The organism is Flavobacterium sp. (assembly GCF_046296355.1).
Taxonomy (GTDB): Bacteria; Bacteroidota; Bacteroidia; order Flavobacteriales; family Flavobacteriaceae; genus Flavobacterium.
In genome coordinates, this window is the sequence record NZ_JBKBLM010000003.1 from 1 (window position 1) to 57671 (window position 57671).

Here is a 57671-nt window from a genome sequence, read left to right on the forward strand (position 1 = left end):
TGTTGATTATACCAATTAAAGACGGAGAAAACATTGATAGAGCATTAAAGCGCTACAAGAGAAAATTCGATAAAACCGGAACTGTAAGACAACTTAGAGCGCGTCAAGCGTTTACTAAGCCCTCTGTAGTGAGAAGAGCACAAGTTCAAAAAGCTGCTTATATCCAAAACATGAGAGACAATCTGGAAGGATAGTTAAATTCCTTATAAGATATAGCCGCTGATGATTAAAGTTTTTTAACTTTGAGGTCAGCGGTTTTTTTATGGAAAATTTTAAAAATAAGTTTCAAGATTACTTACTGTTAGAGAAAAAATATTCTTTGCATACAGTAACTGCTTATATCAATGATGTCGGTTTCTTCGAATCATTTTTATCCAATAACTTTGACGACAATAATTTAGTTGCAGTTAACTATAATCAAGTTCGTGCTTGGATAGTTTCGTTGTCGGATGACGGGATTTCGAATTCTTCAATTAACCGAAAAATATCTTCTTTAAAATCGTTTTACAAATTTTTGCTAAAAACCAAGCAAATTGAAACGAGTCCGTTATTGAAACACAAAGCTTTAAAAGCATCCAAAAAACTTCAAATTCCGTTTTCGGAGAAAGAGCTCGATTTGGTTTTAAATCAAATAGTTTATACTAATGACTTTGATGGTATTCGCGATAAATTGATTGTTGATTTATTTTATACCACCGGTATTCGTAGAACAGAGTTGATTAATTTAAAATTGCAAAATATCGATTTGTCGAGCGGAACCATAAAAGTTTTAGGGAAAAGAAATAAGGAAAGGATTATACCAATCTTGCCGGTTGTTGAAAATCAAATTAAATTATATTTAGCAGAAAGGGCAGGTTTACAAAGCATTGTAGATGAAGCGTATTTTTTTCTACTGCTAAAAGGCGTTAAATTGAACGATTCGTTTGTTTATCGTTTAATAAATTATTACTTTAGTAATGTCTCCGAGAAGGTTAAAAAAAGTCCGCACATATTAAGACATACATTTGCGACTCACCTATTAAACAACGGAGCAGATATTAATTCGGTTAAAGAATTATTAGGACATTCAAGTTTGGCCTCTACCCAAGTCTACACTCACAGCAGTTTAGCGGAACTTAAAAAAGTATACAGTAGCGCTCATCCAAGGAATAAACAATAGTTCTACAATGTTTAATCATTAAAATTTTAATTATGAAGGTAAATGTTCATGCAGTAAATTTCACTGTCGACAGAAAGCTGGTTGATTTCATCCAAGAAAGATTAGGTAAACTTGAGAAATTCTATGACAAAGTTGTTTCGTCAGATGTTTTTTTGAAGGTTGACAATACAAGCGAAAAGGAAAATAAAATGGTAGAGGTTAAAATTCATGTCCCTGGAGATGATTTTATGGTAAAAAAGCAATGTAAAACTTTTGAAGAAGCGGTAGAGTTATCGTCCGAATCTCTGGAAAGATTATTAGTGAAAAGAAAGGAAAAAATCAGAACACATATATAAGATAAATTTTTTTCTAAAAATGTTTTGATTAAAAGATAAAATCCATACATTTGCAGTCCGTTAGAAATAGCGGACTTTTTTTATTGTGTATGCCAGCGTAGCTCAGTTGGCTAGAGCAGCTGATTTGTAATCAGCAGGTCGTGGGTTCGAGTCCCTCCGCCGGCTCAATTTTAGGGATAAAACGTAAGAAAAGTGGGGGAGATACTCAAGCGGCCAACGAGGGCGGACTGTAAATCCGCTGATTACATCTTCGCAGGTTCGAATCCTGCTCTCCCCACAATATTTAAACAAGGATTTATCCGAAAGTTTACTTTCGAGTAAATTCAGATTTAAAGCTTGGATAAGGCAACGCCTTATCAGGATTATCGCCCGAAGGACGTTAATTCAAAACTGGAAATTCAGCCTTGTGTTGATTATCCAACTAATTGGAATTTAGAAATGTGAATTTGGGTTTTCTGAATTCTAAGGTCTAACTTCTGGACTAGGCATTAGCCGACTTAGCTCAGGGGTAGAGTGCTTCCTTGGTAAGGAAGAGGTCACGGGTTCAATTCCCGTAGTTGGCTCAAAATTGTAAAATTTGAACACTAATATATAAACTAAGATTAAAAATTAAGTAAAATGGCAAAAGAAAATTTTAACCGTAACAAGCCCCACTTAAACATTGGAACAATTGGGCACGTTGACCACGGAAAAACAACTTTAACTGCAGCAATCACAAAAGTATTATCTGATGCAGGTTACTGTCAAGCGAAATCATTTGATCAAATTGATAACGCTCCGGAAGAAAAAGAAAGAGGTATTACAATTAATACTTCACACGTAGAGTATGAAACTGCTAACCGTCACTACGCACACGTTGACTGTCCAGGTCACGCGGATTACGTTAAGAACATGGTTACTGGTGCTGCTCAAATGGACGGTGCTATTTTAGTAGTTGCTGCAACAGACGGACCAATGCCACAAACACGTGAGCACATCCTTTTAGGACGTCAAGTTGGTATTCCTAGAATCGTTGTATTCATGAACAAAGTGGATATGGTTGATGATGCGGAATTATTAGAATTGGTTGAAATGGAAATCAGAGACTTATTATCTTTCTACGATTATGATGGAGATAATGGTCCTGTAGTTCAAGGTTCAGCTTTAGGTGGATTGAATAACGATCCGGCTTGGGTACCAAAAATCATTGAATTGATGGAAGCTGTTGATAATTGGATTCAAGAGCCAGAAAGAGATGTTAACAAACCTTTCTTGATGCCGGTTGAAGACGTATTTACAATTACAGGTCGTGGAACTGTTGCTACAGGTCGTATCGAAACAGGTATTTGTAATACTGGAGATCCGGTTGAAATCATTGGTATGGGTGCTGAGAAATTAACTTCTACAGTAACTGGTATCGAAATGTTCCGTCAAATCTTGGATAGAGGTGAGGCTGGAGATAATGCAGGTATCTTGTTAAGAGGTGTTGCAAAAGAAGATATCAAAAGAGGAATGGTTATTTGTAAGCCAGGATCTGTAAAACCACACGCTAAATTCAAAGCGGAGGTTTATATCTTGAAAAAAGAAGAAGGTGGTCGTCACACACCATTCCACAATAACTACCGTCCACAGTTCTACGTACGTACAACTGACGTAACAGGAGTTATCTCTTTACCAGCTGGTGTAGAGATGGTAATGCCGGGTGATAACTTAACTATTGAAGTTTCTTTGTTAAGTGCTATCGCTTTGAACATCGGTCTACGTTTCGCTATCCGTGAAGGTGGTAGAACAGTAGGTGCTGGTCAGGTTACTGAAATTTTAGACTAATTATCTAATTAAATATATTACCAGCAGAGAGCCATTTGGTTACTCTGCTGGTTTTTAATGAAACGGGCGTAGTTCAAGGGTAGAATAGCGGTCTCCAAAACCGTTGATGGGGGTTCGAATCCCTCCGCCCGTGCAAAAAAAAATAATTTACAATGACAAAAATTGTTAACTATATATCAGAAGCATTTGAAGAATTGAGAACAAATGTTACTTGGCCTGAATGGGCTGAAGTTCAAAAGTTCACTATCATAGTGGCTGTATTTTCAATTGTTTTCGCTCTAGCAACTTGGGGTGTTGATGAAGCTTGTGCAAAATTAATTGCAGGTTTCTTTAATTGGTTAAAACCTTAATTTTTCTGAAATGGCTGATATTAATGTAAAAAAATGGTATGTCGTTAGGGCTGTTAGCGGGCAAGAAAATAAGGTGAAAGCTTATATCGAAACCGAAATTAACAGACTAGGCATGGCAGATTATATCTCTCAAGTACTGGTTCCAACTGAAAAAGTGGTACAGGTAAGAGATGGAAAAAAGATAGCTAAGGATAAGGTGTACTTTCCTGGTTATGTCATGATTGAAGCTAACTTGGTGGGAGAAATTCCTCACATCATTAAGTCAATTACCGGTGTGATTGGTTTCTTAGGAGAAGTTAAAGGAGGAGATCCTGTGCCGTTAAGATTGTCAGAAGTAAACAGAATGCTAGGTAAAGTGGATGAGTTGGCTGTTAATACCGATACTCAAAACATTCCTTTTAATATAGGAGAAACCATCAAGGTTATTGATGGTCCTTTCAATGGTTTCAACGGAACTATTGACAAAATAAATGAAGAAAAGCGTAAGCTAGAAGTAATGGTGAAAATTTTCGGAAGAAAAACACCATTGGAACTGAGCTTTATGCAAGTTGAAAAAGTATAATTCGTTACACTATTATAAACCGCAAACGTCTGCTTCCACAGACCGCTGCAAATTTTTTTAAAAACAATGGCTAAAGAGATTAGTAAAGTAGTTAAACTACAAGTTAAGGGAGGCGCAGCGAATCCATCGCCGCCGGTTGGACCTGCTCTGGGAGCTGCTGGTGTTAACATCATGGAATTCTGTAAGCAGTTTAATGCTAGAACCCAAGATCAACCCGGCAAAGTGTTACCGGTACAAATTACCGTGTACAAAGACAAATCGTTTGATTTTGTTGTAAAAACTCCACCTGCTGCAATTCAGTTATTGGATGCTGCTAAATTAAAATCTGGTTCAGGCGAGCCTAACAGAAGAAAAGTTGCTAACGTAACTTGGGATCAAATTAAAGGAATCGCTGAAGACAAGATGGTTGATTTAAATGCTTTCACAATTGAATCTGCAATGAGCATGATTGCTGGAACAGCTAGATCTATGGGTATAACTGTAACTGGAGATTCTCCTCTAAAATAAGGTAAGAAATGGCAAAATTGACAAAAAAACAAAAAGAGGCTGCTGCAAAAATTGAGAAAAACAAACTGTATTCATTAAAAGACGCTTCGTCTTTATTGAAAGTTGTTGCTTCTGCAAAATTTGACGAGTCTGTAGATATTGCTGTTCGTTTAGGAGTTGATCCAAGAAAAGCAAATCAAATGGTAAGAGGTGTTGTAACCCTTCCTCATGGAACCGGTAAAGATACTAAAGTATTAGCTTTAGTTACTCCGGATAAAGAAGCAGAAGCGAAAGCGGCTGGTGCTGACTATGTAGGATTAGACGATTACCTTCAAAAAATTAAAGATGGTTGGACTGATGTTGATGTAATCATCACTATGCCGGCTATCATGGGTAAATTAGGTCCTTTAGGACGTGTATTAGGTCCAAGAGGTTTAATGCCAAACCCTAAAACAGGAACAGTAACCATGGAAATTGGAAAAGCTGTTGCTGAAGTAAAAGCGGGTAAAATCGACTTTAAAGTTGATAAAACTGGAATCGTTCACGCTGGTATCGGAAGAATTTCTTTCGAAGCAGATAAGATTGTAGATAACGCTCATGAGATTATTCAAACATTACTTAAATTGAAACCAACTGCAGCTAAAGGAACATACATTAAGAGTATTCACATCTCTTCTACTATGAGCCCTGCTATCGCTTTAGATCCTAAAGCAGTATAATTGGTAGTTAAACAAATTTTATTATGACAAGAGAAGAAAAATCAATCGCGATAGAAGATTTAACTGCAAAGTTGGCCGAAAGTAATATTGTATATATTGCTGACACCTCTGGGTTAGACGCAGAAACTACTTCAAACTTAAGAAGAGCTTGTTTTAAAGCAGGTATCAAATTAGAAGTGGTTAAGAACACTTTGCTTGGAAAAGCAATGGAAGCTTCAAGTAATGATTATGGTGATTTGTCATCTGTGTTAAAAGGAAACTCTTCCATTTTTATCGCAGACATCGCAAATTCACCGGCAAAAATCATTAAAGACTTTAGAAAAAAATCAGATAAGCCTGCATTCAAAGGTGCTTACATCAACGGTGAAATTTACATCGGTGATAACCTTTTGGATAGCTTAGCTTCATTGAAATCTAAAGAAGAAGTTATTGGAGAAATCATCGGATTACTTCAATCACCTGCAAAACGCGTTATTGCTGCATTATTAAACCATGCAGAACAAAAAGGCGAAACAGCAGAATAATTAGAGCAGACTAAAAAAATAATAATTAAAGAACATTTTAAACGATAGAAAAAATGGCAGATTTGAAACAATTCGCAGAACAATTAGTTAACCTTACAGTAAAAGAAGTTAACGATTTAGCTACAATATTAAAAGATGAGTATGGTATCGAACCAGCTGCTGCAGCTGTAGTAGTTGCTGCTGGTAGTGGTGATGCTGGTGCTGGTGCTGAAGAGCAAACTGAATTCACAGTAGTATTGAAAGAAGCTGGAGCTTCAAAATTAGCTGTTGTAAAAGCAGTTAAAGAATTAACAGGTCTTGGCTTAAAAGAAGCTAAAGATTTAGTTGACGGCGCTCCATCAAACATCAAAGAAGGAGTTACTAAAGCAGAAGCTGAAGGTTTGAAAAAATCTTTAGAAGAAGCTGGAGCTGTTGTTGAATTAAAATAATCCAACACCGGTTTTAGAACTAGGTTTAGGCCTTGGACAATGCGTCCAAGGGCCTAAACCATTTTTCGTATAATAAAATTATAGACAATTTTATTATCCTATTAAGTTTAAAATACGAAAAAGTTTTTGATCAATACGAAGAAAAAAATCGACTAATTTCCTGGTCTATTTTTAAAGATGTGTTGGTTGTAAAAAAGGAAAGTATAGATTAAACAGTGTTCTTACACACAAAAATTACTTTTTTTAAATCAAAATTTTGTCCATTGATGATAACAAATCAGACTGAAAGATTGAATTTTGCCTCTACTAAAAATATACCTCAATATCCGGATTTCCTAGATGTTCAGGTTAAATCTTTTAAAGATTTCTTCCAATTGGAAACCAAATCTGACGAGAGAGGCAACGAAGGGTTATACAACACCTTCATGGAAAACTTTCCAATTACTGATACAAGAAACCAATTTGTATTGGAGTTCCTAGATTATTTTGTTGACCCACCGCGTTACACCATTCAAGAGTGTATCGAAAGAGGTTTAACATATAGTGTGCCTTTAAAAGCCAGACTAAAACTTTATTGTACTGATCCGGAGCACGAAGATTTTGAAACGATTGTTCAAGATGTTTATCTTGGAACAATACCATACATGACACCAAGTGGAACTTTCGTTATCAATGGTGCCGAGCGTGTGGTAGTTTCTCAATTACACCGTTCACCTGGTGTTTTCTTTGGTCAGTCTTTCCATGCTAATGGTACCAAGTTGTATTCTGCTAGAGTAATTCCTTTCAAAGGTTCATGGATTGAATTTGCTACCGATATCAACAGCGTAATGTATGCTTATATCGATAGAAAGAAAAAATTACCGGTGACTACTCTTTTCCGTGCTATCGGATTCGAAAGAGATAAAGACATCCTTGAAATATTTGACCTTGCAGAAGAAATCAAAGTTTCAAAAACCGGTCTTAAGAAATACGTTGGAAGAAGATTAGCTGCGAGAGTATTGAATACTTGGCACGAAGATTTCGTTGACGAGGATACTGGTGAAGTAGTATCTATCGAACGTAACGAAATTATCCTTGATAGAGATACCATTATCGACAAAGATAATGTGGAAGAAATCATCGATTCTAACGTAAAATCAATTTTGTTACACAAAGAAGATGCTAATCAAGGTGATTATGCCATCATCCACAATACGTTACAAAAAGACCCAACAAACTCAGAAAAAGAAGCTGTTGAGCACATTTACCGTCAGTTGCGTAATGCAGAACCGCCTGATGAAGAAACCGCTCGTGGCATCATCGATAAATTATTCTTCTCTGACCAACGTTACAACTTAGGTGAAGTGGGTCGTTACAGAATGAACAAAAAATTGAACCTTGATATCCCAATGGAAAAGCAAGTCTTGACCAAAGAAGATATCATCACTATCGTGAAATATTTGATCGAATTAATCAACTCTAAAGCAGAGATTGATGATATTGATCACTTATCAAACCGTCGTGTACGTACAGTTGGTGAGCAATTGTCTCAACAATTTGGTGTAGGTTTAGCCCGTATGGCCAGAACCATCCGTGAGAGAATGAACGTTAGAGATAACGAGGTGTTTACACCAATCGATTTGATCAATGCTAAAACATTATCATCGGTTATCAACTCTTTCTTTGGTACGAACCAGTTGTCTCAATTCATGGACCAAACAAATCCATTGGCTGAGATTACACACAAAAGAAGATTATCTGCCCTTGGACCAGGTGGACTTTCGAGAGAAAGAGCCGGTTTCGAGGTACGTGACGTTCACTATACGCACTACGGAAGACTTTGTCCGATTGAAACGCCTGAGGGACCAAACATTGGATTGATTTCATCACTTGGTGTTTATGCTAAAGTAAACGGAATGGGATTCATCGAAACACCTTACCGTAAAGTAACTAACGGCACAGTTGATTTAACTTCTGAACCAATTTACTTAAGCGCAGAAGAAGAAGAAGGTAAAATGATTGCGCAGGCAAACATTGAAATGGATGCCAAAGGAAAAATTACTGCTGATAAAGTTATTGCCCGTGAAGAAGGTGATTTCCCGGTTGTTGATCCAAACGAAATTCACTATACCGACGTAGCGCCGAACCAAATCGCCTCGATTTCAGCCTCATTGATTCCTTTCTTGGAGCATGATGATGCGAACCGTGCGTTGATGGGCTCCAACATGATGCGTCAGGCTGTACCATTGTTACGTCCTGAAGCACCAATCGTAGGAACAGGTTTAGAGCGTCAAGTGGCGTCTGACTCAAGAGTATTAATCAATGCGGAAGGAAACGGTACTGTTGAGTACGTTGACGCCAACATGATTACTATCAAATACGACAGAACAGAAGAGGAAAGAATGGTAAGTTTTGACCCTGATGAGAAATCGTATAACTTGATCAAATTCAGAAAAACGAATCAAAGTACGTCTATCAACTTGAAACCAATCGTAAGAAAAGGTGACCGAGTGAAATTAGGACAAGTACTTTGTGAAGGATACGCGACACAAAACGGAGAATTAGCATTGGGAAGAAACCTTAAAGTAGCATTTATGCCATGGAAAGGATACAACTTCGAGGATGCGATTGTAATCTCTGAAAAAGTAGTTCGTGACGATATCTTCACGTCTATCCACGTTGATGATTATTCATTGGAAGTTAGAGATACAAAATTAGGTAACGAAGAGTTAACTAATGATATCCCGAACGTTTCTGAAGAAGCTACCAAAGACTTGGATGAAAACGGAATGATCAGAATCGGAGCCGAGGTTAAACCTGGCGACATTCTAATCGGAAAAATTACACCAAAAGGAGAATCAGATCCTACACCGGAAGAGAAATTGTTAAGAGCAATCTTTGGTGATAAAGCGGGTGATGTAAAAGATGCTTCGTTAAAAGCTTCTCCATCATTACACGGTGTGGTTTTAGATAAAAAATTATTCGCAAGAGCGGTAAAAGATAAAAAGAAACGTACCAAGGATAAAGACGATTTGACGTCTTTGGAAATGGAATTCGAAACCAAATTTGTGGAATTAAAAGACAAATTGGTTGAAAAATTATTCAACATTGTAAACGGAAAAACATCGCAAGGTGTAATGAACGATTTAGGAGAAGAAGTTTTGCCAAAAGGTAAAAAATACACTCAAAAAATGTTACATGCCGTAGAAGATTTCGCTCACTTGACTAAAGGACAATGGGTTGCTGATGATGAAACTAACCGATTGGTTAACGACTTAATTCACAACTACAAAATCAAATTAAACGATTTACAAGGTGCTTTGAGAAGAGAGAAATTTACCATCACTGTTGGAGATGAATTACCAGCCGGTATCTTGAAATTAGCGAAAGTATATATCGCTAAGAAACGTAAATTGAAAGTGGGTGATAAAATGGCGGGACGTCACGGAAACAAAGGTATTGTGGCTCGTATCGTTCGTCATGAAGACATGCCATTCTTAGAAGATGGAACTCCTGTAGATATCGTATTGAATCCACTAGGTGTACCTTCTCGTATGAACATCGGTCAGATTTATGAAACTGTTTTGGGTTGGGCCGGACAAAAATTAGGAAGAACGTATGCGACACCTATTTTTGACGGAGCAACATTAGACCAAATCAATGCATTGACAGACGAAGCAGGTATTCCACAATTCGGTCATACTTATTTGTATGATGGAGGAACCGGAGAACGGTTCCACCAAGCAGCAACGGTTGGAGTTATCTATATGTTGAAACTTGGACACATGGTTGATGACAAAATGCACGCTCGTTCTATCGGTCCATATTCTTTGATTACACAACAACCATTGGGTGGTAAAGCTCAATTTGGAGGTCAGCGTTTCGGAGAAATGGAGGTTTGGGCACTTGAAGCTTATGGAGCATCAAGCACGCTAAGAGAAATTTTGACTGTTAAATCGGATGACGTAATCGGTAGAGCTAAAACTTACGAAGCCATCGTTAAGGGAGAAACTATGCCGGAACCGGGATTACCAGAATCATTCAATGTATTAATGCATGAATTGAAAGGTCTTGGATTAGACATCAGATTAGAAGAATAAAAATAGTTGGCAGTGGCAGTGTTCAGATAAACTATCTGAACACTGGACACTGAATACTGAACACTTTAAATGTTACGACTATGATGAATAGAAATAAAGATACTAAAAATACTATCAAAAGATTTGACAGAATTTCGATAGGACTAGCTTCACCGGAATCTATCTTGGCTGAGTCAAGAGGAGAGGTTTTGAAGCCGGAAACTATCAACTATAGAACCCACAAACCAGAGCGTGACGGTCTTTTCTGTGAGCGAATTTTCGGTCCGGTAAAAGATTTTGAATGTGCCTGTGGTAAATACAAAAGAATCCGCTACAAAGGAATCGTTTGTGACCGTTGTGGTGTTGAAGTAACCGAGAAAAAAGTACGTAGAGACAGAGTGGGTCACATCAATTTGGTGGTGCCGATTGCTCACATCTGGTACTTCCGTTCGTTACCAAACAAAATTGGTTACATCCTTGGATTACCGTCTAAGAAATTAGATATGATTATTTACTACGAAAGATACGTAGTAATCCAAGCCGGTATTGCTCAAAATGCAGATGGTGAATCATTACACCGTTTAGACTTTTTGACAGAAGAAGAATATCTAAATATTTTAGATACACTTCCAATGGAAAACCAATATTTAGATGACAATGATCCAAATAAATTCATCGCCAAAATGGGTGCTGAATGTATCATGGATTTATTGGCACGCACCGACTTAAATGAGTTGTCTTACAGCTTACGTCACGCGGCCAATAACGAAACGTCTAAACAAAGAAAAACTGAAGCGTTAAAAAGATTACAAGTAGTGGAGTCTTTCCGTGAGTCAAACCTAAATAGAGAAAACCGTCCTGAGTGGATGATTTTGAAAGTAATTCCGGTTATTCCACCAGAATTGCGACCGTTGGTGCCGCTTGATGGAGGTCGTTTCGCTACTTCCGATTTGAACGATTTGTACAGGAGAGTTATCATCCGTAACAACCGTTTGAAAAGATTGATGGAGATCAAAGCTCCTGAAGTAATCTTGAGAAACGAAAAACGTATGTTGCAAGAATCAGTAGATTCCTTATTTGACAACACGCGTAAAGCTTCTGCTGTTAAAACAGAATCAAACAGACCCTTAAAATCTTTATCAGATTCGTTAAAAGGTAAACAAGGTCGTTTCCGTCAAAACTTATTAGGAAAACGTGTGGATTATTCTGCTCGTTCGGTAATTGTTGTTGGACCGGAAATGAAATTGTTCGAATGTGGTTTGCCAAAAGATATGGCTGCTGAACTATACAAACCATTCGTTATTCGTAAGTTAATCGAAAGAGGAATCGTTAAAACAGTAAAGTCGGCTAAGAAAATAATCGACAAAAAAGAGCCTGTAGTTTGGGATATCCTTGAAAATGTAATCAAAGGTCACCCGGTATTACTAAACCGTGCTCCTACGTTACACAGATTAGGTATCCAAGCTTTCCAACCTAAATTAATTGAAGGAAAAGCAATCCAGTTACACCCGTTAGTATGTACGGCGTTCAACGCGGATTTTGATGGTGACCAGATGGCTGTTCACTTACCGTTAGGACCTGAGGCTATTTTGGAAGCACAATTGTTAATGTTGGCTTCTCACAATATCTTGAATCCTGCTAATGGTGCTCCAATTACGGTACCTTCTCAAGACATGGTACTTGGTCTTTATTACATGACCAAAGAAAGATTGTCTACTCCGGAAATGACTATTTTAGGTCAAGATTTAACTTTCTATTCTGCCGAAGAATGTAATATCGCTTTGAATGAAGGAAGAGTGGAGTTGAATGCTCGTGTTAAAATTAGAGCGAAAGACTTTAATGAAAACGGAGAATTAGTATACAAAATTATCCAAACTACTGCCGGTAGAGTATTATTTAATGAAGTAGTACCACAAGCAGCTGGTTATATCAATGAAGTATTGACTAAAAAATCTTTGCGTGATATTATTGGAAAAATCCTTGCAGTAACTGATGTTCCTACAACGGCAGCGTTCCTTGATAACATGAAAGATATGGGGTACAAATTCGCTTTCAAAGGTGGATTGTCTTTCTCATTAGGTGATATTAGAATTCCGGAGCAAAAAAATAAATTGATTGCAGATGCAAGAGAGCAAGTTGATCTTATTTCTGTGAACTATAACATGGGTCTTATTACCAATAACGAACGTTACAACCAAGTTATTGATATCTGGACTTCTGCGAATGCACAATTGACCGAATTAGCGATGAAAAATATCCGTGAAGACCAACAAGGTTTCAACTCGGTATATATGATGCTTGATTCCGGAGCTCGTGGATCTAAAGAACAAATTCGTCAGTTAACCGGTATGCGTGGTTTGATGGCTAAGCCAAAAAAATCAACCGCTGGTGGTGGTGAAATTATTGAAAATCCAATTCTTTCTAACTTTAAAGAAGGTCTTTCGATTCTTGAGTACTTTATCTCTACTCACGGTGCGCGTAAAGGTCTTGCGGATACCGCTTTGAAAACAGCTGATGCCGGTTACTTGACTCGTCGTTTACATGACGTTTCTCAAGACGTAATCGTGAACTCTGTAGATTGTGGTACGTTAAGAGGAATTGAAGTTTCGGCTTTAAAGAAAAACGAAGAAATCGTTGAAACATTAGGAGAGAGAATCTTAGGACGTGTGGCGTTACAAGATGTAATCAATCCATTAAATAATGAAATTTTAATTCATTCTGGTGAGCAAATCACTGAAGCAATTGTTAAAGCTATCGAAGAATCTCCGCTTGAAAGAGTAGATGTGCGTTCGCCTTTGACTTGTGAAGCTAAAAAAGGAATTTGTGCTAAATGTTACGGACGTAACTTGGCTACCGGAAAAATGACTCAAAAAGGAGAAGCAGTTGGAGTTATCGCTGCCCAATCTATTGGAGAGCCGGGTACACAGTTGACCCTTCGTACGTTCCACGTTGGTGGGGTTGCGGGTGGAGTTTCTGAAGAATCTGCTATTATTGCAAGATTCGGTGGAAGATTAGAAATCGAAGATTTGAAAACGGTTGTTGGTGAAGATGCTGATGGCAACAAAGTAGATATCGTGGTTTCTCGTTCAACTGAGTTGAAATTAGTAGATGTTAAAACGGGTATTTTATTAAGTACACACAACATTCCTTACGGTTCTGTTATCAATGTAAAAGATGGTGACGTTGTTGAAAAAGGTGCTGCTATCTGTAAATGGGATCCATATAACGGAGTTATCGTTTCTGAATTTACCGGAAAAATTGCTTACGAAGATTTAGAACAAGGACAATCGTTCCAAGTGGAGATTGATGAGCAAACCGGTTTCCAAGAAAAAGTAATTTCGGAAGGAAGAAATAAAAAATTAATCCCAACCTTATTGGTTTATGGTAAAGACGGAGAATTAATTCGTTCTTACAACTTACCGGTTGGTGCTCACCTTATGGTAGAAGATGGAGAGAAAATTAAAGCAGGTAAAATCCTTGTGAAAATTCCTCGTCGTTCTTCTAAAGCAGGCGATATCACCGGAGGTTTACCAAGAATTACAGAGTTGTTAGAAGCTCGTAATCCTTCAAACCCAGCCGTAGTTTCTGAAATTGATGGTGTAGTTTCTTTTGGTAAAATCAAAAGAGGTAACCGTGAGATTGTAATCGAATCTAAATTTGGTGAAATCAAGAAATACCTAGTAAAATTATCAAGTCAAATCTTGGTTCAAGAGAATGACTTCGTAAAAGCGGGAGTGCCTTTATCTGACGGAGCGATTACTCCGGACGATATCTTAAGAATTCAAGGGCCATCAGCTGTTCAACAGTATTTGGTTAACGAAATTCAAGAGGTTTACCGTTTGCAAGGGGTAAAAATCAATGACAAACACTTTGAAGTGGTTATTCGTCAAATGATGCGTAAAGTAAGAGTTGAAGATCCGGGAGATACTTTATTCTTGGAAGAACAATTAATACACACCGCTGACTTTATCGAAGAAAACGATAAATTATACGGAATGAAAGTGGTAGAAGATGCAGGTGACTCTGAGGTTTTAAAACCGGGTCAAATCGTTTCTCCACGTGAGTTAAGAGATGAAAATTCATTATTGAAACGTAATGATAAAAACCAGGTTGTGGCTCGTGATGTAATTACAGCTACTGCAACTCCGGTACTTCAAGGTATCACGAGAGCATCGTTACAAACAAAATCATTCATCTCGGCAGCATCGTTCCAAGAGACAACTAAAGTATTAAACGAAGCAGCAGTAGCTGGTAAAGTAGATACGTTAGAAGGATTGAAAGAAAATGTTATCGTTGGACACAGAATTCCTGCGGGAACTGGTATGAGAGATTACGATCACACTATTGTAGGTTCGAAAGAAGATTACAATGAAATCATGGCCAACAAAGAAGAATACATCTATTAATATCAATATTGATAGTTAAATTAAACAAAAGCCACTACTTTAAATCTTAAATTAGTGGCTTTTTTTAATAGTAAGTGTATAAATTTAATATCTAATATTTAAAATCTAATATCAAATGAGTGATAATAATCAACAACAAGGGCAAATCAATATTGAGTTGGATGAGAAAACAGCCGAAGGAATTTATTCCAATTTGGCTATCATCAACCATTCAGCTTCTGAATTTGTAATTGACTTTGTAACCATCATGCCAGGAGTGCCAAAAGCAAAAGTTAAATCGAGAATTGTGTTAACACCGCAACATGCTAAAAGATTTCTTAAAGCATTAGGGGAGAACATCCACCGATTTGAATTAGCCAACGGCGAAATCAAAGATACAGAGCAACCTCCAATTCCTTTGAATTTTGGTCCAGCCGGTCAAGCATAAATCAAATATTTTTTTATATAAAACCCTCTCAAGCAATTGAGAGGGTTTTACTTTTGGTGATGTTTTTGAAAATGTATATTTGTCAATAAGCAATTATGTTCAATTTTTACTTACTATTGCAAATCACGAAAACGATTTAGTTCTAAATAATTAAATCATAACTTTTTACATATTGTTTTTTTTGTAGTTTTACAACCTTAGCATTAATATTAAAAATACAATTTGTTGTTCTAAAGTTAATGCTAACCGTTTAAAAAATAGTATTTTTGTTAGGTTTTATATTGTTAAAATTATCCGAAGTAGTATTTTATCGGATAAATTAATTTTTTAAAAAATAATTACAGTAATTTATCGATGTTTTCTTGTAGTTTGACAAAATTGTTTCGTTAAACATTTTTAAAGTAGTAAGTTTGCAAACCTATAAACCTCAGGTCTAAAAAAAATAAAATTTAGTATATGAAAAGATTTTTACCTAATTCAAATTCAAGTAAAAAAACGAGTGTTTTTTTAAAGCCAATAAACAAGTCTCTTTTCTTAGTTTGTTTTTTCTTAATAAGTTTAAATGCTATTGGACAAACTAGTATTTGGACCAATCCAATTACAGGGACTAATCCTGGTGCCGCTAATCCTTATACCACAGGAGATGTTAAGAATGCCAATATCACTGTATCGGGGATAGGGAGAACGGGAGTCACTAACATAGCTGTAAACAATGTGTATAATGCGGATGCATGGGGGACAACGGGAACAATCAATACAGCTAAATACTATTCTTTTACTTTAACTCCAGCTGCAGGATATAAAATAAGTTTATCAAGTTTTGTTTACACAGGAACAAGAGAAGCAGGTTCAGGGTCTAATTCTGGTCCAACATCGTTTGCATTACGTTCTAATGCAAATGCCGATAATTATGCTACGAATGTTGGAACTCCAACTGCAACTGGAACTACTATAAGTTTGACTGGTAGTGCTTATCAAAATTTAAATGCAGCAACCGGTTTTAGGTATTATGCATGGAACGCCGGTAATAACGGAGAATATAGTATTAATGATTTCACTTTTAGTGGTTCAGTTCTGGGTTCTGCTACCACTGCTTTAAATTTTGGTGGAGCAAACACTTATGGTTCGGCTCCGGTACAAACTTTTCAAGTAAATGGTGATGGTTTAATTCCTGCAGCTGCTACTATTACAGTAAATGGGTCAACCAATTATGAAGTATCTACTACTTCTTCAACTTCGGGATTTGGTGCAACTGCTACCTTAACAGCAAGTGGAGGTAGTTTATCAGGAGCAAATGTATGGGTTCGCTTAAAAGCTACTACAGCAGTGGGAACTTACAATGAGAATGTTACTTTTGGTGGCGGTGGAGTTACAGGGATTACAATTGCTTGTAGTGGTACAGTTACTACTGCGCCTCTAACCATTACAGGGGTAACAGCCGATAATAAAAGTTATGATGGTTTGACAACTGCCACTTTGACTGGAACAGCTGCTTATAGTGGATTACAAAATGGAGAAAGTTTCAGTGTAACAGGTTCACCTTCGGCTAATTTTAATACTGCGACAGTTGGAACGGGTAAACCGGTAACGGTAACTGGGTACACTGCACCAAATGCTAACTACACTGTGACTCAACCTAGTTTAACTGCTGATATCACTACAGCAGCTTTAACCATTACTGCCGATAGTGGAAGCAAAACATATGGACAAACGTTTACAGTAGGATCTGGTTCTATAGCTTTTTCATCAATTGGATTACAAAATGGTGAAACTATCGGAAGTGTAACCATTGCCAGTACGGGAGCTACAGCAACTGCTGCTGTTGGGTCTTATGACATAACCGCTACAGCTGCTACTGGTGGTACTTTTACAGCCAGTAATTATACTATAACCTATAATGTCGGAACACTTATAGTTAATACAGCTTCATTAACCATTACCGCTAATAACGGAACTAAAGTTTATGGTGCGACTCAATCAACACCGGTAACCGGTTCAACTGCATTTGGGTCTACAGGTTTGCAGAATGGCGAAAGCATAGGAACAGTAACGCTAACCTATGGTTCAGGAGCTCTAGCTGCTACGGATGCTGTAGGAAGTACTTCAACGATAACTGCTTCTGCAGCGGTAGGCGGAACATTCACACCGAGTAATTATGCTATAACTTATACGCCAAATTCAGGAACGCTAACAGTAACTGCTGCTCCACTAACAATAACTGCAGATGATGCATCAAAATGTTTCGGAACGACTTACACTCTTGGGACGACTGCTTTCACTACAAGTGCATTGCAAAATGGTGAAACGGTTGGAAGCGTAACGTTATCAAGTTCAGGCGCAGCTTCGGGTGCGGCTGTTGGTTCATATGCTATAACCCCATCAGCAGCAACAGGAGGTACATTTACGGCTTCCAATTATAACATTACTTATTCAGATGGTACGTTGACTGTTATTGCTTTGCCAAATGCTCCGTCAGGGACAAATGGTGCTATATGCAGTACAGGAACGGTTAATTTATCGGCTTCAGTTAATGTTGGAGAAACGGTAGATTGGTATGATGCTTCTTCAGGTGGAACATTACTGTTAAGCAATTCAACTATCTATACAACTCCAAGTATTTCTTCAACAACTATTTATTATGCAGAGGCTAGAAATACAACAACAGGATGTGTTTCATCAACGAGAACGGCAGTAACAGCAACAGTTTACGCAACTTTTACCTCCGGGGCTATTCAAACAACAGGAGAGACAGTTTGTTATAATGGAGATCCTACTTTGATAGGTAATGCAACAGTAGCCAGTGGTGGTGATGAAACAATTACTTATGTTTGGCAAGCAAATGGTGTAGATATTTTCGGTTCAAATTCGGCTTCATACGATCCGCCTGCAGGATTAACTACTACAACTACCTACACAAGATACGCTAAAGATGATACTTGTAACACGACTTTTACCCTTTCAAGTGGAAGTTGGGTTGTAACAGTGTCAAATAACAATACATGGACAGGTGGTGTAAGTACTTCTTGGACAAATGCTGCTAACTGGTCTTGTGGAGTTGTTCCAGCCAGTGTATCAAATGTGACTATTGGCTCAGCTACTTTTTATCCGGAGATTTCATCCGATGTTACAATCAATACATTGACATTGAATTCAGCAACTACATTAAAAATTAATCCTTTGTTTGATTTAACGATTACTGATGTAATAGTTAATAATGGAACATTGACGGTTGAAAATAATGCCAATTTAATACAAATAAATGATGTCGCTAACACCGGTTCAGGCTCTACAATAGTGAAAAGAAACAGCAATCCTTTAATTCGTCTTGATTACACTATGTGGTCATCACCGGTTACAGGACAAGGTTTATATGCTTTTTCACCATTTACTTTTGCAAATCGTTTTTATACTTACAACACATCAACTAATTTATTTAGCAATAGCGTAGGATTTAATGTTACAGGTTTAAACGGTTCTGGTGTAAACGGTACAGACAATAATAGTGTTCCATTTGCTACAGGAATAGGTTATTTAATTCGTTTGCCATACAACCATCCGACTGCACCGGCAATATGGACAGGTAATTTTACCGGTACACCAAATAATGGAACAGAAACGGTTACCTTAAATAATGTGGCAGTTGGGCAAAGATTTAATTTGGTTGGAAATCCTTATCCTTCAGCTATTGACATTGCTCAGTTTGCTGCTGATAATAGTTCAAATATTGAGTCTACTCTATATTTCTGGAGAAAAACAAACAACACAGCTAGTCCGTCTTATTGTACTTGGAATACCGCCTCAAGTACCTATGGAGATAATGGAGAAGCTTATACCGAAAGTCCGTTAGGAGTTATCAGAACCGGACAAGGTTTTATTGTTGAAGCTAAAGGAGCAGCAACCTCTGTTGAGTTTAACAACGGACAAAGAACCGATGATAATGCCGACCAGTTTTTCAGAAACAACCCAAATACATCTAATACCAACAATGAAGCTCACAGAATTTGGTTGAATTTAACTGGAGCAACTAATGAGTTTTCACAAATGGTTGTAGGTTATTTTACCAATGCAACTCAAGGTGCTGATGAATTTGACAGTAAATATTTTAATGATGGCGCCGTGGCTTTGAATACGAAAATCGGTTCAACAGAATATGTAATACAAGGACGTGCTTTACCATTCCAATCAACTGATGTGGTACCGTTGAATTTTAAAGTAACCAATGCCGGTACTTATACATTCACAATTGACCATGTTGACGGATTGTTTACCGCCGGCGCACAAGATATATTTATCAAAGATAATTTAAATGGTACTTATAACGATTTAAATATTTCGCCATATACTTTTGCTTCTGATGCCGGTACATTTGCAGATAGATTTGAAATTGTTTACCAATCGCCATTAGGAGTTGGATCGCCAACATTTAATCCTAATCAAGTGATTATATACAAAAACGAAACAAATGATTTTGTTATCAATACAGGCAATACGGTTATGTCTACTGTAAAAGTATTTGACATTAGAGGAAGAATGTTGTTGGAGAAAAGCGAAATTAATGGTTCTCAAGTTACTATAACAGCAGGTCAGGCCAATGAAGTTTTATTGATTCAAATTACTTCTCAAGATGGATTGGTAGTTACTAAAAAAGTAATAAGATAGGTCGTCTTTTAAAAAATATAAAAATACATAAGTGATTGTTATGAAAAATAGTTTAAAATTTTATTTTGTTACCTTGTTATTGTTAGCTTCTGATTTTGTCGCATTTGCCCAACCTGGCGATGACGATGGAGGTGGCGGTCTTGAAGGTGATGATCCTCAACCGGCACCAATAGACAGTAAATTAATAATCTTGTTAATTATCGGGATATTATTTGTTTTTTATACTTACAAGAAATCCAAGAGAACAGTATAATTCTTCCTTAAAGGTTTCTTTTAAAATAACTAAAAAACACCCATTTATTCATATTTGAATAAATGGGTGTTTTTATATTTAAATCAGATTTTAATCTTAAAATCGAATTAATCAAATTCCGAAGTAAAGTATAATTTAACATTAGGAAATTTACTTTGAGTCATTTGAATTGTAAATTCTGAGTCGGCCAAAAATACCAATTGACCATATTTATCATGCGCCAAAAACTTTTGTTTGATGCGTTTAAACTCTTTAAATTCTTCGCTTTTAGGATCTGTTGGTTTCACCCAACAAGCTTTGTGTACCGGAAAGTTTTCATAACTGCATTTGGCACCATATTCATGCTCCAAACGGTATTGGATAACTTCATATTGTAGAGCACCAACAGTTCCAATCACTTTTCTGTTGTTCATTTCCAAAGTAAACAACTGTGCCACACCTTCATCCATCAATTGGTCAACGCCTTTGTCTAACTGTTTGGCTTTTAAAGGGTCGGCATTGTTGATGTACCTGAAATGCTCAGGAGAAAAACTTGGAATGCCTTTGAAACTCATCACTTCTCCTTCGGTTAAAGTGTCACCAATTTTAAAGTTACCGGTATCGTGTAAGCCCACAATGTCTCCGGGATAGGATATATCGACAATTTCCTTTTTCTCTGCAAAAAAAGCATTCGGACTTGAGAATTTCAAGTTTTTGTTCAAACGCACATGCGTATATGGTTTGTTTCTTTCAAAAGTGCCTGAAACAATTTTGACAAAAGCCAAACGGTCTCGGTGTTTTGGGTCCATATTAGCATGAATTTTAAACACAAAACCGGTCATTTTTTCTTCTTCCGGTTTTACCAATCGGGTTTCGGATTCTTTGGGTCTCGGAGTCGGAGCAATCTCCACAAAACAGTCCAGCAATTCTCTTACCCCAAAATTATTTAAAGCCGAACCAAAAAATACCGGTTGCAAAGTACCATCCAAATAACTTTGTCTGTCAAAAGCCGGGTAAACTTCTGAAATCAATTCTAATTCTTCTCTAAGTTTTACGGCGGGTTTTTCTCCGATTATTTTTTCCAATTCCGGACTTTCAATATCCGAAAAAGCAATGGTGTCTTCAATGTTTTTACGACTGTCGCCACTAAAAAGATTGATGTTTTGTTCCCAAATATTATAAATTCCCTGAAAGTCATAACCCATTCCGATAGGGAAACTCAATGGCGTAACCGTTAAGCCTAATTTTTGCTCTACTTCGTCCATCAAATCAAAGGCATCTTTTCCTTCACGGTCTAATTTGTTGATGAAAACAATGATTGGAATCTTGCGCATTCTACAAACTTCCACCAATTTTTCAGTTTGTTCCTCAACTCCTTTAGCCACGTCAATTACAACTATCACACTGTCAACAGCCGTTAAAGTACGGAACGTATCTTCAGCAAAATCCTTGTGCCCCGGTGTATCCAGGATGTTGATTTTTTTATCTTTATAATTAAAGGCCAAAACCGAAGTTGCCACCGAGATTCCTCTTTGGCGCTCAATTTCCATAAAATCGGAAGTAGCTCCTTTTTTGATTTTGTTATTCTTCACCGCACCCGCTTCCTGAATTGCGCCACCAAACAACAATAACTTTTCAGTCAGTGTAGTCTTTCCGGCATCGGGATGCGAGATAATTCCAAAAGTTCTGCGGCGTTGTATTTCTTTTAAAAAACTCATGATTTTTTGATAAATGGTCTGCAAAAATACTATTATTTACTCATTATTTGGTTATCAATTTAAGGTCTGTTCTGATTAATGTAAAACAGGGTAATTTTTCTGTTAATAAATTTTTGTTAATAGTAGGCTCTATACTTGTATAATGTGTTTGAATTGTTACTTTTGTTGATTGTTACCTCGATAAACCAAAGCTTTTTTGGCTTATCGCAAAAACCAATATTAAATTGTAAATTTTTTAATAGAAATTATAAAAACATGAGTTTAAAACAGTTTTTTTTAGGATTGTTCTTTTCAATGTCAATTGCCGGAATCGCGCAAAATAATTCAAAAGAAGTTTTGTTTACCATCAATGATAAACCTTATTATACAGACGAGTTTTCAAGGGTTTACAAGAAAAATCTGGAATTGGTAAAAGATGAATCTCAAAAAGATTTAAACCAATATTTAGAACTTTTTGTTGGGTACAAATTAAAGGTGAATAAAGCCTATAAATTAGGTTTGCAAGACAATTCAAAATACCAAAGCGAGTTAAAATCTTACCGAACTCAATTGGCCAAAAACTATTTCAACGATACCAAAATCACTCAGGAACTTATTGAAGAAGGCTACAATCGTCTTCAGAAAGAGGTAAAAGCTTCACACATCCTAATTATGGTAGACGAAAATGCAACGCCTGAAGACACACTCAAAGCTTACAAAAAAATAGAAGAAATCAGTAAAAAAGCCTTGTTGGGTGAAGATTTCGGAGCTTTGGCTACTCAGTTTTCCGAAGACCCTTCGGCCAAAGAAAATAAAGGTGACTTAGGCTATTTTACGGCTTTCAGAATGGTGTATGCCTTTGAAAGTGCTGCTTTTAATACGGCAAAAGGGAAAGTTTCAAAAATCATCAGAACGCGTTTTGGTTATCACATTCTGAAAGTGGAAGACATCAGAAACAACCGTGGTGAAGTTACTGTAGCCCACATCATGATTTTAAATCCGAAACCGGAAGATACAGATCAAGACAAAGCAAAAAATACCATCAACGATATTTATAAAAAAATCCAACAAGGGGAAAAGTTTGAGGATTTGGCCAAACAGTTTTCTGAAGATAAATCATCGTCGTCAAAAGGCGGTGTTTTGAATAAATTTGGCTCAGGGCAATTGAGCTCTGAAGAGTTCGAAAATGTTGCCTTTTCAATGACTGAGGCGAATGAGATTTCTAAACCTTTTCAATCGCAATTTGGTTGGCACATCATAAAGTTGATTCAAAAACATCCGGTGCGTACGCTTGATGAGATGAAAAATGAATTGGAAACCAAAGTTGGTAAAGACGACAGGTCAAAAAAAATTACCGCTTCGCTAAACGAAAAATTAAGAAAGAAATACACCCACAAGAGAGACAACAAGCAATATGCTGTTTTGTCAAAATTGGTAACTGATGAGTTCTATGAATCAAAATGGAAGCAACCGGAAAATGCCAAAGAGTATATCGCACCAGTATTAACAATCAACAACAAAAAGATTGAAGGTAAAACATTTTTAGAATTTGTAGACAAACAACAAAAAGTGGGATTGACGGCAAAACCAATTTCAAAATTAGTTGATGCACTGTACGAAAAATTCTTAGATGCGCAATTAACAGCGTATTATGATGATAATTTAGAAAATGAGTTTTCTGAATTTGCCAATGTGATGGAAGAATACCGCGACGGTTTGTTGCTTTTTGATTTGATGGAGAAAGAAATTTGGGAAAGAGCAAAAACGGATTCGGTTGGATTGCAAAGTTTTTATGACCAACATAAATCAGAGCACCAATGGAAAAACAGAGTGGAAGCTACCGTTCTTTCTTCTACCAAAATGGAAGAAATCAAAAAAGCACTCGATTTGTTGAAGAAAAACACCGAAGTACAAGCCATAAAAGAAAAATTAAACGTTAACAATGTAGTCAACGTAATGAGTAATAACGGTGTGTTTGAAGAAGGAAATGATGCCTTACCAAAAAGCACCAAGTTTGAAGTTGGTATTTCTGATATTGTAAAAGAAGGAGAATACTATTTTGTTACCAAAGTGGATAAAGTGATGCCAAAAGCCATCAAAACTTTAGACGAATGTCGTGGAAAAATAGTAAACGATTACCAACAATATTTAGAGCAAAGATGGGTTGATGATTTAAAACAAGAGTTTACGGTTAAAGTCAATAAAGATGTCTTTGAAAAAGTAAAAAAACAGCTGAATCCATAGAATGAACAGATATAGCCTTTTTTTGGTGATTGTTTTATTTTGTTCTTGTAACTATTTTAAACCGGAACAAAAGCCGGAATCAATTGCCCGAGTAGGAAAGAGCTATTTGTACAAAAGTGATATCGCCACTTTAGTTCCTGCAGGAACTTCAAAAGAAGACAGTGTGCTGATGGTGAGGGATTTCGTTAACCGATGGGCTAGCCAAAAGCTACTCATAGAAGCTGCCGAAAGAAACCTGAGTGATAAGAAAAAAAGAGAATACAACACTTTAATCAAGCAGTATAAAATAGATTTATATACCAAAGCGTATATTGAAGAAGTGGTTAAAAATACCGTAGACACTTTGGTAACCCAACAAGAGTTAAAAAAGTATTACGATGAAAACAAGGAGAATTTTAAGACCAACGGAACGTTAGTACGACTGCGTTTTATCAATTTGGCCAAAGACAATCCGCGTTTTGCCACCATAAGAAGTAAGTTCTTTGATTATAATAAAAAAGACAAAAAGTTTTGGGATACGTATGCACTCCAATTTAAGAGCTTTGCTCTGAATGATAGTGTTTGGGTCGATATGAGTCAGGTTTATGTAAAATTGCCGGTCATCAATCCGGATAACCGAGATGAATTCATTCGTCCGGGTAGAAAAGCCGAAATCCAATCCAATGAGGATGTCTATTTAATTAAAATCACCAATGTGATTGATAAAAATCAAATCTCACCGTTTGAATACATCAAACCCACACTGAAAGAAGTTATATTGAACAAAAGAAAATTAGAATTGATAAAGAAATTTGAAAAAGAAATTACCGATGATGCCATTAAAAACAAAGATTATGAAATTTATAAATAGCCAACTAATAGTAGCTGTTATTGCTACAATTTTTACAGTTGGTTCAGGCAATGCCCAAGAAATAATTAAAGATTCTGTAAAGACCAAACCGCAAACTAAAACCGCTCAAAAGGTCAAAGTCGACGGGATTATTGCCACCGTTGGTGATTATATAATATTGGATTCTGATATTGACAAATCATTTTTAGAATTGTCAAGTCAAGGTCAATCTATAAAAGACATAACGCGTTGCCAAATGTTAGGCAAATTGTTAGAAGAAAAACTATACGCTCACCAAGCCATTCAAGACAGTATCGTTATCAAAGATGAAGAGGTAAAAGAAAAAATGAACGAACAGATTGCTTATATGGTTGAGCAGTTGAGTTCGATGGAAAATGTGATCAAGTATTTCAAAAAAGACAACGAAGAGGATTTTAGAAGTGAATTATTTGAAATCATCAAAACCAATAAGTTGACTACGGAGATGAGAAATAAAATTGTGAACGCTGTTGAAATCACTCCCGAAGAAACCCGTAATTTCTTTAAGTCTATTCCGCAAGATGAATTGCCGGTTTTTGGTGCCGAAATGGAAGTAGCCCAAATCGTAATCACTCCCAAAATTCCCGAAGAAGAAAAGCAAAGAGTCATCAATCGATTAAAAGAAATCAAAGCCGAAGTTTTAGCCGGTTCGAGTTTTAAAACCAGAGCCGTTATTTATTCGGATGACCGAGGTTCAGCTTCCAACGGTGGTTTTTATAAAATTAGCCGAAAAACCCAATTCGTAAAAGAGTTTAAAGATGTGGCTTTCAGTTTGGGCGAAGGCGAAATTTCAGAACCATTCGAAACCGAATATGGCTACCACATTATCATGGTCGAAAAAATAAAAGGTCAAGAAGTGGAATTAAGACACATTCTGATGATGCCTAAAGTTTCTGACCAAGCCTTGAAAGAAGCCAAAGAAAAAATTATTAGTATCAAAAACAAAATTGAAAGTGGTGAAATTACCTTTGCGGAAGCAGCAAGAACTATGTCTGATGAAAAAGAAACCAAAGCCAACGGCGGAACCTTAATCAATCCTAAAACCCAAGATACGCACTTTGAATTGACCAAAATGGATCCAAGTTTGTATAGTGAAGTGTCCAATTTAAAAGACAAAGCCATCACAGCACCAATCTTAGATGATGATCCGAGAACCGGAAAGAAATATAAAATCATCACGGTAACCAACAGAATCAACGAGCATCCGGCCGATTACGGTAAAGATTATATCAAAATCAAAGATTTGGCCTTAAAAGAAAAACAAATCAAAGCCATTGGCAAGTGGTCTGAAGAAAAAATCAAGGAAACCTACGTTAAAATTAACGGTGAATACCAAGATTGTCTGTTTATCAATAATTGGTTAAAAAAATAGTAGTTAAAATTAGATTAAAATGTATCTTGTACTTTTTAATTCTTATCTCTAATATCAAAAATCTTATATCAAATGTCTGATGTTGCTGCCATTCAAAATTTAGTTCAAAAAAGATTAGAACTTAAAAAAGAGATTGCCAAGATAATTGTAGGTCAAGACGACGTGGTTGACCAAATTTTACTGAGTATTTTCTCGGGTGGACATGCTTTGTTAGTTGGTGTTCCCGGTTTGGCCAAAACCTTAATGGTAAATACCATTTCCCAAGCTTTAGGATTAGATTTTAAACGCATCCAATTCACACCCGATTTGATGCCTTCAGACATTTTAGGGAGTGAAATTTTGGATGAAAATCGACAGTTCAAATTCATCAAAGGACCCATTTTTGCCAATATTATTTTGGCGGATGAAATCAATAGAACGCCACCCAAAACCCAAGCTGCTTTGCTTGAAGCCATGCAGGAACGTTCAGTAACAATCGCCGGTCAAAACTATAAATTAGCTTTACCTTATTTTGTTTTAGCAACCCAAAATCCTATTGAGCAAGAAGGAACTTATCCGTTACCGGAAGCGCAATTAGATCGTTTTATGTTTGCCATAAAATTAGATTACCCGTCATACCAAGAAGAAGTACAAGTCGTAAAAAGCACCACTTCGGATGACAAGCCTGTAATAAATCCGTTGTTTACCGCTCAGGAAATTATCGATTTCCAACACCTGATTAGACGTGTGCCGGTTGCCGATAACGTAATCGAATACGCCGTAACTTTGGTGGGCAAAACACGTCCGAAAGGAAATTTAGCTTCTGAATATGTGAATAATTATTTAGATTGGGGCGCAGGTCCGAGAGCTTCACAGAACTTAATTTTGGCAGCCAAAGCCAATGCGGCATTCAATGGTAAATTCTCTCCGGATATCGAAGATGTAAAAGCAGTGGCCACCGGAATTTTACGCCACAGAATCATCAAAAACTACAAAGCTGACGCTGAAGGAATCACCGAAGAAATGATTATAGATAAATTATTGTAAATCGGTTTCAATATTTTGTTACATTTAAATAATGAATAAAATATTGGAAAATCAATCCTTGCAAAACAGAATCTTTGGCCTCGACTTAATGCGAGCCATAGCCATTTTAATGGTGTTGTTCGGTCATTGTGTGTGGATTATCCCCGAAAGAGACAATCTTTTTCACCAATTATTAGTCTTGTCCGGGTTTTTTGGTGTTGAAATTTTCTTTGTCTTAAGCGGTTTTTTGATTGGTAAAATTTTGTGCCAATTGTATCTCAAAGAAGACTTTTCCATCCAAACTGTTTTCTATTTTCTAAAAAGAAGATGGTTTAGAACTTTACCAAATTACTTTTTAATCTTGTTGGTTAATCTGGCTATCGCAAGTATAGTTGGTTATGCGGCATTGTCTTGGTGGAAATATTTCTTTTTTATCCAAAACCTAAACACCACAATGTTGCCTTTCTTTCCCGAATCCTGGAGTTTGTCCGTTGAAGAATTTGCGTATATCACTTTACCTTTTTTTCTTTTAATCGTTGGAAGCTTTATTAAGTTGAAAAACAAGTCGCGCTTTTTCTTATGGTCAGTCATTACACTGATTTTGACTTTCTTTTGTGCCAAATTTTATTACCATTACACCACCCAAAATACCGCGTTAACCCAATGGAATCTATCGCTTAAAGCCGTGGTGATTTACCGTTTGGACAGCATTTTTATAGGCGTTTTGTGCAGTTGGATTTATTTGAAATATACTTCGCTTTGGCAAAAAAATAAATCGTTATTTTTTGTGATTGGACTGCTTTTGTTCTTTTTTCAGTTTGTTGGAATCGGGTTTTTAGGATGGGTAATTGAGGTCACGCCGATGTTGTGGAATGTATTTTATTTACCATTAATATCAGTTGCAGTAGCTTGTTTTTTGCCCTTTTTATCCGAATGGAAAGAAGAGAAATCATTGTTTCAAAAACCCGTGACTTTCATCAGTTTGATTTCCTATTCTATTTATTTATTGCATTACAGTGTGATTTTATTATTGATGAAGCAATACATTATTATCGATGACCAAAATACTATTCAATTGGTTGCTTTTTTAAGTTCGTATATCTTAATTACCATCATCTTGAGTTATTTTTTATACCGTTTTTATGAAAAGCCAATGATGAATTTAAGAGATAAAAATTAAGAATAGTCATTTTTAGACTCATATAATAAGTAATTGATAAAAAATAGAGGGCAAAAATTGCTATTTGCTAAAACATTCTGCGGAATCAACTTATTTTATTAAAAACTTTTCAGAAGTATAACGTTTTCGTAAATTTGCATTGCAAACAAATTAACCAAAATTTATTATGGCTTTTGATATTGAAATGATTGAAAAAGTGTATGCTACTATGGCTGCCCGTGTGGACAAAGCACGAGAGTTAGTTGGTCGCCCACTTACCTTATCTGAAAAGATTTTATACTCGCATTTATGGGAAGGAATGCCTTCTCAATCGTTCACTCGCGGAAAAGATTATGTTGATTTTGCACCGGATAGAGTGGCTTGTCAAGATGCAACCGCACAAATGGCTTTATTACAATTCATGCACGCCGGAAAAAAGACCGTTGCAGTACCTACAACAGTACACTGTGACCACTTAATCCAAGCCAAAGTTGGCGCTACAACCGATTTAGCAGTAGCCAACTCACAATCAAAAGAAGTATTCGACTTCCTTTCTTCTGTTTCTAACAAATACGGAATCGGGTTCTGGAAACCGGGTTCAGGAATCATCCACCAAATCGTTTTAGAAAATTATGCTTTCCCAGGCGGAATGATGATTGGTACCGATTCACATACGGTAAATGCAGGTGGATTGGGAATGTTAGCTATCGGAGTTGGTGGCGCTGATGCCGTAGACGTAATGTCGGGAATGTCATGGGAATTGAAATTTCCAAAACTGATCGGCGTAAAGTTGACCGGAAAATTAAACGGTTGGACTTCTCCAAAAGACGTAATTCTAAAAGTAGCTGATATCCTTACTGTAAAAGGTGGAACAGGTGCGATTGTAGAATATTTCGGTGAAGGTGCCACTAACATGTCTTGTACCGGAAAAGGAACTATTTGTAATATGGGTGCCGAAATCGGAGCAACGACTTCAACTTTTGGTTACGATGATTCGATGAGAAGATATTTAGCCGCAACAGATCGTCAAGATATTGTTGATGCTGCCGATAAAGTAGCTTCTTACTTAACAGGTGACGACGAAGTATACGCCAATCCTGCTGCTTATTTCGACCAATTAATCGAAATCAACCTTTCTGAATTAGAACCACATATCAATGGTCCTTTTACTCCAGATAGAGGAACACCGGTTTCAAAAATGAAAGAAGAAGCAATCGCCAACGGTTGGCCGTTAAAAGTTGAATGGGGATTAATCGGTTCTTGTACCAATTCATCTTATGAAGATATGGCGAGAGCGGCTTCTATTGTAGAACAAGCAGTAGCTCACGGAATCACGCCAAAAGCAGAATTCGGAATCAATCCGGGTTCGGAACAAATCCGTTACACTATCGAAAGAGACGGCATCATAGCGACTTTTGAAAAAATGGGAACTAAAGTATTCACGAATGCTTGCGGACCATGTATCGGACAATGGGACAGAACAGGCGCTGATAAAGGTGAAAAAAATACTATCGTTCACTCGTTCAACAGAAACTTTTCAAAACGTGCCGACGGAAATCCAAACACTCACGCTTTTGTAACTTCACCGGAAATGGTGGCAGCTTTAGCGATTTCTGGAGATTTGACTTTCAATCCGCTTACCGATACTTTGTTAAATGATAAAGGAGAGGAAGTAAGATTGAATCCACCAACAGGTGACGAATTGCCAAAAAGAGGTTTTGACGTAGAAGATGCAGGTTTCCAAGCACCGGCAGCTGATGGTTCATCAGTGCAAGTGGCGGTTTCTCCAACATCGGATAGATTACAGCTTTTAGCGCCATTTGACGCTTGGGATGAGAAAAATATTTCAGGTGCAAAATTATTAATCAAAGCCTTCGGAAAATGTACGACTGACCATATTTCTATGGCCGGACCATGGTTGCGCTTCCGTGGCCATTTAGATAATATTTCCAATAATATGTTGATAGGAGCGGTTAACGCTTTCAATCAAGAAGCAAATAAAGTGAAAAACCAATTGTCTGGTGCTTACGATGCTGTTCCTGCAGTGGCTCGTGCCTACAAAGCAGCCGGAGTTCCATCAATAGTTGTGGGTGACCATAATTACGGGGAAGGTTCTTCTCGTGAGCATGCGGCTATGGAACCACGTTTCTTAGGCGTTAAAGCGGTATTGGTAAAATCATTTGCCCGAATACACGAAACGAATTTGAAAAAACAAGGAATGTTGGCTTTGACTTTTGCTAACGAAGCGGATTATGACAAAATCCAAGAAAACGACACTATCAATTTCTTAGATTTAACTGAGTTTGCTCCGGGTAAACCATTAACGTTAGAGTTTGTCCATGCTGATGGTTCAAAAGATACTATCTCGGCAAACCATACTTATAACGATAGCCAAATTGGTTGGTTTGTTGCAGGTTCAGCTTTGAACTTGATAGCAGCCGGAAAAGCTTAATTAGAAGAAACGATATTGCATAAAAAAAGCTCAACTTAAGTTGAGCTTTTTTTTATTTTATATTCTTTTGAAAAATTTCTTTGTTTCCGGAACACCATTGTACGCTTTCGTAATAAAAATCTACAGTGGTTAAGTTGTCTTTTTTTCTTATGATGCACTTCCCAGTAACATCAGCCTCGTCTCCGTATACCGTGATTTTTTTTTCTGTTTCCAGTTTTTTATCTAAATACATCTCATAAATTCGAGTAGCAATTTCTTGACGGATTGTAATTTTTGAATTGAACGTACTGATGATTACGGTTCCGTTTTTGTTTCTGGCTACATATTCCATGCCGTTATGACCATAACTGTAGGTAGTTACCTTTGGCTCTTCATTATCTGAAAAGGCAAAACAAGTCATCACTAATAGACTAAAAATTATTTTTTTCATAAATGTTTGATTATTGGGGCATGTTTTGAAGGCCGAAAAATAACGATTATTTCAATACATCCAACAGTTAATATCCTATAAAACAAAAAAATCTCGTTTTACCCTACCGGATTAACGAGATTTTTGGAATTAATAACTACTAATAGTAAGTATAGCGCCTTACTTTGGCAATATACTTGGCCAAACGAATTACTTGATGGCTATAACCGTATTCGTTGTCATACCAAACATATAATACTATATTTTTTCCGTCATTGGAAACAATGGTTGCATTGCTGTCAAAAATGGATGGGGCAGAAGTGCCCACGATATCGGAAGAAACCAACTCGTTATTCAACGAATATTTTATTTGCTCTACCAATTCACCTTCTAAAGCATATTTTCTCATGATGGCATTTACTTCATCAATGGAAGTTTCTTTGCCAACTTCCAGATTCAAAACAACCAATGAACCATTCGGAACAGGAACACGAATCGCATTCGAAGTTAATTTTCCGGCCAAACTCGGTAAAGCTTTTGCCACAGCACTTCCGGCTCCGGTTTCTGTAATTACCATATTTAAAGCAGCAGCACGACCACGACGGTATTTTTTATGCATGTTATCCACTAAGTTTTGGTCATTCGTATATGCATGAATCGTTTCTAAATGTCCTTTTACAACACCTAAAGTTTCTTCAACAGCTGCTAAAATAGGAGTTATAGCGTTTGTGGTACAAGAAGCTGCAGAGAAAATATCAACGGTATCCGGATTGTGGTCATTATGGTTTACTCCATAAACGATATTCGGAACCCCTTTTCCAGGAGCAGTCAATAATACTTTGCTGACACCTTTAGAAACCAAATGACGTTTCAGCGCTTCTTCTGTAGTGAAAGCGCCGGTATTGTCTATCAGTAAAGCATCTTCGATACCATATTGTGTGTAATCAATTTCTTCCGGAGCATTTGCAGTGATGATATGAACTGTAGTTCCATTGATAATCAGAGCGTTATTTTCAACATCTGCCTGAACTGAACCTTCAAAATCTCCATGAACCGAATCATAACGCAATAAAGAAGCTCTTTTTTCTAACGAAGTAGCATCATTTCGGTCACGTGTTACAATCGCGCGAAGACGCAATTGCTGTCCTTTCCCTATTTTGCTCATCATTTCACGTGCTAACAAACGACCAATTCGCCCAAAACCATACAAAACCACATCTTTAGGTTTGATGTTTTGCGAATCTTTGGCATTTCTCAATTTGTCAATAACAAAAGCTCTGGCATCGTGGTATTTGTTGTCTTCTAAATGGTATTCATAAGTCAGTTTACCAATGTCAATTCGCGAAGGTGGTAAATCTAAATTTAAAATTGCTTTGGCAATCTCAACCGAATCAAAAACATTGATAGGCTTTTGAACAAATTCTCCGGCATACTCATGTAAATTGATGATATCACTTACATTTCGGTCGATTAATTGGTTTCTGAAAAGAACCAACTCAATAGATTTATCATACCATAAATCACTGATAATCTTGATAAATTCTACGCCTGCCTTTCGCCTGTCGGCTTGAAATGATAATTCCTTCTCGTATAAAGTGTTGCTGTTCATAAAAAAGAAAAGAGTTTAGTTTGTGTTGTTTATCCTAAATTTATTTCAGGAACTTTTTAAATTTGGCGCAAAAGTATAAAATAGAAGTGTTTTACGAAAACGATTTCGTAAATATTTAACAATAAAAAAAGCCAATCCTTTATCGGACCGGCTTTTTACAAAAGTAAGTAAGATGATTATTATATGATGACTTGAATCACTTGTCCCATTCGGTTAATCATTTGAATGCTGACACTTTGATTTTCGTCTTTTTTGTTTAAAAATCCGGAGATGGTTTCCACATCAGTAGCTTTGACATTGTCTACCGAAAGGATGATGTTGCCTTTTAATTGGTCATAATAAGGTTTCAAATTTTCGTTGTTGATTTCTTTTATGCGAACGCCATAGTCAATTCGGTATTTCTTTTTATCAGTGGCATCAATGTTTTCTAATTCCAATCCTTTGAATTCGGTGGTGAAAATGTCATTTTTAATCAAAGTCACTGAAGCAGTTTTAGTTTCACCATCTCTAACAAAAGTCACTTGTACTTGGTCATTTGGTCTTTTAGTATTGATATAACCGGTCAATTCAGCAAACGAACTGATTTTTTGATTGTCTAATTTTTTGATGACATCGCCGCTTTTTAAACCTGCTTTTTCGGCGCCGGATTTTTTGGTTACCTTGTTAATGTAGAAACCTTCAGTATCATTGATGCCAAATTCTTTTGAAGTTCTACTGTTCAATTCCGAACCTTCAATACCCAAAATGCCCCGTTGTACTCCACCAAATTCCATGATGTCTTCAATAATTTTACGAGTGATATTAGACGGAACGGCGAAAGAATATCCGGCATAACTTCCTGTTGGAGAGGAAATCATCGTGTTGATTCCGATTAATTCTCCACGGGTATTTACCAAAGCACCACCACTATTTCCGGGATTAACCGCTGCATCGGTTTGGATGAAAGATTGAATACCGTTTCTGTTGTCTAAATTTCTGGCTTTGGCCGAAACAATTCCGGCAGTTACGGTGGAATTTAAATTATACGGATTTCCGACCGCCAAAACCCATTCTCCGACTTTCACTTGGTCTGAATCGGCAAAAGTGGAGTATGGTAGTTTTTCATCGGTACTGATTTTTAACAAAGCAATATCCATTTTTGAATCGGTTCCGATAAGTTTGGCTTTATAGGATTTGTTGTTGTTTAAAGTCACTTCCAATTCGGTCGCGTCTTTAATCACGTGATTGTTGGTTACGATATAACCATCCTCAGAAATAATTACGCCCGAACCGGTTCCGATTTGCTCTTGTTGTTGTCCGCCACGTTGTCCGTAGAAATATTCCATAATCGGATTGGAAACGGTTCTAACAGAGACATTTTTTACGTGAACAACAGTATGAATAGCATTTTCGGCTGCTTCAGTGAAGTCAATGGCTTCCCCTGATAAACCAACGTTTCTACTGTTATTGGAAGCCAAGGTCACAATCGAATCGCGATTGCTTTTCCCTTCCATAAATAATTTGTAAGCTCCAAGTGTAGTGGCACCGCTTAATAAAGAAACCAAAAATAAACTTGATAATCGTTTCATAGTCATTAACATTTAAATTATTGTATCGTAAAATTATAAACTTTCATTTTTTCTTCAAATAGGCTTTAACGCTCGTTTAACAATTTTTAAGTCAATCTTAAATTTTGCTATCTTTGTGTCACTTATCACGACTATGAAAATCACTTTTAACAAATACGAAGGAACAGGAAACGACTTTGTCATGATTGACAATCGGAATGATTTTTTTCCAAAAAAAGACACTAAACTTATCGAAAAACTGTGCGACCGACGTTTCGGAATTGGCGCAGACGGATTAATTCTTTTAGAGAATGACAGCGAAACCGATTTTCTTATGGTTTATTACAACTCCGATGGAAACGAAAGTTCCATGTGTGGCAATGGTGGTCGATGTTTGGTGGCTTTCGCCAAAAGTTTGAATGTGATACAAGAGGATACCGATTTTATAGCAACTGACGGTCCTCACCATGCCTCTATTTTTGATAACGGAATTGTTTCGCTTGGTATGAAAACAGTAGATTTTGTAAAAATTGAAAGCGACTATGTTTTTCTGAATACGGGTTCACCACACCACGTAATGATGGTTGAAGATTTGAAAAATTATGATGTAAAAAGTGTCGGAGCCCAAATACGATATTCCGATTTGTATGGAAAACCTGGAACCAATGTCAATTTTGTGAGCCAAATTTCGGAGAATCATTTTGCGTTGCGCACTTACGAACGTGGCGTTGAAGATGAAACTTTGTCTTGCGGAACAGGAGCAACAGCGGCAGCAATTGCCATGCACGCAATAGGAAAAACAACAGCTCATCATATTTATTTAGACGTTGAAGGCGGAAAACTCGAAGTTTCTTTTGTGAAAGAAGGCGATAAATACACTAATGTTTTTTTAAAAGGTCCGGCGACTTTTGTTTTTGAAGGGGAAATAGAATGGTAACGCTTCAAGGAAATACCATTTATTTACGAGCACTTGAACCGGAAGATTTAGAGTTTATCTATGCTATTGAAAACGACGAAAATATTTGGGAAGTGAGCAATACACAAACGCCGTATAGCAAGTTTCTCATTCGGCAATATTTGGAAAATGCGCATCAGGATATTTATGAAGCCAAGCAATTGCGCTTAGCCATTTGCAAAAACGAAACTTCTGAAGCCATTGGTTTAATCGATTTATTTGATTTTGATCCAAAGAATCAACGCGCTGGCGTTGGCATTATCATTCAATATGAAACCGAAAGAAATAGTGGTTTTGGTAAAGAGGCTTTAGCTTTGGTGATTGATTATGCTTTTCAGCAGTTGCAATTACACCAATTGTTTGCAAATATTGGCACCGATAATACAGCGAGTTTAGCTCTTTTTACTACATTTGGGTTTGAAAAAATTGGCGTCAAAAAAGATTGGATTCGCATTAACAATGTCTTTCATGACGAAGCACTTTTTCAGTTAATTAAAAAATAAATCTTAAAAACAGTCTCGGTTTTGAACAAAAGTAAAATCTTCAAAGTTTTAGCCATTACTTTTATCGTTTTTGTAGCGGTTATTTATATCAAATTTTTCACGTCAAATACCACTTTTGAAAAAGAGGAAGTATTTGTTGAAATCCCAACCGATTCTAAATACGAAGACGTGCAGCGAATCCTTTCGCCTTATGTAAAAAACATGAGTGACTTTGAAACTATCGCCAGTCTTCGTTCCTATCCTGAAAATGTAAAAGCGGGTAGGTTTTTATTGAAGAAAGGCATGAGCGCATTTCAATTGGTAGCCACTATGCGAAGAAACGTACCGGTCAAATTGGCTTTCAACAACCAAGAAAGATTAGAGAATTTATGCGAACGAATCAGTGCTCAAATTGAACCTGATACCACTAAATTACTGGCGACTTTCCGTGACACAGCATTTTTAGAGAAAAACGGGTTTACCAAAGAAAATGTATTTGCCATGTTTTTGCCTAATACTTATGAGTTTTACTGGAACATATCGGCAGAGAAATTCAGGGATAAAATGTTGGATGAATACAATAAGTTTTGGACCAAAGAAAGAATTGCCAAAGCGACTGAATTAAATTTAACGCCGGTACAAGCCATTACTTTAGCTTCAATCGTTCACAAAGAAACCGTAAAGAAAAGCGAAAGACCAACAGTAGCCGGTGTTTATTTAAATCGTTTAAGAGACGGAATGAAGTTGCAAGCGGATCCAACAGTAATTTATGCTTTAAAATTACGAGACAATGATTTTGACCGAATAATCAAAAGAGTGTTGTACAAAGATTTGTTTATAGCTTCGGCATACAATACTTATCAAAATCTAGGTTTGCCACCAGGGCCAATCGCTATGCCCGACATTGATGCGATTGATGCGGTTTTGAATCCGGAAAAGCATGATTATCTTTATTTTTGTGCGAGCGTTGAAAAATTTGGTTACCACGAGTTTGCCGCCACTATGGAACAGCACAACGTGAATGCCAAGAAATATGCCGATTGGATGAATGCCCAAGGAACCAAACGCTAATCTTTGAAAAAGCAGCATTACATAATTCTGTTTTTATGCTGCTCGAGTTTGCTTTGGGCACAAAATGGTATAGAAAACTTTCTCAAACCTTCGGACACTTTAAATAAAACCCGACTCAAAACCCTAGTTATTTCTGAAGCTGCGATTGGTGTAACTGCTTTAATTGGGTTAAACCAACTTTGGTATGCCGATTATCCGCGTTCCGATTTTCATTTTATTAATGACAATGCCGAATGGCTGCAAATGGACAAAGCCGGACATGTTTTTTCATCTTACCATTTGGGTAGTTTTGGTGCCAATGCTTTGAAATGGAGTGGTTCTAGCAGAAAAAGTCAATTGATTTACGGTTCAACATTGGGTTTGGCTTTCCTAACCACTGTTGAGATTTTTGATGGCTATTCCGCGAATTGGGGTGCGTCTTTAGGAGATGTTGCAGCGAATGTTTCCGGAACTGCTTTATTTGTTTCACAAGAATTGCTTTGGAAAGAGCAACGAATTGTACCCAAATTTTCTTTTCACACAACGCTATATGCCTCAGCTCGACCTAATGTTTTGGGCAGTTCATTGTCGGAACAAATTCTAAAAGATTACAACGGACAAACTTATTGGCTTTCGGCTAACATTCATTCGTTTACCAAGACTTCAAAAATTCCGAAATGGTTGAATATTGCCATCGGTTATGGCGCGGAAGGAATGATTACCGGCAAAGACGAATTGGTCAATACCATTTTCCTTCCGGAAAGCAAAAGATTCCGTCAATTTTACCTCAGTCTCGACGTTGATCTGACGAAAATTGAAACCAAATCCCATTTTGTTAAGACAATTTTAACAATTTTCAATTCCATTAAAATTCCGGCTCCAACGTTTGAAATAAGGGGTTGCGGTGGTTCGAAGATGCACTTAATCTACTTTTAGAGTAGTTTAACTGCTTGATATTCAATTTTATAAATTAAGTTGTATATTTGCAGTCGGAAATTTCATGTCGGTGACAGCGCTTGAGAAATAACTTTAAATGATAAAAAAAGGAATTTTTTACACATCAATCCTACTAGTAGTAGCTTTTATAAGCTCAGGTTTTAAACCATACAATTCCCCAATCAACTTCGGTTTTCGTGTTGATGAAAATAAAAGACTTTTATACGTCTTTCCTTCTGAAAACAACATAGACTTTTTTAGTTCTACAGTCCCATTTAAGGGCAAGTATTTTATTGGCTATAAGGATGCCATTGCTCACAAAGAATCACAAGGGAAATACAAAAAAATTAATACTTTAGGGTATTTAGGTAAATACCAATTTGGGGTTGAAACTCTTAAGTCAATCGGTATTCACGATAGTTCAACTTTCTTAAATAATCCAAAACTACAAGAGAAAGCTTTTATAACGTTGCTTTCTAAAAACAAATACGAGTTACGAAAGTACATCAAAGACTTTGAAGGAAAAATAATTGACGGTGTTAAAATTACCGAATCCGGTATTTTAGCCGCAGCGCATTTAGGAGGAACCGGTTCCGTGAAACGTTTTCTGAATTCTAGAGGCGCCAAAAAATGCAAAGATGAATACGGTACTTCAGTAAGAACTTATCTTAAAGACTTTGGCGGATTCGAAACGAATGGTATCAAAGCCATCAAAAATGCCAAAGTGAAATAATTTCGTTTTTCTTTTAAAACTTATGGATAATAAAAATAGTAGGTCGGTTGTGTAAATCGACCTTTGTTTTTTTCCAATCGGCTACTCGGAACGTTTTAATGTACTCAGTTGGCAAAGTGATATCAGTTGCAATGCACAAATGAGTATTGGGCTGTAACGCTTGCAGAATATCCTCTAACAATTTATTGTTACGGTAAGGTGTTTCAATAAAAAGCTGAGATTGATTTTTATCGTGGGATAACTTTTCAAAGTTTTTTAGTGCCGATTTCTTCTCGCTTTTTTCAATAGGCAAATAACCATTAAAAGCAAAACTCTGTCCGTTCATACCCGAACCCATCATCGCCAATAAGATAGAAGATGGTCCAACCAAAGGAATCACCTGAATGCCTTTTTCATGCGCTAACTTCACAATCACCGCTCCTGGATCAGCTACTCCGGGACAACCGGCTTCGCTCATCAATCCGACGTTAATTCCATTCAAGCAGGGTGCAATCATAGCATTGTGTTCGGAAATGTCTGTGTGTTTGTTGAGTGCCGATAATTTTAAACTCGCTTGAACTTTTTCAGGATTGACCGATTTGATGAATTTTCGAGCGGTTTTTTCGTTTTCTACGATATAAGTGTCAATAAAATCAATAGCTCTTTTTACCGATTGCGGCATTACATCATGCGGATTCATTTCGCCCAAAGTGGTCGGAATCAAATACAGTTTTCCTTTTAAAATTGTTGGGTTCATGGGTGTTTTTCAATCAATTTCTTGGCCAAAATAGCACAGGTTTCATCCAGCATTTCATACACCATATCAAAGCCGTTTTGCAAACCGTAATACGGGTCAGGAACATCGACATTTTCCCCGGGAAAAAGATGGTTTAATATCATGTCAACTTTTGCTTTTTGGGCTTCTGTTTTGGCCAAATCAATGACGTTATCGTAATTCGAACTATCCATCACATAGATGTAATCGAATTCGTCAAAATCTTTGGAAGTGAATTGTCTGCCTCTTTGATTGGTAATATCCAACCCGTTTTTTTGGGCTACCAAAATGGAACGTTGATCGGGTTGTTTGCCAATATGATAATTACCGGTTCCGGCAGAATCTACTATAAATTTATCTTGGGGAAGTTTGGATGCAAGCAAACCTTCTGCCAATGGAGATCGGCAAATATTACCTAAACATACCATTAAAATTTTAACGGGCATAGTATTTTTTCTAAGCTGCAAACTTAGTCAAAAAGCAAATTATAGCGATAATTTTTTGTGAATATCTTCTACAAATTTTTTGAACTGTTTGTCTGTAGAAACCAAGTTGTCAACGGTTTTACATGCGTGTAAAACGGTAGCGTGATCACGGTCTCCAATTTGTGAACCGATGTTGGCCAAAGAAGATTTGGTAAATTTCTTAGCAAAGAACATCGCCAATTGACGGGCTTGCACCACATGACGTTTTCTGGTTTTGGATTGTAAAGTATCCACATCCAATTGGAAATAATCCGAAACTACTTTTTGGATATAATCGATAGAAATTTCGCGTTTGACATTCTTAACGAATTTTTCTACCACACTTTTTGCCAAATCCAAAGTCACTTCTTTTTTGTTGAAAGACGATTGGGCAATCAATGAAATAATCGCGCCTTCTAATTCTCTCACGTTAGATTTGATGTTTCTGGCTACGTATTCTACAATCTCTTCGGGCATTTCAACGCCGTCGCGGTATAGAATATTTTTTAAGATAGAAATTCTGGTTTCGTAATCCGGTTGGTGTAACTCGGCAGACAATCCCCATTTGAAACGCGACAACAATCGTTGTTCGATGTCTTGCATGTCAACTGGTGCCTTATCCGAAGTTAGGATTACTTGTTTTCCATTTTGGTGTAAGTAATTAAAGATATGGAAGAATACATCTTGAGTTCCTGATTTTCCGGAAAGGAATTGAACGTCGTCAATAATCAACACATCGATTAATTGGTAGAAATGAATAAAGTCATTTCTGTTATTTTTCTTAACCGAGTCAATATATTGTTGCGTGAATACTTCAGCAGAAATATACAACACGGTTTTTTCTGGGTATTTATCTTTGATTTCAACCCCAATAGCGTGTGCTAAGTGGGTTTTTCCTAAACCAACACCACCAAAAATCAATAGCGGATTAAAAGAAGTTCCACCAGGTTTATTGGCTACAGCCATACCGGCAGAGCGCGCTAAGCGGTTAGAATCGCCTTCAAGGAAATTGTCGAAACTGTAATTTGGATTTAATTGAGACTCGATTTTTAAATTTCTGATACCCGGAATTACGAAAGGATTTTTCAGTTCAGGATTCAGGTTTTTAAAAGGAGCATCAACGTCTTGTGATTTTATCGGGCTGCGGTGCGCACTTGGCAATTGTTCCGTAAACGGTTGTTTATTGCCATAAGTGTTTTCCATTTTGATTTTATAGAGTAACTTTGCGTTTTTTCCGAGTTCTTTGGTTAACGCTACCTTCAATAATTTAACGTAGTGTTCTTCGAGCCATTCGTAGAAAAATTTACTAGGGACTTGAATGTACAAAGCGTTGTCTGTAAGTTCAACTGACTTAATCGGTTCAAACCAAGTTTTGAAAGCTTGCTCTTGAATATTGTCTTTTATGAACTCAAGACAGTTTTCCCATACCGATTGCGCAGTTTTGCTCATATTTTGGTTAAAATTATAGTATTTATTGATAGGTTATTTTGACAAAAATGACAATGAAAATCATCATGTTTTTCGGGATAACAAATATGTGAATAAAATTCGTTAAAAAAAATTTAAATGGTATTGATTTTTTAAAAATATTGTTGTACGGAGAAGTTTGATTATAGATTAAAAGCAAAAAAAACAGATGAAAGAACATCAAATTCAAGTTAGAGTTCGGTACTCGGAAACCGATCAAATGAGTGTAGTTTATCATGGTAATTATGTGCCCTATTTTGAGATGGGACGCGTGGAATGGCTTAGAAACAAAGGGATTTCATATAAATCACTCGAAGAAAGCGGAATTGCGCTACCCATTGTTTCAATGACGATAAATTACAAAAAACCAGCACGTTATGACGACTTACTTACAGTGATTACCAAGTTCAAAAGTCAATCCTCAGTGAAGATAGAATTCGATTGTGAAATTCGCAATGAAAAGGACGAGTTATTAACAACTGCACATTTTATACTCGTTTTTGTGGACATAAATTTGGGAAAACCTATTGCGCCTCCGCAATACATTTTGGACATCATGAATGATTAGATTTTTTGAATCTTAATTTCAAACAGATTACTAAAAATGTCGACTATATTTTCGGCATTTTTTTTTCGGGTGGCGATTTCAATTTGGCAACTTTCGGCCATTTTTTGGTTGATGATATTTAGGTTTTTTTCTTTAATGACTCGCATGACTTTGTTCATGTTTTTGTAATCAAAGGAAATCAGGTAATGAAAATCTATGGTTTTTTCTATTATGTCAGCTTCTTCTAGAGCCATTTGCGCTGCGGTTCGGTAAGCAGAGATTAAGCCACCAACGCCCAATTTGATTCCGCCAAAAAAACGAACCACTACTACTAATATATTGGTAAGTTCAAAAGACTGAATTTGCCCGTAAATTGGCATACCCGCTGAATTACTGGGTTCGCCGTCATCATTGGCCCGAAAAGTTAAAGTTTCTGTTCCGAGTTGAAACGCGTAACAAAAATGGACTGCGCCGTGATGTTGCTTTCGCAATTGTTCTAAGTGAATTTTGATTTCTGCTTCATTGGTTACCGGATAGGCATAGCCAAAAAACTTGCTGTTTTTTTCTTTATACAGTATTTCTGCAGATGGAGAAGCAATAGTATTATAGGTGTCTTTCAATGAAATTGTTATTGAAAATTGTAATTGCCATTGAAATTAAGAGAAAGGTAAATGCTTTTGGTCAAACAAATTCACCACATCTTCTTGGCCAACTTGTAAATTCCAGACATGAAGTCCAAGACTTTCGGCTACCTCGGTGTTTTCTTTCTTGTCATCTACAAATAAAGTTCGTTTTGGTGACAAGTCGTGTTTATTCATTATTGTAGTAAAAATTTCCGGCTGAGGTTTTCGCATGCCCATTTCATAAGAATAATACACTTTTTCAAAGCAATGGTAAAAATCGGAGTAAAATGACATACCAACTTTATGCTCAAAGCGGTTGATGTGAATCGAATCGGTATTGGTTAAAAGAAATAAGCGGTATTTGTTGGATAACAATTGCAAAAATTCTAAACGGTACAGCGGAAAATCTCCGATAACCGAATTCCATGCTTTTGTAATTTCCTCGATTGAGGCATTGGGAATAAATTGGTGAAAACTCTCAACAAATTGAACGTCGGTTATTTTGCCTTTTTCAAACAAATCATTTTGGGCCAACAACACTTCATTTGGGCCATCAAGACCTAACTTTTTAAACTCTTCAACCGATTTTTCTTTTTCAAGGTTGATAAAGACATCGCCAAAATCAAAAATTATAGTGTTAATCATGGTTTAAAAAAGTTTAAGTTCGTCGCCCTTTAAGTCGGTTACTTTGGAAATTCCATTCAACAAAGGCGCTTTTACACCTTCGTTCAAGAAAATATTTCCAATAAAGACTCTAGCTTCATCCCAAAGATTATTGTCTATAAAAGTTTGAAGTGTTTGCTTTCCACCTTCAACAATGACAGACTGTATGCCGTATTTGTATAAAATATCGATTATTTTCTTGGTTAGCTGGTTATCAAAGATAACACTTTCATAAATAATATTCTCGTCAGATGTTAAATTTTCTTGCTCCGTAATGATGATGGTTTTTGTTTTTCCGTCTTTTACAAAATGGTCGCTAGTAATTTTTCCGGTTCTCTCTAAAACTATCCTAATCGGATTATTTCCTGTCCAATCGCGAACATCCAATTTGGGGTTATCGTCCAAAACCGTTTGCGTTCCAACCAAAATTGCCTGTTCTTCACTTCGCCATTTATGCGTTAATTGACGGGAAAAAACATTTGAAATCCAGACCGGTTCTTTTTTCTCTTTGGTCAAAGGCGCGATAAAACCGTCTTTACTTTCGGCCCATTTTAAGATAATATAAGGTCGTTTTTTATTGTGAAATGTAAAGAAGCGTTTGTTCAATTCTGTGCATTCATTTTCTAAAACACCAACCGTTACATGACAACCGTTTTCGATTAATCTTTTGATTCCGCTTCCGGCGACTTTGCTGTTGGGGTCAACGGTTCCAATTACTACATTAGGAATTTTATGTTGGATGATTAAATCACAACATGGTGGTGTTTTGCCAAAATGACTACAAGGTTCCAGTGATACATAAATCGTGGCTTTCGCCAAAAGGGATTTGTCTTTTACCGAATTAATTGCGTTGACTTCGGCATGTGGTTCTCCGGATTTTCGATGCCAACCTTCTCCGATAATTTTGCCGTCAAAAACAATTACACTACCAACCATAGGATTTGGATAGGTTGTTCCTAAACCATTTTTGGCCAATTGAAGGCAGCGATTTATGTAGAACTCGTGAGTATTCATCATACAAAAATAGGATTTTATCTGTTTAGTTTTTACCCCATAGAAATATAGAAATCTATTTTGAGCATAGCGACTCTCAGTGATTATTATTTCTATGTTATTATGTGGTTTGAACAATTGCGCTATTTTTGTAAACACTAAGATTAGATAAAATGATTATCAGAGAAATCCAAAAAGAAGACAATCAACAAATTGCAGCAGTAATTCGTGAAGTTTTTATTTCAGATAATTTCCCCAAAACCGGAACTGCTTTTGCAGATGTGCAATTGGATTTTATGTTTGAAGCCTATGAAAAGCCGAGAGCGACTTATTTTGTAGTCGAGAATAATGGCAAAATTATCGGTGGAGCAGGCGTGAGTCAACTGGAAAATTCAACTGAGAATATCTGCGAATTGCAGAAAATGTACTTTTTGCACGAAGCAAGAGGAAAAGGCATTGGTTCTCAAATGATTCAAAAATGTTTGGAAAAAGCCACTGAGTTCGGCTACGAAAAATGTTATCTCGAAACTTTACCCGAAATGTTAGCTGCTCAAAATTTGTATAAAAAAATGGGTTTTGAATACCTTTGCGCGCCTTTGGGTAATACCGGTCACACGACTTGTCCGGTTTGGATGATTAAAAATTTATAGATGCTACTCAAAAATTACAAAACGACTTTTCTTCACGAGCTTTCTTCTTTGTATGATGAAAAGGAAATCGAGAGTTTTTTTTATTTGATATTAGAAAAGCTACATGGTTTGAAGCGCATAGATTTAGCGCTAAAACCTGAAACAGTAATTGATGGAATCCATCTGAAACAATGGAAAAGTATAGTTTCTGATTTAAAAAGTTACAAACCGATTCAGTATATATTAGGAGAAACCGAGTTTTATGGTTTACCTTTTTTAGTCAATGAAAATGTCTTAATTCCACGACCGGAAACGGAAGAAATGGTTGAGTTAATTTTAAAGGAAGAGGCAAGAGGCAATAGGCAAGAGGCAATAGTAAGAATTTTAGATGTTGGAACAGGCAGTGGTTGTATTCCGATAGCTTTAAAAAAGAATTTACCGAATGCTGAAGTTTATGCGATTGATATTTCCGAAAAAGCATTGGCTACAGCCCGAAAAAATGGTGAACTTAACGATGTTAAAGTGAATTTTATAAATGTTGATATTTTAAAAATAAATGATTTAAAACAACTTCTAACTTCCAACTTCCAACTTCCAACTTTCTTTGACATTATTGTTTCTAATCCACCGTATGTTCGGAATTTGGAAAAAGCAGAAATTAACCCGAATGTTTTAGAATTTGAACCACATTTGGCACTATTTGTAGAGGACAATGATGCTTTGCTTTTTTATCGAAAAATAACTGAATTGGCTCAAAAGAATCTAACGTCAAGCGGAAAATTATACTTCGAAATCAATCAGTATCTCGGGAAAGAAACGGTTGCATTGGTGGAAAGTTTTGGTTTCAAAAATGTTACGTTGATAAAAGATATTTATGGTAACGAACGAATGATTTCGGCAGCACTATAAAACTGAACACTGAATTCGCCTTACTCATAGCGCAACGCCTCAATCGGATCCAACTGTGATGCTTTAATCGCAGGATACAATCCGGAAACCAAAGCTACCACAAAACTCGTTGCAAAAGCGGCCATAATGGCGCCCCACGGAATTACAAAATCCCAGCCGGCACTCAAACAGATTAAAAAACCAACCAAGATTCCGAAGATGATTCCAAAAATTCCACCGATTTGTCCGATGGTTAAAGTCTCAATAAAAAACTGCATGGCAATGGTTCGTTTTGTAGCGCCGAGCGATTTTCTAACTCCTATTTCACGCGTTCTTTCGGTTACGGAAACAATCATAATATTCATCAAAGCGATGGAAGAACCCAATATGGTAATAATTCCGATTACCCAAGCGGAAAGGTTTAAATAACCGGCCAAATCGGCAATTCGGTTGATTAAATCATCACTTCTGGAAATGGCAAAATTGTTGTCTTCCACCGGATTTAGTCTTCTCACTTTTCGCATGGTGATTAAAGCATCGTCAATGGCTTCATCCAAAAATTCTTTATTTACCACTTTCATGCTCAAGGAATAATTGATGCTAGGTGCTGAAAACATGGAACGTGCTACTTGAATAGGAATCATTATCCTTAAATCTTGGCTGTTGCCAAAAGTAGAACCTTGTTCTTTTAACACGCCAATTACTCTGAATTTGGCGCCGCGAATGGTCAGGATTTTATCGAGGGGATTGACATCTCTTAACAGACCGTCATCGGAAATAAAATCAGAGCCGACGATGCAAGCATAAACATTATTGGAAATATCGAAAGTATTGAAGCTACGCCCTTGGGTAATTTCTAAACCTGAATTGCTCAAGAAATGCTCATCAATACCTAAAACGGAAATCTCCGGATCAGTTTTTTGGTTTTCGAATTTGACTTCAGCTGCTGAAGTGGCGACGAAAGACAGTGATGTTTGCGTTAAAGGATAATCGTATTTTTCTTTGAAGGTTTTGGCTTCGGTATAAGTAATAATCGGATTGATTTTTTGTACTTCACCACCACTACGACGGTTTCTGAATTCGTATTGATTGATATTAAAGGTATTTGAACCCATCGAGGCAAAGCTCGAATTAAGGTTGTATTCGATGGCGGTTACCACAGTCAGAATGCCAACCAAAGCCGTAATTCCAATGGCGATAATGATAACCGTTAGTACTGTGCGGAGCAATTGTGTTCGAATTGAACCCAATGCGATTTTTACATTTTCTCTTAATAATCCAATCATAACGGTAATTTGACACTAAAATACAGGTTTTGTTACAAGAATATTGAGTAGGTTGTGGAAAATAGTTTTAAAAAATAAGATATTTGCCAAATGAATTTTAAATATCAAGTATCAGATATGAAATATTTAAAATCTAATATTTAAAATCTAATATCAAAATGGCACAAAAACCAAGTATTCCCAAAGGTACCAGAGATTTTTCACCCGCAGAGGTTTCCAAACGCAACTATATCATTTCGTTGATGCGTTCGCATTTTGAGAAATTTGGTTACCAACCGATAGAAACACCTTCGTTTGAAAACTCCGAAACCTTGATGGGCAAATACGGGGAAGAAGGCGACCGTTTGATTTTTAAGATATTGAATTCGGGAGATTATTTGGATAAAGTTTCTTCGGAAGAATTGCAAAATATAAATTATAAAAAGCTTACCGGAAAGATTTCCGAAAAAGCCCTACGTTACGACCTAACCGTACCATTTGCGCGTTATGTTGTGCAACACCAAAGCGAGATTGAGTTTCCGTTTAAGCGTTACCAAATCCAACCGGTTTGGCGAGCGGATAGACCTCAAAAAGGAAGATTCAGAGAGTTTTACCAATGTGATGCTGATGTGGTTGGTTCCACTTCGTTATGGCAAGAAGTTGAGTTAGTGCAATTGTACGATTCGGTTTTGGCGGAGTTAGGGTTGAATGGTGTTACTATTAAAATCAATAACCGAAAAATATTATCGGGCATCGCTGAGGTGATTGGCGCTTCTGATAAATTGATTGACTTTACCGTGGCTTTGGATAAGCTCGACAAAATAGGAGAGGAAGGCGTTAAAAAGGAAATGATTGAAAAAGGTATTTCGGAAAGCGCTTTGGTCAAAGTACAACCTTTGTTCAGTTTCACAGGAACGATTTCGGAGAAATTAGAAAAACTTTCAGGTTTACTTTCCACTTCTGAAGAAGGCAAAAAGGGAATTGAAGAGCTGCGTTTTATTTGTGACAACGTAACTAAATTGGGTCTGCAAAAAGCCAATTTGGATTTAGATGTGACTTTAGCGCGTGGATTAAATTATTACACCGGAGCTATTTTTGAAGTTTCGGCACCGGAAGGCGTTTCGATGGGTTCCATTGGCGGCGGCGGAAGATATGATGACTTGACCGGTATTTTCGGTTTGAAAAATATGAGTGGTGTGGGCATTTCTTTTGGGCTTGACCGAATTTATTTGGTGCTCGAAGAGCTGAATTTGTTTCCACAAACCGTTACGACTTCGACTCAAGTGATGTTTTTAAATTTTGGCGAAAGCCAAGCTTTTGAAGCCATGAAAGCCATCACCATTTTGCGCAGTAAAAACATCAAAGCAGAATTCTATCCCGATGCGGCTAAGATTGACAAGCAATTCAAGCATGCAGAGCGAAGAAATATTCCGTTTGTAGTAAAAGAAATCAAGGGTGATTCTTTTATTTTTAAGAACCTAAAATCCGGCGAACAATTGGAAACCGATCTATCGGGTATTTTAGAGAAATTAGCTTAAGTGTTAGAAGTATCAGCATAAAGTTTGGGGCTTTTAGTTAAAAAAACGCTCCACTTTTGCAGAGCGTTTTTTCGGGTCAAATAAATATAAAAAACTACTTAATTAGGATTTTCTTAGTTATGTCACCTTTATCGGTGGCGATTTTCACGATGTATCCACCGGCGCTAACTCCGCTAATCGGTAAATGCATAGTTGATTGGTTTTGGTCGTCTAATTTCCATGAAATCACTTGTTGTCCCAGTAAATTATACAACGCTACCGATTTGATGGAAACTTGTTGTAACTCATTGTTGATGTTCACCATATTGTCTACTTGCGAGTGGGTTATAGCAACACCGTTTTGTAATACATTTTCATCAGTTCCTAAAGCTGTAGGGTTAAGGAATCTCAATGAGAATCTTGTGTCAAATGTTCCAACAGGCAAACTGATTTCGAAATCTTCAGACTTGATGTCGTGGTAGATTTGCGTTTCATTATCATAGATAAAGATGTCTTGGTTTTCTTCAAAGTTTTCTTTGTTGTTAACGGCAAACTTTACCATTCCTTGGGTAGCATTTTTCACGCCTAGCGGATAAATAGTATTGACATTGAATGCACCGTCACCTTGAATGTTTAGTTTGGTTTCGCCTTGCATAAAGTACATATCGTTGGTTAAGGCTTCAATGCTCAAAGCATCGTATCCATTGTCAAAACCGGCTGTTGCATTTTCATTCATAAAGCCTAATAGTATTTCTCTGTGATAGTTATCGGCAGAGTTGTATCCTAGTCTTAATTTCATGAATTGTTCTTCAGAGAAAGTATCTTCGCTGTTGTTATAGTTTGCGTCGTTATTTACTGTTGGTGCAGCATTACTTCTGTACAAAGAATATGAGTTGGTGTTGTCTTCTTTCACAAAGATTCTTTGGTTATTGTTGAAAGTGATGGTTCCGCCTGTTGCTGTTCCGGTTACAAAGAAACCTTGTCCGACAGGAATAAATCTTTTGGCTGTTTTACTACTTGAACCTAATCCACTAACACCTGTTGGTGCAACCGGTGCTGTTCCGCCCACTTTAGTATAGGTTGCATAACCGCCTTGGTATTCCACAGTGTTGTGAGAATTATTAGTGTTATAATGTTCCCAGAAGTATAATGTTCCTGTTATACTGGCTACGTTATCGTCTATGAATTGGTCCGCATCAATAGCTGAAGCAAAAGGATTTCCGCATAGGTTTAAATTGCCGGGTGAAACAGTTGAAGTTATTGTGCCATTATTTGGTTTACCCACAAAAGTATAGTTTTGGTTACCGGTTAAAGCAGCAGAACCTTTCATAGTATAGCCTTGACCTGCTAAAAGGGAACCGTCAGGGCCTACAGCAGACCAGTTTGCATAGTCATTAGTGTAGTTTTGGAATTTGAATATCCAATAGCTGGCCAAAGTTATTGGGCTGGTTGGTGCGCCATCTACTCCGCTTGACCAGTTAAGGTTTTGAGGTGTTGTAGTTGTTCCGTCTTTCATTACTCCGGCCACAGTATAGCCGTGATTGATGGTAGTATTGTTAATAGTACTCACCGGAGAAGACCAATAATTGTAGTTATAAGTATTCGATTGTCCTTGTTGGTCTCTTTCAATAGAACCTGAGCTGGTAACCTCTATATCACTGTCGGTGGTTTGTACCAATTGTGATTTGTCTACTAAATCAATTTTACCATTTAGTTTCAAATAATGAGAGACTTCAATTTTGGTGTCATTTTCAGCAGATATAGTGTTGCTTTCTACTGCAAGGCCGAGTAAAGTTTTGTTTCCGGTTGAGCTTACATTATGACTTGTTCTAACGATATTCCAATCGATAGTTTTAGCATTATCAACAATAGATAGGCTTGAAGGTAAATCTTGTGAATCACCATTTGACCAGGTTGCGGTATTTGACCACAATCCGTTGGCAGCACTTTCATAAGGCATTGGAGCAGTTTGAACCGAGATTGTTATTTTATCCGGAATAACAAGACTTCCTCTGTTATTATTGGCAGAGTCATCATTTAAATGAGTTCCGATGTAGGAGTTCATAGTGTAGTAGGCATATAAACTTGACCAAGTTAGGCCACTGATATCATTTTTGGTTATAGTTGTAGGCATAACAGTACCTTTAATTCCTGTGCTGTTTTGTAAAATTTCCTGATTCATAATGAATCTGATTTCTGCCAAAGTTAAAGCGGAGCTGAACATTCTTAACTCATCAATATCTCCTTTGAAAAGGTTTCTAATATCAGTTTTGTTTCTGTATTCACCACCGATAGAGAACATATTACTGCTGGCAGTAGGAGCTGCAGATGTTACAGTTGAATCTAATACACCGTCAATGTAAAGCTTGATATCACCACTTGAATAGACTACAGCAATATTATGCCAAACAGCATTTGGCAATGCTACACTTGAAGTGAGAGTTGTTCCGCCAATCCATGATACGTTTACTTTGTTGTCTGTTCCTAAATATACTTTGTAACCGGTTGTTCCGTTGTATTTTGAAACAATAGTTCTGTCGGTGGCAGCGTCGTTTTGACCAATAGGCCTAACCCAAACCATCATTGAGAATGTTCCCGGTAAATCATTTACGGCGTCAATTTTAACATTGTCATCGCTACCGTCTAGTGAAATATGTCTAGGTAAAATGGTTTCGTGGGCTACACCAAAAGTGATGTATTTTGTACCGTCAAAATCATAACTCGCCACTTGGTTAGCACCTTCAGTTGACAAGAATACGGTTTCAACGCCTGTAGTAAAAGTTGCATTTGTAGCAACTACCATTACATAGGCATCATTTCCACTCAAAGCCGGTAAGCTTAGTAAGTCAGCTGAGGCCAATGATACTTTAACGGTTCCAACATCGCCACCGGTTTCTACAACTTTCCATTTTTTATTGGGTAAATCGGTTAAAGTAGTCACGGTTGAAGAACCAAAAGTTACTGATAGGTCAGTGCCAGAGTCACTCATGTTTTCACCATTATCACCCCAAACCAAATACTTTAGATCTGTATCAAAAGTGTTGGTGTTGGCAGTATTTGTTGCAGCAATGGTTGTTAGACCAATTGTTAAAACGGTATTTGCGTTAGAACTTTTCGATTGCTTTTGGTTTAGTTTAGAAGCATCATCACGACCAATTCCTGCAATATTGTAGTTAAACCCGGTGTTAGCTGAAGTACTCCAGATTGTCGTTCCGTTTGAAGCGACATAATCTTTTGAAGTACCATTTACGCCTAACGTAATACCATATTTAACCGCTAAATAAGTTTCAATTTTATTTCTTTCAGAAGCATCGTTTTTTCTTGAGCTGTAGGTAATAATTTCGGCAATTCTTCCGTCTAAACTACCATCCCAACCTTCACTTCTTCCAATCCAGTATTGACTGTTGGCTACATTCCCATAAGTAGCTGTATTCACTTCAGTATTGGCCACATTATTGGCGTTAAAATTTAATTGCATTCCGGTATTAGCGGTGTTATTGTATGCATTGATAATTCCGACTGAATTGTAGGAAGCTGATGTGCTAATATGACCAACGCCATATTTTCCACTAGTGCCTAAACCATAGGCAAGTAATTCATTTGTAAAACGAGCGGTGTAATTTCCATAGCCAAGACCGGAAGCATCTGTTTCTTGAGTACCCGGGATTTGATCACCACAAAAAATATCCATACTGGCAAGGCTTGAAGTTACATTGGTATCAGGCATTAGTACTACAAACATATCATTGCTGTAGAAACCTTCCGTTCCTTTTAAATATTGTCTTGTGCCGTCATTGTCGGTGTAAACTTGTGGTGCGGTATTGTAATTATTTGTAAAGTCAACTACGGCATTAAAATTCAGATTGTGTGTGGCATTGTTTCTGTAAACCGGTGCTCCTACATTTGTTGGTTTTACCGCATCAGTTCCAAGGGCTTGGGTATTCCATGTGTTCACAGCTGTGTTATCTGAAACATTGGTTGTTCCGTTTATTAAATCGGCACGTAACCATAATTGTAAGTCTGAAGTCACACCACCTGGACCATTGGTCAATGTGGTAAATCCATTTCCTTGAATAGAAAAGTTATATGGATTTTCATCACTATCACCATTTACAATTGAAACGGTAGCCGATTTTAATCCGTTAGTGCTTGGATTGAAAGTTACAACAAATGTAGTGCTGCTTCCTCCAGCTACAGATGAACTTGGTAAAGTTGTTACAGTAAAATCTGCAGCATTTACACCTCCAATAGTTATAGTTCCTATGCTTAAACTAGCTGTTTCGGTATTTTCTATGGTAAAAGTTCTAGTCACAGATCCAATGTTTATATCTGTTGAACCAAAATCTGTCCAGTCTGAAGTTGTGGGTGTAGCATCACCATCAACGATTGAAACAGAATTTCCTGTAAGGTTGATTTCCGGTTCGTCCCAGCTTATGATAATTTGTCCATTAGCTCCGCTTCCTCCGTATTTGGTTGAGCCGTTATCTTTTCTGGCGCCACCACCACCACCACCGGGTGAAACGGCTCCATTTATTGCTCCGGCATTTTGTGCATCGGCGTTTGATGTTGCTCCATTACCTCCTTTGCCACCACCTGTTGGAGCGGTTGCACCGGTAGCATTGGTTGCGTCATTACCTACTATTCCTATCCCGGCAGATGATCCACCACCGCCACCATAATTTCCTGAACTTCCATTTGATCCTTTACCTCCTTTTCTTACTACATCACCAATTGAATTGGTATCTGAACCACCTGCAGCTCCAGCATTGATATTATCTCCAACACTTGAACCACCTTTAGCTAAAATCGTTGTATTAGTATCAAACCAAGAATCGGAACTTGTAGTTGTGATAGTAGTTGTGCTTCCTACACCAACATTAACGGTATATGTGTTTCCCGGAATTACTGTAACAACTTTTTTAGCATAAGCGCCACCGCCACCACCGCCACCTGCAGTATTAACATTGGATCTTGATCCTCCTTTTCCACCGCCACCCCAAGCTTCCACAGTTACTTGGGTTACTCCGGCAGGTACAGTAAATGAGCTGCTGCTTGTATAAGTTTGTGTTCTGTTTTGTCCATATCCTATAGTTACAGTAAATAGGACTAATAGTAAAATTGAATTTTTTTCTAATTTAAGTAATAAATTTTTCATAATTCTGGGGCTTGAAAATTGCTTTGTTATTTAAATGAAGGTTGTTATTTCTTCATTATTTTTATTTGACGTTTCAAAACTATTATTTTGATTAATATTATCGATAAAAAGCTATAAATAATCGATGAAATGCATTATTAAAGCATTAAAAAACATAAAAAACTTACAAAAATTACAATTTTAAAATTTGTTTTACAGCTTGATTAATAGTCAAATAGATAAACAGTGAGGTTTAAGAATGATAGATTTTTGTAGTAAGAATCAATCTGTATTTAGTCAATAGATTGCAAAAAAAAACTCCCGTTTCCGAGAGTTTTTTGTCAAAACAAATATGAAGTACTAATTATAAAGGATTTTTTTATTGATATTGCCTTTGTCAGTGACAATATTTATGATATAGCCACCACTGCTCAAACCGCTAACCGGTAAACGAATTTCGGATTGGTGTAGGTTCTCTAATTTCCATGACATCACTTGTTGTCCAAGTAAATTATACAGCGCAACGGATTTAATAGAAACCTCTTGCATCTCATTGTTGATGTTAATCATATCATCATTTTGTGAATATGTTATGGTAACACCTTGTTGTAGTTCATCTTCATTAATTCCCAAAGCAGTCGGATTAAAGAATCTCAGTGAGAACCGTGTTTCATAGGTTCCGGAAGGCAAATTGATTTCAAAGTCTTGTGACTTGATATCATGGTAAGTTTGGGTTTCGTTATCGTAAATGAAAATGTCTTGGTTTTCTTCAAAGTTTTCCTTGTCATCTACAACAAATTTCACCATTCCTTCGGTTTCATTTTTAACACCTAACGGGTAAATATTATTAGCATTGAAGTAACCGTCACCTTGAATGTTTAATTTAGTGTCACCATTGATGAAATACATATCGTTTGTTAATGTTTCAATACTCAATGCATCATATCCGTTGTCAAAATCAGGAGAGGCATTTTCGTTCATAAAACCAAGTAAAATTTGACGATGGTAATTGTCGGCCGAATTATAACCCAATCTTAATTTCATGTATTGCTCTTCAATGAAACTGTCATTACTGTTGTTGTAATTTGGTTCAGCGCTTGTGGTTGTGTTAGAATTACTTCGGAATAGGCTGTAAGAACTAGCATTGTCTTCTTTTACAAAAAGTCTTTGACTGTTATTAAAGGTGATATTTCCACCTGTCGCAGTTCCGGTTACAAAGAAACCTTGTCCGACAGGAATAAATCTTTTAGGGGTTTTACTGCTTGAACCCAAACCGCTAATACCTGCCGGTGCTACCGGAGCGGTTCCTCCAATTTTTGTATAGGTTGCATAACCACCTTGATATTGTTGTGTGACGTGAGCAGCGTTAGTACTGTAATGTTCCCAGAAATGTAAAGTTCCTGTAATGCTGGCAACATTATCGTCTATAAACTCATTGGCATCGATAGCAGAAGCAAAAGGATTTCCACAAAGGTTTAGGTTGTTTGCAGAAATTGGTGAAGTGATATTCCCATTATTGGGTTTACCCACAAAAGTATAGTTTTGATTAGCGGTTACTGCTGCAGAACCTTTTAGGGTATATCCTTGTCCGGCTAACAATGTTCCGTTTTGTCCGACACCGCTCCAATTGGCATAATCGTTATTTAGATTTTGAAATTTAAAAATCCAGTAGCTAGCCAAGGTTATTGGACTTGTAGGTGAGCCATCTAATCCGGCAGACCAATTTAAGTCTTGAGGTGTTGTATTTGTTCCGTCTTTCATTACTCCGGCCACTGTATAGCCATGATTAATGGTAGTGTTGTTAATGGTGCTCACAGGTGATGACCAATAGTTGTAATTGTAGGTATTTGATTGTCCTTGTTGGTCTCTTTCCAAAGAACCGTTACTGGTTAGGTCAAAATCACTATTGTCAGTTTGTATTAATTGGGATTTACCAACCAAGTCAATTTTACCGTCTAATTTAAGATAATGGGAAACTTCAATTTTAGTATCATTATTGGCCGAAAGTGTATTGCTGTTAACGGAAAGACCCAGCAATGTTTTATTTCCGGTTGAACTAATGTTATGATTTGTTCTCACGATATTCCAATCAATAGGAGTGGAGCCATTAACAATTGAAACTCCATAAGGGATAGCTTGAATTGAACCGTTTGTCCAAGTAGTCGTGTCAGACCAAAGTCCGTCAGCAGCTGTTTCATAAGGCATTGGAGCAGATTGTAAAGTCACTGTTACTTTATTAGGGACGAACATATTTCCTCGATTATTGTTCAAGGAATCATCATTAATGTGGGTTCCAATAAAAGAGTTCATAGAGTAATAGGCCGTAAGTGTATTCCAATCTAAAGTGCTGATATCATTTTTGGTCAGCGTTGAAGGTAGGACAGTTCCTTTGGTTACGGTTCCGTTTTGACTTATTTCTTGGTTCATTATAAATTTTACTTCGTTTAGTGTGAGTGCCTTATTCCAAAGTCTGAATTCATCAATATCTCCATTAAAGTAATTCCTGATGTCAGATTTTGTGCGGTATTCAGCTCCGATAGAAAAATTAAAAGTATTCGATGTCGGAGCTGCTGAAGCTTGAGATCTGTCTAATACACCATCAACATACAATTGTATGGTTCCACCAGAATAAACAAAGGCAATATGATGCCATACAGCGCTGGTAAAAGTGGTATTAGAGATTAAAGTTGAGCCGCCACTCCAAGCGAAATTTATCTTGTGATTGGTTGCCAAATAGATTCTGTATCCTGTTGCTCCATTATATTTAGAAGCGATTATTCTTTCTCCATTGAGTGCATTTTGACCGGTAGGCCGCATCCAAAACATTAAAGTAAAGCTACTATTTAAGTTATTGACAGCGTCAAATTTCACCACATCATCTGCGCCGTCAAAAGTAGCATGTCTGGAGTAAATGCTTTCGTGAGCAACACCAAAAGTGAAAAATTTAGTTCCGTCAAAATCGTAATCAGTAGTCTGATTTGCACCGCTTGTTGATAGAAAAACAGTTTCAATATTAGTTGTAAATGCGGCATCACTAGCCACAATCATTACATAAGCATCATTTCCTGATAAAGCAGGTAGGTTTCCTAATGATGATGTTGGAATGGTTATGCGTGTGGTTTCAACGTCTCCGCCACTTTCAACAATTTTCCATTTTTTAAAAGGAATATCCACAGTCGTTGTCACATTTGATGTTCCGGCAAAAGTTATTGTTAAGTCGGTTCCGGAGTCATTCATACTGCTTCCGTTTTCACCCCAAACTAAATATCTTTTATCACCCCCAAAACTGTTAGTGTTGGCAGTATTTGTAGTTGCGATAGTTCCAAGTCCTATTGATAATAATGGATTTGAGGCAACACTTCTTGATTGTTTTTGGTTTAATTTAGAAGCATCGTCTCTACCGATTCCTGCAATTTTATTATTGTAACCGGAATTTGCTGTGGCATCCCAAATCACATTATTGCTTGAGTCAACATAATTTTGAGATGTTCCGCTAACGCCCAGAGTGATTCCATACTTTATGGCTAAATAGCTTTCAATTTTAGTTCTTTCAGTAACGTCGTTTTTTCTGGAACTGAATGTTATAATCTCTGCGATTCTACCCTCTAAACTTCCATCCCAAGCTTCACTTCTTCCAATCCAATATTGACTGTCGTATACGTTTCTGTGGGTAGTTGTATTGACTTCTGTTGGTGAAAGATTATTCCCGTTGTAGTACAATTGCATACCGGTGTTGGCCGAATTATTTCTTGAATTTATTATGCCAACATTATCATATTGTTTTGAAGTACTTACTTCTGCGGCTCCATAGGTTGTAGAAGGTCCAAAAGAATAAGATAAAACTTCATTGGTAAATCGAGTGTCCAAGTTTCCGTAAACAATACCTGTTTTGTCAATTTCCTGACAAGGCAACCTATCGCCACAAAAGACGTCCATACTATTCAAAGTTGAGGTTACCGTGACATCCGGAATTACGACTACAAAGCTTTCCTGTGTGTAAAATCCTGATGAACCCTTTAGATATTGCCTGCTCGAATTTAAATCGGTATAAACCTGTG

43 protein-coding genes and 4 tRNA genes (1 of these 47 running past the window's edge) are annotated in these 57671 nt (G+C 37.0%); 34 read left to right on the top strand and 13 right to left on the bottom strand.

What is annotated here, in order from left to right:
- Window positions 1–2: 2 nt before the first annotated feature.
- The 19 genes from rpsU (at window position 3) to ACK4HO_RS02885 (ending at window position 20172) form a co-directional block, all read left to right on the top strand.
- On the top strand, window positions 3–194 hold the full coding sequence (gene rpsU, locus ACK4HO_RS02795) for a 30S ribosomal protein S21 (RefSeq protein WP_409662273.1): 192 nt from the start codon (window positions 3–5) through the stop codon (window positions 192–194).
- Window positions 195–262: 68 nt separating this feature from the next.
- Window positions 263–1159 (top strand): tyrosine-type recombinase/integrase, encoded by an 897-nt coding sequence (locus ACK4HO_RS02800; protein ID WP_409662275.1) that lies wholly within the window; start codon window positions 263–265, stop codon window positions 1157–1159.
- 32 nt (window positions 1160–1191) lie between these two features.
- A complete protein-coding gene (gene hpf, locus ACK4HO_RS02805; protein WP_187659827.1) occupies window positions 1192–1494 on the top strand; it encodes a ribosome hibernation-promoting factor, HPF/YfiA family in 303 nt (100 codons plus the stop codon).
- Window positions 1495–1585: 91 nt separating this feature from the next.
- Window positions 1586–1659: transfer RNA gene (locus ACK4HO_RS02810), tRNA-Thr, on the top strand.
- A 30-nt stretch (window positions 1660–1689) separates the two neighbouring features.
- A tRNA-Tyr gene (locus ACK4HO_RS02815) sits at window positions 1690–1771 on the top strand.
- Window positions 1772–1985: 214 nt separating this feature from the next.
- Window positions 1986–2057: transfer RNA gene (locus tag ACK4HO_RS02820), tRNA-Thr, on the top strand.
- A 55-nt stretch (window positions 2058–2112) separates the two neighbouring features.
- Window positions 2113–3300: an elongation factor Tu gene (gene tuf / locus ACK4HO_RS02825; protein ID WP_121311676.1), complete on the top strand. Its 1188-nt coding sequence runs from the start codon at window positions 2113–2115 to the stop codon at window positions 3298–3300.
- A gap of 62 nt (window positions 3301–3362) precedes the next feature.
- A tRNA-Trp gene (locus ACK4HO_RS02830) sits at window positions 3363–3433 on the top strand.
- Window positions 3434–3452: 19 nt separating this feature from the next.
- Window positions 3453–3650 (top strand): preprotein translocase subunit SecE, encoded by a 198-nt coding sequence (secE, locus tag ACK4HO_RS02835; RefSeq protein ID WP_409662280.1) that lies wholly within the window; start codon window positions 3453–3455, stop codon window positions 3648–3650.
- A gap of 10 nt (window positions 3651–3660) precedes the next feature.
- The gene (gene nusG / locus ACK4HO_RS02840; protein ID WP_176305763.1) at window positions 3661–4212 is read left to right on the top strand and encodes a transcription termination/antitermination protein NusG; all 552 of its coding nucleotides are present in this window, start codon (window positions 3661–3663) and stop codon (window positions 4210–4212) included.
- 66 nt (window positions 4213–4278) lie between these two features.
- A complete protein-coding gene (gene rplK, locus ACK4HO_RS02845) occupies window positions 4279–4719 on the top strand; it encodes a 50S ribosomal protein L11 (RefSeq protein ID WP_409662285.1) in 441 nt (146 codons plus the stop codon).
- Window positions 4720–4727: 8 nt separating this feature from the next.
- Window positions 4728–5417 (top strand): 50S ribosomal protein L1, encoded by a 690-nt coding sequence (rplA, locus tag ACK4HO_RS02850; protein WP_162127315.1) that lies wholly within the window; start codon window positions 4728–4730, stop codon window positions 5415–5417.
- Window positions 5418–5440: 23 nt separating this feature from the next.
- Entirely contained in the window at window positions 5441–5941 is a 501-nt protein-coding gene (gene rplJ / locus ACK4HO_RS02855; RefSeq protein ID WP_409662288.1) for a 50S ribosomal protein L10, read from the top strand.
- Window positions 5942–5994: 53 nt separating this feature from the next.
- The gene (gene rplL / locus ACK4HO_RS02860) at window positions 5995–6369 is read left to right on the top strand and encodes a 50S ribosomal protein L7/L12 (RefSeq protein WP_409662291.1); all 375 of its coding nucleotides are present in this window, start codon (window positions 5995–5997) and stop codon (window positions 6367–6369) included.
- A gap of 266 nt (window positions 6370–6635) precedes the next feature.
- Complete coding sequence (gene rpoB, locus ACK4HO_RS02865) at window positions 6636–10448, top strand: DNA-directed RNA polymerase subunit beta (RefSeq protein WP_409662294.1); 3813 nt, start codon at window positions 6636–6638, stop codon at window positions 10446–10448.
- Between the two features lie 80 nt (window positions 10449–10528).
- Window positions 10529–14833: a DNA-directed RNA polymerase subunit beta' gene (gene rpoC / locus ACK4HO_RS02870; RefSeq protein WP_409662297.1), complete on the top strand. Its 4305-nt coding sequence runs from the start codon at window positions 10529–10531 to the stop codon at window positions 14831–14833.
- A gap of 115 nt (window positions 14834–14948) precedes the next feature.
- Window positions 14949–15260: a DUF3467 domain-containing protein gene (locus ACK4HO_RS02875; RefSeq protein WP_409662300.1), complete on the top strand. Its 312-nt coding sequence runs from the start codon at window positions 14949–14951 to the stop codon at window positions 15258–15260.
- A gap of 456 nt (window positions 15261–15716) precedes the next feature.
- Window positions 15717–19919, top strand: coding sequence for a beta strand repeat-containing protein (locus ACK4HO_RS02880; protein WP_409662303.1), 4203 nt, complete (start codon window positions 15717–15719; stop codon window positions 19917–19919).
- 40 nt (window positions 19920–19959) lie between these two features.
- Complete coding sequence (locus ACK4HO_RS02885) at window positions 19960–20172, top strand: hypothetical protein (protein ID WP_409662306.1); 213 nt, start codon at window positions 19960–19962, stop codon at window positions 20170–20172.
- 107 nt (window positions 20173–20279) lie between these two features.
- Here the strand turns inward: ACK4HO_RS02885 and ACK4HO_RS02890 are convergent, their stop codons facing one another.
- Window positions 20280–21869, bottom strand: a complete 1590-nt coding sequence (locus tag ACK4HO_RS02890) for a peptide chain release factor 3 (protein ID WP_409662309.1) — start codon at window positions 21867–21869, stop codon at window positions 20280–20282.
- Between the two features lie 255 nt (window positions 21870–22124).
- On the opposite strand from ACK4HO_RS02890, the gene ACK4HO_RS02895 reads away from it, so the two are divergent.
- The 6 genes from ACK4HO_RS02895 (at window position 22125) to ACK4HO_RS02920 (ending at window position 30948) form a co-directional block, all read left to right on the top strand.
- Entirely contained in the window at window positions 22125–24092 is a 1968-nt protein-coding gene (locus tag ACK4HO_RS02895; protein ID WP_409662312.1) for a peptidylprolyl isomerase, read from the top strand.
- Between the two features lies 1 nt (window position 24093).
- The gene (locus ACK4HO_RS02900) at window positions 24094–24942 is read left to right on the top strand and encodes a hypothetical protein (RefSeq protein ID WP_409662315.1); all 849 of its coding nucleotides are present in this window, start codon (window positions 24094–24096) and stop codon (window positions 24940–24942) included.
- On the top strand, window positions 24905–26332 hold the full coding sequence (locus ACK4HO_RS02905; RefSeq protein ID WP_409662580.1) for a peptidylprolyl isomerase: 1428 nt from the start codon (window positions 24905–24907) through the stop codon (window positions 26330–26332). Before ACK4HO_RS02900 ends, ACK4HO_RS02905 begins: the two co-directional genes overlap by 38 nt.
- A 72-nt stretch (window positions 26333–26404) precedes the next feature.
- The gene (locus ACK4HO_RS02910; protein WP_409662318.1) at window positions 26405–27358 is read left to right on the top strand and encodes an AAA family ATPase; all 954 of its coding nucleotides are present in this window, start codon (window positions 26405–26407) and stop codon (window positions 27356–27358) included.
- Window positions 27359–27389: 31 nt separating this feature from the next.
- The gene (locus tag ACK4HO_RS02915) at window positions 27390–28517 is read left to right on the top strand and encodes an acyltransferase family protein (RefSeq protein WP_409662321.1); all 1128 of its coding nucleotides are present in this window, start codon (window positions 27390–27392) and stop codon (window positions 28515–28517) included.
- Between the two features lie 166 nt (window positions 28518–28683).
- Window positions 28684–30948, top strand: a complete 2265-nt coding sequence (locus ACK4HO_RS02920) for an aconitate hydratase (protein WP_409662324.1) — start codon at window positions 28684–28686, stop codon at window positions 30946–30948.
- A gap of 52 nt (window positions 30949–31000) precedes the next feature.
- Here the strand turns inward: ACK4HO_RS02920 and ACK4HO_RS02925 are convergent, their stop codons facing one another.
- The 3 genes from ACK4HO_RS02925 to ACK4HO_RS02935 all read right to left on the bottom strand — a co-directional run bounded on the left by ACK4HO_RS02925 (window position 31001) and on the right by ACK4HO_RS02935 (window position 34534).
- A complete protein-coding gene (locus ACK4HO_RS02925; RefSeq protein WP_409662327.1) occupies window positions 31001–31378 on the bottom strand; it encodes a hypothetical protein in 378 nt (125 codons plus the stop codon).
- 139 nt (window positions 31379–31517) lie between these two features.
- Entirely contained in the window at window positions 31518–32966 is a 1449-nt protein-coding gene (locus tag ACK4HO_RS02930) for a glyceraldehyde-3-phosphate dehydrogenase (RefSeq protein WP_409662330.1), read from the bottom strand.
- A gap of 179 nt (window positions 32967–33145) precedes the next feature.
- Entirely contained in the window at window positions 33146–34534 is a 1389-nt protein-coding gene (locus ACK4HO_RS02935; RefSeq protein WP_409662333.1) for a S1C family serine protease, read from the bottom strand.
- Window positions 34535–34667: 133 nt separating this feature from the next.
- Here ACK4HO_RS02935 and dapF point away from each other — a divergent pair, with 133 nt between their 5' ends.
- From dapF to ACK4HO_RS02960, 5 genes are all read left to right on the top strand, one after another.
- Entirely contained in the window at window positions 34668–35450 is a 783-nt protein-coding gene (dapF, locus tag ACK4HO_RS02940) for a diaminopimelate epimerase (protein ID WP_409662336.1), read from the top strand.
- Window positions 35444–35971: a GNAT family N-acetyltransferase gene (locus ACK4HO_RS02945; RefSeq protein WP_409662338.1), complete on the top strand. Its 528-nt coding sequence runs from the start codon at window positions 35444–35446 to the stop codon at window positions 35969–35971. Before dapF ends, ACK4HO_RS02945 begins: the two co-directional genes overlap by 7 nt.
- A 21-nt stretch (window positions 35972–35992) precedes the next feature.
- Window positions 35993–37021: an endolytic transglycosylase MltG gene (gene mltG / locus ACK4HO_RS02950; protein WP_409662341.1), complete on the top strand. Its 1029-nt coding sequence runs from the start codon at window positions 35993–35995 to the stop codon at window positions 37019–37021.
- 3 nt (window positions 37022–37024) lie between these two features.
- On the top strand, window positions 37025–37936 hold the full coding sequence (locus ACK4HO_RS02955) for a DUF2279 domain-containing protein (protein WP_409662343.1): 912 nt from the start codon (window positions 37025–37027) through the stop codon (window positions 37934–37936).
- A gap of 97 nt (window positions 37937–38033) precedes the next feature.
- On the top strand, window positions 38034–38669 hold the full coding sequence (locus ACK4HO_RS02960) for a peptidoglycan-binding protein LysM (protein WP_409662345.1): 636 nt from the start codon (window positions 38034–38036) through the stop codon (window positions 38667–38669).
- Window positions 38670–38682: 13 nt separating this feature from the next.
- On the opposite strand, the gene ACK4HO_RS02965 is transcribed toward ACK4HO_RS02960, so the two are convergent.
- Genes ACK4HO_RS02965 through dnaA form a run of 3 tightly spaced genes read right to left on the bottom strand, consistent with a single transcriptional unit; the run spans window position 38683 to window position 41336 of the window.
- A complete protein-coding gene (locus tag ACK4HO_RS02965; RefSeq protein ID WP_409662348.1) occupies window positions 38683–39405 on the bottom strand; it encodes an SAM-dependent methyltransferase in 723 nt (240 codons plus the stop codon).
- Window positions 39402–39869: a low molecular weight protein-tyrosine-phosphatase gene (locus ACK4HO_RS02970; protein WP_409662351.1), complete on the bottom strand. Its 468-nt coding sequence runs from the start codon at window positions 39867–39869 to the stop codon at window positions 39402–39404. Before ACK4HO_RS02970 ends, ACK4HO_RS02965 begins: the two co-directional genes overlap by 4 nt.
- 39 nt (window positions 39870–39908) lie before the next feature.
- Window positions 39909–41336 (bottom strand): chromosomal replication initiator protein DnaA, encoded by a 1428-nt coding sequence (dnaA, locus tag ACK4HO_RS02975; protein WP_121311646.1) that lies wholly within the window; start codon window positions 41334–41336, stop codon window positions 39909–39911.
- A gap of 187 nt (window positions 41337–41523) precedes the next feature.
- Here dnaA and ACK4HO_RS02980 point away from each other — a divergent pair, with 187 nt between their 5' ends.
- Window positions 41524–41922 carry an acyl-CoA thioesterase gene (locus ACK4HO_RS02980; protein WP_409662354.1) on the top strand — a complete coding sequence of 133 codons (399 nt, stop codon included), beginning with the start codon at window positions 41524–41526 and terminating at the stop codon, window positions 41920–41922.
- Here ACK4HO_RS02980 and ACK4HO_RS02985 read toward each other — a convergent pair.
- Genes ACK4HO_RS02985 through ribD form a run of 3 tightly spaced genes read right to left on the bottom strand, consistent with a single transcriptional unit; the run spans window position 41919 to window position 44201 of the window.
- Complete coding sequence (locus ACK4HO_RS02985; protein WP_409662582.1) at window positions 41919–42527, bottom strand: IMPACT family protein; 609 nt, start codon at window positions 42525–42527, stop codon at window positions 41919–41921. The two genes, ACK4HO_RS02980 and ACK4HO_RS02985, sit on opposite strands and share 4 nt — an antisense overlap.
- 30 nt (window positions 42528–42557) lie before the next feature.
- Window positions 42558–43169, bottom strand: coding sequence for an HAD family hydrolase (locus ACK4HO_RS02990; RefSeq protein ID WP_409662357.1), 612 nt, complete (start codon window positions 43167–43169; stop codon window positions 42558–42560).
- Window positions 43170–43172: 3 nt separating this feature from the next.
- On the bottom strand, window positions 43173–44201 hold the full coding sequence (gene ribD / locus ACK4HO_RS02995; protein WP_409662585.1) for a bifunctional diaminohydroxyphosphoribosylaminopyrimidine deaminase/5-amino-6-(5-phosphoribosylamino)uracil reductase RibD: 1029 nt from the start codon (window positions 44199–44201) through the stop codon (window positions 43173–43175).
- A gap of 152 nt (window positions 44202–44353) precedes the next feature.
- On the opposite strand from ribD, the gene ACK4HO_RS03000 reads away from it, so the two are divergent.
- Window positions 44354–44830 carry a GNAT family N-acetyltransferase gene (locus tag ACK4HO_RS03000; RefSeq protein ID WP_409662360.1) on the top strand — a complete coding sequence of 159 codons (477 nt, stop codon included), beginning with the start codon at window positions 44354–44356 and terminating at the stop codon, window positions 44828–44830.
- Window positions 44831–45718, top strand: coding sequence for a peptide chain release factor N(5)-glutamine methyltransferase (gene prmC, locus ACK4HO_RS03005; protein WP_409662363.1), 888 nt, complete (start codon window positions 44831–44833; stop codon window positions 45716–45718). It begins immediately after the preceding gene.
- Between the two features lie 20 nt (window positions 45719–45738).
- On the opposite strand, the gene ACK4HO_RS03010 is transcribed toward prmC, so the two are convergent.
- Window positions 45739–46983 (bottom strand): ABC transporter permease, encoded by a 1245-nt coding sequence (locus tag ACK4HO_RS03010; RefSeq protein WP_409662366.1) that lies wholly within the window; start codon window positions 46981–46983, stop codon window positions 45739–45741.
- 158 nt (window positions 46984–47141) lie between these two features.
- Between ACK4HO_RS03010 and hisS the strand changes: the two genes are divergently transcribed.
- Window positions 47142–48500 carry a histidine--tRNA ligase gene (gene hisS / locus ACK4HO_RS03015; protein ID WP_409662368.1) on the top strand — a complete coding sequence of 453 codons (1359 nt, stop codon included), beginning with the start codon at window positions 47142–47144 and terminating at the stop codon, window positions 48498–48500.
- Window positions 48501–48594: 94 nt separating this feature from the next.
- Here hisS and ACK4HO_RS03020 read toward each other — a convergent pair whose 3' ends face one another.
- Window positions 48595–53634: a LamG-like jellyroll fold domain-containing protein gene (locus ACK4HO_RS03020; protein ID WP_409662371.1), complete on the bottom strand. Its 5040-nt coding sequence runs from the start codon at window positions 53632–53634 to the stop codon at window positions 48595–48597.
- Between the two features lie 339 nt (window positions 53635–53973).
- A protein-coding gene (locus tag ACK4HO_RS03025) for a LamG-like jellyroll fold domain-containing protein (RefSeq protein WP_409662374.1) crosses the window boundary here: on the bottom strand, window positions 53974–57671 show its 3' portion. 988 nt of this gene lie beyond the right edge of the window; only the last 3698 of its 4686 coding nucleotides appear in the window; its start codon lies beyond the right edge, outside the window; the stop codon is at window positions 53974–53976.

Bases quoted from the DNA above. Each gene is read 5' to 3' on its own strand.
- ACK4HO_RS02800 (WP_409662275.1), top strand. From the start codon at position 263: ATGGAAAATTTTAAAAATAAGTTTCAAGATTACTTACTGTTAGAGAAA.
- hpf (WP_187659827.1), top strand. From the start codon at position 1,192: ATGAAGGTAAATGTTCATGCAGTAAATTTCACTGTCGACAGAAAGCTG.
- tuf (WP_121311676.1), top strand. From the start codon at position 2,113: ATGGCAAAAGAAAATTTTAACCGTAACAAGCCCCACTTAAACATTGGA.
- secE (WP_409662280.1), top strand. From the start codon at position 3,453: ATGACAAAAATTGTTAACTATATATCAGAAGCATTTGAAGAATTGAGA.
- nusG (WP_176305763.1), top strand. From the start codon at position 3,661: ATGGCTGATATTAATGTAAAAAAATGGTATGTCGTTAGGGCTGTTAGC.
- rplK (WP_409662285.1), top strand. From the start codon at position 4,279: ATGGCTAAAGAGATTAGTAAAGTAGTTAAACTACAAGTTAAGGGAGGC.
- rplA (WP_162127315.1), top strand. From the start codon at position 4,728: ATGGCAAAATTGACAAAAAAACAAAAAGAGGCTGCTGCAAAAATTGAG.
- rplJ (WP_409662288.1), top strand. From the start codon at position 5,441: ATGACAAGAGAAGAAAAATCAATCGCGATAGAAGATTTAACTGCAAAG.
- rplL (WP_409662291.1), top strand. From the start codon at position 5,995: ATGGCAGATTTGAAACAATTCGCAGAACAATTAGTTAACCTTACAGTA.
- rpoB (WP_409662294.1), top strand. From the start codon at position 6,636: ATGATAACAAATCAGACTGAAAGATTGAATTTTGCCTCTACTAAAAAT.
- rpoC (WP_409662297.1), top strand. From the start codon at position 10,529: ATGATGAATAGAAATAAAGATACTAAAAATACTATCAAAAGATTTGAC.
- ACK4HO_RS02875 (WP_409662300.1), top strand. From the start codon at position 14,949: ATGAGTGATAATAATCAACAACAAGGGCAAATCAATATTGAGTTGGAT.
- ACK4HO_RS02880 (WP_409662303.1), top strand. From the start codon at position 15,717: ATGAAAAGATTTTTACCTAATTCAAATTCAAGTAAAAAAACGAGTGTT.
- ACK4HO_RS02885 (WP_409662306.1), top strand. From the start codon at position 19,960: ATGAAAAATAGTTTAAAATTTTATTTTGTTACCTTGTTATTGTTAGCT.
- ACK4HO_RS02890 (WP_409662309.1), bottom strand. From the start codon at position 21,869: ATGAGTTTTTTAAAAGAAATACAACGCCGCAGAACTTTTGGAATTATC.
- ACK4HO_RS02895 (WP_409662312.1), top strand. From the start codon at position 22,125: ATGAGTTTAAAACAGTTTTTTTTAGGATTGTTCTTTTCAATGTCAATT.
- ACK4HO_RS02900 (WP_409662315.1), top strand. From the start codon at position 24,094: ATGAACAGATATAGCCTTTTTTTGGTGATTGTTTTATTTTGTTCTTGT.
- ACK4HO_RS02905 (WP_409662580.1), top strand. From the start codon at position 24,905: ATGCCATTAAAAACAAAGATTATGAAATTTATAAATAGCCAACTAATA.
- ACK4HO_RS02910 (WP_409662318.1), top strand. From the start codon at position 26,405: ATGTCTGATGTTGCTGCCATTCAAAATTTAGTTCAAAAAAGATTAGAA.
- ACK4HO_RS02915 (WP_409662321.1), top strand. From the start codon at position 27,390: ATGAATAAAATATTGGAAAATCAATCCTTGCAAAACAGAATCTTTGGC.
- ACK4HO_RS02920 (WP_409662324.1), top strand. From the start codon at position 28,684: ATGGCTTTTGATATTGAAATGATTGAAAAAGTGTATGCTACTATGGCT.
- ACK4HO_RS02925 (WP_409662327.1), bottom strand. From the start codon at position 31,378: ATGAAAAAAATAATTTTTAGTCTATTAGTGATGACTTGTTTTGCCTTT.
- ACK4HO_RS02930 (WP_409662330.1), bottom strand. From the start codon at position 32,966: ATGAACAGCAACACTTTATACGAGAAGGAATTATCATTTCAAGCCGAC.
- ACK4HO_RS02935 (WP_409662333.1), bottom strand. From the start codon at position 34,534: ATGAAACGATTATCAAGTTTATTTTTGGTTTCTTTATTAAGCGGTGCC.
- dapF (WP_409662336.1), top strand. From the start codon at position 34,668: ATGAAAATCACTTTTAACAAATACGAAGGAACAGGAAACGACTTTGTC.
- ACK4HO_RS02945 (WP_409662338.1), top strand. From the start codon at position 35,444: ATGGTAACGCTTCAAGGAAATACCATTTATTTACGAGCACTTGAACCG.
- ACK4HO_RS02960 (WP_409662345.1), top strand. From the start codon at position 38,034: ATGATAAAAAAAGGAATTTTTTACACATCAATCCTACTAGTAGTAGCT.
- ACK4HO_RS02965 (WP_409662348.1), bottom strand. From the start codon at position 39,405: ATGAACCCAACAATTTTAAAAGGAAAACTGTATTTGATTCCGACCACT.
- ACK4HO_RS02970 (WP_409662351.1), bottom strand. From the start codon at position 39,869: ATGCCCGTTAAAATTTTAATGGTATGTTTAGGTAATATTTGCCGATCT.
- dnaA (WP_121311646.1), bottom strand. From the start codon at position 41,336: ATGAGCAAAACTGCGCAATCGGTATGGGAAAACTGTCTTGAGTTCATA.
- ACK4HO_RS02980 (WP_409662354.1), top strand. From the start codon at position 41,524: ATGAAAGAACATCAAATTCAAGTTAGAGTTCGGTACTCGGAAACCGAT.
- ACK4HO_RS02990 (WP_409662357.1), bottom strand. From the start codon at position 43,169: ATGATTAACACTATAATTTTTGATTTTGGCGATGTCTTTATCAACCTT.
- ribD (WP_409662585.1), bottom strand. From the start codon at position 44,201: ATGAATACTCACGAGTTCTACATAAATCGCTGCCTTCAATTGGCCAAA.
- ACK4HO_RS03000 (WP_409662360.1), top strand. From the start codon at position 44,354: ATGATTATCAGAGAAATCCAAAAAGAAGACAATCAACAAATTGCAGCA.
- prmC (WP_409662363.1), top strand. From the start codon at position 44,831: ATGCTACTCAAAAATTACAAAACGACTTTTCTTCACGAGCTTTCTTCT.
- ACK4HO_RS03010 (WP_409662366.1), bottom strand. From the start codon at position 46,983: ATGATTGGATTATTAAGAGAAAATGTAAAAATCGCATTGGGTTCAATT.
- hisS (WP_409662368.1), top strand. From the start codon at position 47,142: ATGGCACAAAAACCAAGTATTCCCAAAGGTACCAGAGATTTTTCACCC.
- ACK4HO_RS03020 (WP_409662371.1), bottom strand. From the start codon at position 53,634: ATGAAAAATTTATTACTTAAATTAGAAAAAAATTCAATTTTACTATTA.